Below are 41,107 nucleotides of genomic sequence, written 5' to 3'. Positions count from 1 at the left end.
ACTATTGCACCCCGTTGGAAGTATTCATGAGGTATATGGAGAATGATATGGTGTCTAACTTAATTTGACGATTTAAAATATCAAATTTGTAGCCTTTATAATCATCATCGAACTGAGTATTCTCATAATTTTCAATGTCTGTATTAGCTACTATAAATGTACAAACCTCAATGCTCTTATCTATTTGAGAAGCTTTTAATTTGACCTTTTGCTCACTTTCAACAGAAGGCAATAAAGTTCTCGTTTGAGTTTTAGGACACTCAACATGAACGCAATACGCAGCTTTATTATTGTCTATTAAACGTTTTAATTCATTATCATTTAAACCATGCTTAACTGTTAACACAAATTCTTCACTAGTTACATCGTAAGAAATGTCCGTTTCATAAGAACTCCCTTGGTAATCATCAGAAAAATCGGCCAATACTGGGTATGGAAAGTGTCTTTCTTTAACTTTCATTTATAAGCACCTCTAAAGAAGCTCTAATTTTTTCATTCAATTCAATCCTAATTGTTTTCTTATCCATATCTTTAAAAGAAACAGGACCTATTTCGCTTTCATTGATCGTAAGAAGTGTCCCTGTTTCTATTTCTTCCGCTTTGTTAATATACGCTTTATAGGCTTTTGCATCTTCCCCAACGAAGTTAATTTTTATGTTACCTTTCCCGCCCGTTTCCGCAGAAATTTTAATATCGTAGATGCCATCATTTTCTCCTACTACAATAGAACGTACATTTGTTATATTCAAGGTATCACTTTTTCTATTGGCCTTTCCTGCTGAAGATTTTTTCTTCCCACCATTATTTTTGTGTTTTTTATCACCATTATTCTTTCTAGCGGCCAACTTAGCAGTTGGTTTTCTCTTATTTCTTCTTTCTGAAATTACCATATCTTTCGGAACAAATTTATTCTCGTTCTCCTCCGCTCTGTTATCTTCTAAAGGGTCTTCTTCATTTAAATGATCAGGCAAAAATTGGTTAAATCCTTTAAAGTCTATTTTATTTGTCTCTTCTGCCTTATTCATTTCTTTTACTGTCTGTCTAATAAAGTTATGCAGCTCTTGTATTACTTTCTTTGCATAGTCTTCATCTTCATGTCTGGATGGCTCCCATTTATCGTGTGTGGGAGGCTCAGTTTTTCTAAGGAGTTCGTTTAATTTGTCTCCTTCGATAATTGATACTCCTGAAAACTTAAAACCTCCTCTAAAACGATCGATATGGGTTATTTTCATGCCTGTATCCCTAACCATAGCCACCTTTTTTGCGTATTCATCATCCTTTTTTATGTATAGACGTACATCGCCTAACTCTTTAATATTTTTAACGTATTCCTTACCAAATTCTATTGCAGACAGGTATTGGTCGGCATATAAATTATTATTAGGTTTAATATATTCATTAATTAAACTCTTTAACGTAGAACTATTAATGGTTGTCTCTCCTGCTTCTACTATAAGTTTTTCTTTAAAAATAGATATAAAGAAATTCTCAATAACTGCTTTTATTATTTTTTCTTTCCAATCATTATCTGGCAAAAAAGAAGCAACATATACATCAGTACCTGTTTCTAACCTTTTAAAATTTCTAGGAATTTCATCAGGATTGGTTATAGGTTGAGTATACTCTTGAACCCCATAAAACCCGGTGCCCCTTGTTTCACGATTCCCGTAGCTATGAGAAGCTAGCCTTGAAACTCCTTGAAAACCTTCTTCCCCCTCTAAATTTAAAGTACTGTAAAACACAGTTCTTAAATTTGAACAAGCAAACGGTGCACTTTTACCAATCCCGAAAGAGCCGCCATCACTCCCTCCTTTATTACTAATCCCAACGGATTTCACAAGATTTTCCCAATCACTGCCTTCTTCATTCACGCCTCGTAATCCAGTAGTATTAAAGTCACTTACTTTAAGAAAAGTAAATTCACTTTGTTCAAGAATATCTAGTCCTTTACTAAAGAATTCTTGAGCTTGCTTAGGGGTTCTTTTATAATATAAAGAAGATTTGAACGCATCTTTTAATCCCTGTTTGTCAGGGAATTCATCTCTCTTAACAGAAAGTTTATTAAAGGATACCTTTACAGGTCTATTCTCGTCCTTAATGGCATCAGTTGAATTTTGTATGATCTCTCTTGCTAGTGATTCAATTTGGTTGCCACGAAAACTTTCAACACCTGAATCATTGAGTCCCTCCGGCTGACCTCCTTCTGCGTTTATAGGAAAATACCATTGATAATTTGACATATTTTTCCTCCAAACAAGCTATTTACAAATTAATAGTCATATTGTCTTGTCCAAATAATATCAGATTATCTATATATTTTAAATTCCAAAAATTTTGGGCATTAAAAGGCATTATTTCACTATACTTTGGCGATACAGAACAATTGTGAGGCCATATACTCGAGCATGGACCCTTTATCGATGGTTTTTTGATTGGTGTCGCAACACCTTATCTACGGATATTTTTGCCACTAAATAGAAATGATTGTTACTGTACTTGCATATAATAACAATCAGATTAAATTTTAACGTTTATATGTTTTCTACAATATTATAATAGCAGTCATTCAAAGAATTTACTTCTTCAAAATCTAACTCTTTCATATGACATATTTTATTTCTTACTTTCACTAGTTTATAAAGTTTTTTTCTTAATTCTTCAGGATAAAGATCTTTATTAAGCTTTGGGATGTACTCATGAAAATATAACTCCGCTTCATGTTCATTGATTTCAATATTTTCTTTCAAATGTCGTTCAATCAGAAATAACTTTTTATAATTCACCGCCATTATTTCTGCGTTAACTATGTGTATATTTTTCTCCACATTCAGCCCTCTTTTCTGTATTTTCAAAAGCATGATCACACTTATTCACTGATTTAACATGCTATAAACTAATTAAAAAAGCCCGCCCCTGCTTCCACAGGAACGGGCGGTCTCGGGAGCTTCCTTTTCGGAAGTCCTTTTTTATTCTTCGCTCTCGCTTTCGGTCTGCAGGGAGACGGTCCGCTGCGGAACGAAAGTGCTGATGGCGTGCTTGTAGACGAGCTGCTGCTTGCCGTCGCTGTCGAGGACGACGGTGAAGTTGTCAAAGGCTTTGATGAGGCCGCGCAGCTGAAAGCCGTTCGTCAGAAAGACGGTCACCTGAATTTTTTCCTTGCGTACCACGTTCAAAAACTGATCCTGAATGTTCACTGATTGTTTCATGCTTGAATCTCCTTCCACAGCCGGGGCTTAGTTGAATGATTTATGTATTAGCGATGCTCGCGCTCGAACTGCCGCAGAATCGAAGCAAATGCTTCGTCGGCAAACGGCCGGGAGCGATCGGTAATATCATACCAGTGGGCGTCCTCTTTGTTGCGGAACCAGGTGAGCTGGCGCTTGGCGTATCTCCTGGAATTGCGCTTCATGCGCTCGGCGACCCAGTCGGTGTCCGCGTCCCCGCGGAAATACGGGAACCATTCCTTGTAGCCGATCGCCTGGGCGGCCTGAACTTCCTCGCCGAAGCGTTCGTACAGCCAGCGCGCCTCGTGCTCGAGGCCGTCGGCCATCATGCGGTCGATCCGGCGCTCGATCCGCTCATACAAATACGGACGGTTCATTGTTAATCCTATCATGAATGAGGCGTAGGGCGAATGCTTTTTTTGCATTTTTTTGGATAAAGTTGGTCCTTCTTCCGACGTTTCAAGAATTTCGAGCGCCCGCACGACTTTGCGCACGTTGTTCGGGTGAATCGCGTCCGCCCGCTCCCGGTCGCGGCGCTCTAAATTCGCATGCAGCGCAGCGCTTCCGTACTGGCGCGCGTACAGCTCCCATTTCTCGCGCACGCCTTCCTGCTTCTTCGCATCATAAAACGAATAGTCGTGCAAAAGCGCCCGGATGTACATGCCGGTGCCGCCGACGATGATCGGAAGCTTGCCTTCCCCGTGCAGCCGCTCGATGATTGGCTCGGCCCGGGCTTTAAAGTCCGCCGCGGAATACGGCGTATCCGGCGACAGCATGTCCACGAGATGATGCGGGGCCTGGTTGCGTTCCTCCATTGTCGGCTTGGCGGTGCCGATGGTCAGGCCTTCATACACCTGCATCGAGTCCCCGCTGATGATTTCGCCGTTGTATTTATGGGCCAGTTCGATGCCAAGCCGCGTTTTGCCGACCGCCGTCGGGCCGACGACGGCGAGTACCGGTTGCTTCACGTGTATGCCTCCTTCCATCCGTACCGGACCGCGGCGCTCCGCCGTCCGGCCAGGGTTAACTGATACTGTTTAAATTGCGGGCTGTGCGCATAGTCCTTGACGACAATCCGGCGCCGTGCCACCCGCAGCGCTTCGTCGATCCAGGTATCCGTCAGCGGGTCCGTCGCCGCCACCGGGCGGAGCCGGTCGATCGCCGGGCTCGTATTCACCGCTTCAGCAAACATTGGATCCAGATAGACGACGTCCACCGAGCTTTTCGGCATGAGCCGTAGCAGCAGGAGGCTGTCGCCCTGGACCACCGTAATCCGCTGCATTGCCTCCGTAAACCATTCGGAATAGTCGCCCGGAAGCCGGATCCCTTTGCGGACGAGCGACGCCACGACCGGCTGCTTTTCGATGCCGAGCACCGTGCCGGTATTTCCCGTACCAAGGGCAAGCATGATGCTGTCGGCACCGAATCCGAGTGTCGCATCGAGTACCGTGTCGCCTTTGCGCACGTCTGCCGCCTCGAGCAGCGGGTCGCCCCCGCCGCGGTGGACGTGCAGGCCGCGCAGCCATGCCATCGACGGATGAAACGTAAGCGGCTCGGCGGCCTCTCCTAGCGGGTAATACGTGTCGCCGGCCGCAGCTACAATATAAATATCTTCGTTCGCCTCCTGCTGCCAGCGCTGGATCGAACGTTTTTCTCGCGCTTTGTAAGTCGCCCTCCATGCCCGCGCCTTTGCCCAGGCTTCCGCGCACACATCCGGGTCCGGCTTTTTGGCGGTGGTAATAATCACGGCGCTCTCTCCTTCTGTACAGCTACATGATGCGCTTGAACATTTTCTCCATGTCATAGTCAGAAAAGTGAATGATGATCGGGCGGCCGTGCGGGCATGTGTACGGGCTTTCGCACGTCCGCAGCCGGTCGACGAGCGCCTGGATCTCGTCCTTCGTCAGGTAGCGGTTCGCCTTGATCGCTGCCTTGCACGACATCAGAATGGCCGCTTCCTCTCGGAGTTCATGCACGCTGATGCGCTTGTTGTTTTTTACTTCTTCGATGCATTCGCGGATGACGCCTTCTTCGTCGCCGGCCGGGAACCAGGTAGGATGCGCATGCACCCGGAACGTCTGGCCGCCGAACGGCTCGAGGAAAATGCCGATGTTTTCAAAATCGCGCTGGCGTTCGCTGATGAGGATTTCTTCCTCTTTGGTCACTTCAAGCAGAATCGGCACGAGCAGCTGCTGCACGTCCTTGTCCACGTCGCCGATTTTCACCCGGAAGTATTCATAAAAAATACGCTCCTGCGCGGCGTGCTGGTCGATCATGTACAGCGCGTCTTCGTTTTCCGCGAGGATATACGTGCCGTGAAACTGGCCGATCGGGCGCAGCTCTGGCAGCTCCGGGCCGGCGCTTTCTTGCGCCGGGGCTTCGGGTTCCGGCTGAGGTGCCTCCTGTGCTTCGGGCCACCTGTCTACGTGTTCAAATACCGTTTCCGCTTCCGGCTCCTCGGCCGGGGCAGCATCACTGAACGACGCCTCGTGAGCAGAGGCATGGTTCCCTGGGGCGGGTGCCGGCTCGTCCGGGGCGGATGGTTCTTCCCGTCGCGGCGCTTGGGCTGGCGCAGGTTCAGAAAAGGCCAGGTTCATCTGTTCGGACGCCGGTGCTGATTTGGCCCGCTTCTGGTCGCCGGCCGGAATGAGACGCTCCTGTTGGAGGCGCTCGCGCACCGCCTGTTCGACCAGCTGCAGCAGCTCCTCCTCCTTGCTCACGCGCACGTCGAGCTTGGACGGGTGCACGTTCACATCAATCAGCCCGGGGTTCATCTCGATATGCAGCGCCGCGATCGGGTGCTTGCCGATCGGAAGCAGCGTATGGTAGCCCGACTCGATCGCTTTTGTAAGCGGGTAATGCCGGATGTAGCGGTGGTTCACAAACGTGGACATGTACTGGCGTGAAGCGCGGTACGTCTCGGGCTTCGCGATCCAGCCGCTCACCCGGTAGTCGTCCGTCTCCGCCTCGATGTACAGCATGTCGCGCGCCGTCTGGCGGCCGTAAATGGCCGCAAGCACCGGCTGCAGGCTGCCGCTGCCGTTCGTGAGAAGCAGCTGCTTGTCGTGGTGGTACAGCCGGAAGCTGACCTCCGGGTGCGCGAGCGCCTGCCGGTTCATCACGTCGGCGACATTTGCCACCTCGGTGTTCATCGTCCGCACGTATTTAAGCCGGGCCGGGGTATTAAAAAACAGGTCGCGCACCTCCACCTGCGTACCGCGACGGCTTTTGGACGAGGTGCAGGCAATGCGCCTGCCGCCCTGGTAGCGGATGAGCACTCCGGCTTCGCGCCCGTCCCCGGTTTCCATCGTCACGTTCGAGACCGCGGCAATGCTCGGGAGCGCTTCGCCCCGAAAGCCGAGCGTCTCAATCTGAAACAGATCCTTTTCCCGGGCGAGCTTGCTCGTCGCGTGGCGCTCGAAGGCAAGCTCCGCGTCCTCCTGGTCCATGCCGCGGCCGTTATCGGTCACCCGGAGAAGCGAAAGCCCGCCCTCCTCGACGTCCACCTGAATGGTTGTGGCCCCGGCGTCAATCGCGTTTTCCACTAGTTCTTTGACGACCGAGGCGGGGCGTTCGACGACTTCCCCCGCCGCGATTTTGTTGGCGAGGCCGTCCGGGAGTTTTTTTACATACGTCACCGCTTATTCCTCCTCCTCGTTCGCGTACTGCTGGAGCTGGTACAGCTTTTCGATCGCTTCGATCGGACTCATGCGGAGCACGTCGGTCCGCTTCAGCTCGCTCATGATTTCTTTCGCCCGGGCGCTGCCGTCATCAATGGAAAAGAGCGCCAGCTGCTCGGGCTCGTCCGGTTCCTTGATTGTTTCTGCAGAGGTCGGTGCGGCTTCGTCCGGCGCTGCGTACGCGGCGGCTTTCTGCTCCTCAAAGCTTTTTAGAATCGTCTCGGAGCGTTCGATCACCTGCGGCGGCAGGCCGGCGAGCTTGGCCACGTAAATGCCGTAGCTGCGGTCGGCCTTGCCCGGCTCCACCCGGTGCAGGAAAATGATTTCACCGTCCTCCTCCACTGCCCGCACGTGCACGTTCCGGAGCGCCGGCAGATGGTCCTCCATCACGGTCAGCTCGTGGTAGTGCGTGGAAAAAAGCGTCTTGGCCCCGACCTGCTCGTGAATGTATTCCATGATCGCCTGCGCGAGCGCCATCCCGTCGTACGTGGAGGTGCCGCGCCCGATTTCGTCGAGCAGAATCAGGCTGTCGGCCGAAGCGTTCAACAGCGCCTGCTGGGTTTCCTTCATTTCCACCATGAACGTGCTCTGGCCGCTCGTTAAGTCGTCGGCCGCCCCGATGCGGGTGAAAATCCGGTCAAACACGGGCAGCTCCGCCTCCTCGGCCGGTACGAAGCAGCCGATCTGGGCCATGATCGCAATCAGCGCCACCTGCCGCATGACTGTGCTTTTGCCGGCCATGTTCGGACCCGTGATCAACAGCATGCCATGCTCGTCCATGTGGGTGTCGTTTGCCACAAATTCGCCGGCGGTGAGCATCGTCTCCACGACCGGGTGGCGGCCCCCGCGGACGGCAAGCGTCTTGTCCGTGCTGAAGGCCGGCCGGACGTAGCCGAGCCGCTCGCTCACGTGGGCGAAGTTCTGCAGCACATCCATTTCACTCAAAAGATCCGCAAGCTCCTGGAGCGGACGCACGTAGCCCGCGACGCGTTCGCGCAGGTCGAGAAACAGCTCATACTCGAGCTGGACGGCGCGGTCCGCCGAGCCGAGGATCAGGTCTTCCTTTTCCTTCAGCTCCGGCGTGATGTAGCGCTCGGCGTTTGTGAGCGTCTGCTTGCGCTCGTAGCGCCCGTCCGGAATCAGATGGGTGTTGGCCCGGGTGATTTCAATATAGTAGCCGAACACCCGGTTGTAGCCGACCTTGAGCGACTTGATGCCCGTTTCGGCACGTTCCTTCTGCTCAAGCTCCGCGATCCACTGCTTGCCGTTCTGGCCCGCCTCGCGGTACTGATCGAGCTCCTCGTGAAAGCCGGAGCGGAACATGCCGCCCTCCTGGACGCCAAACGGCGGATCGTCGACGAGGCTCCGGTCGAGCAGCTCCTCAAGCTCCTGAAAGGCGGACACGTCCACGAGGCGTTCGTTGATGGCCGGATTGTTCATGCCGCCGAGCAGGTCGGCAATCGCCGGCACCGCCTGCAGCGTCCGCCGCAGCTGCACGAGCTCGCGGGCGTTAATGTTGCCGTAGACGGCTTTGCCGGCGAGCCGTTCAATGTCGTACACGTCGCGCAGGTGCTCGCGCAGGTCCTCCCGGGCAAAGAAATTGTCCGCAAACGAAGCCACCATCCCGTACCGCTCTTCGATCGCCGGGCGAGAGAGAAGCGGCTCCTCGATCCAGCGCCGCAGCTTACGGCAGCCCATCGCAGTGACGGTACGATCGAGCACGCCGAGAAGCGATCCGTCCTTCGTTTTGCCCATCATCGTCTCCGTCAGCTCCAGGTTCCGCCTCGAATGCATGTCCAGCTGCATCGTCCGGTTCGGCTGGTACACCGTAAACGGCTGCAGGTGGCCGAGTGACCGCTGCTGGGTGCGCTCCACGTAGCCGAGCAGAAGCGCCGCTCCGTTTTGGAGCGTGCCGCTGTCCAGCTCACCGGTGAGTGCTTCCCATTCCGGCTTCAGCACCGGCACCGCCCCGGTCGAAATCATGCCGCGGTACATGTCGGCCATGACCCCCTCCTGCTCCTCCGGCACGATGATTTCCTTCGGATGCGCGGTCGTCATTTCGCGCTGCCATTCGCCGACGTCATCGGAGAGAAGCGCCGCGGCCGTTTCCCCGGTCGTGAGATCTGCCTTCACAAACGCCGTTTCCGTTCCGTTCGGCACTATCGCGACGAGAAAGTTGTTTTCCGTTTCGTCAAGGGCGCGCCCTTCCATGATCGTCCCCGGGGTGATCATGCGCACCACCTCGCGCTTCACGACGCCTTTCGATTTGGCCGGGTCCTCCACCTGCTCGCAGATCGCAATTTTGTACCCTTTTTCGATCAGCGTGGCAATATACCCTTCGGCGGAGTGATACGGCACCCCGCACATCGGGATGTCATTTTCGTTCTTCTGGCCGCGTTTGGTGAGCGTGATTTCGAGCTCGCGGGCAGCAAGCTCCGCATCATCAAAGAACATTTCGTAAAAGTCGCCGAGCCGGTAAAACAAAAAGGCGTCCGGATAGGCCGCTTTTATGTCCTTATACTGTTTCATCATCGGTGTATCTGTCTCTGGCATCAAAAAGCCTCCGTTATGTTTGTTTCACTGCCTGTTTATTGTACATCGTTCCGTTCGCTTCTCCAACGGGAAGCGTTCTGCGATTTGTCCCTCATATTATATCACTGTTTAAGAAGAAACTAAATTATGGTATGTGAAATTTATAAAAGCCCGACAAGCAGAAAACCGCCTCCCGTGAAACGGAAAGCGGTTCTTTTTATGACCTGTTGTCGTCGTCTTCGTTCTCCCAGATCGAGGCAGTGATCTGGTCGCTGATCAGCTGCAGAATGTAGTTAACCTCGGTCTGGCTCTGGCGGAACTGCCCGACGATCGGAATGTTTTCAATCTCTTCGTGCAGATCGTTAATCTGCGCTTCCACCTGACGCTTCGCTTCCGTTTTTTCGTAGTGCTGGAAGTTGACCGCCTGCTTCTGCTTATCCTTGATCTCCTGGATCAGGTTCTGGATCCGCACGTTGTCGTTAATCTGCGTCTCGGCGCGGATGAAAAAGTCCACTTCCTCGGTTTCCTTCAGCCGTTCGGCGAGGCGCCCGGCTTCCTGCATCACTTCTTCTTTAGTGTAGGCCATCTGCTTACACCTCCGCGAATTCCACAACATGGCCGTCGAGCGACCACGTTTTGGCTTCGTCAATTTGGACGTAAATGACTTCGCCGATAACGTCCTTCGGCGCCCGGAAGTTCACGAGCTTGTTCGTGCGCGTCCGTCCGGAGAGCACGTCAGCGTTTTTACGGCTTTCGCCTTCGACGAGCACCTCAAGCACTCTGCCCTCGAGCTCTTTGTTGCGGCGGTTCGAAATGTCGCCCATAAGCGCGTTCAGACGGGCGAGCCGCTCTTTTTTCACGTCCATCGGCACGTTGTCCTCCATCTTCGCTGCCGGCGTATGCTCGCGCGGGGAGTAGATGTAGGTGAACGCGCTGTCGTAGTCCATCTCGCGCATGAGAGACATCGTGTCTTCAAACTGCTCCTCCGTTTCGTTCGGGAAGCCGACGATGATGTCGGTCGTAAACGACGCGTGCGGAATCGCCGTTTTGATTTTGCGGGCGAGCTCGACGTATTCCTCGCGCGTGTATTTGCGCCCCATCAGCTTGAGCATGTCGCTGTTGCCGGACTGCACCGGCAGGTGGATATGCTCGACGAGGTTGCCGCCCTGGGCGAGCACCTCAATCAGGTAGTCGTCAAAGTCGCGCGGGTGGCTCGTCGTAAACCGGATGCGCGGAATGTCGATTTTATGCAGCTCGTTCATCAGCTCGCCGAGTCCGTAGTCGAGTCCGAGGTCCTTGCCGTAGGCGTTCACGTTCTGCCCGAGCAGCGTAATTTCCTTGTAGCCCTGGCGCGCGATGTCGCGAACCTCAGCGATAATGTCCTCCGGCAGGCGGCTCCGCTCCTTGCCGCGCGTATACGGCACGATGCAGTACGTGCAGAACTTGTCGCAGCCGTACATGATGTTGACCCATGCCTGCGTGCCGCCGGCGCGTTTTTTCGGCATGTTTTCGATGACGTCGCCTTCCTTGGACCAGACTTCGATCACCATCTCCTTGCCCTGGATGGCGTCGCGGAGAAGCTCCGGCAGGCGGTGAATGTTGTGCGTGCCGAAAATCATGTCGATGTGCTGGTGCTTCTGCATGATGCGGTTCACGACGTTTTCCTCCTGCGACATACAGCCGCACACGCCGAGCATCAGCTCCGGCTTTTCACGCTTGAGCGCCTTTAAGTGGCCGATTTCGCCGAACACTTTGTTTTCCGCGTTTTCGCGGATCGCGCACGTGTTCAGAAAGATGAGGTCCGCCTCCTCGGTGTCCTTCGTTTCGGCAAAGCCCATCTCCTCGAGAATGCCGGCCATGTTTTCGGTATCATGGTAGTTCATCTGGCAGCCGTACGTGCGGATCAGGTACTTTTTGCCGTAGCCGATGCCCCGCATATCCTCAGGTATGTCAAAATCGTAGTGCACCGACGCGTCCTGCTTCGTCCGCTTGCGTCCTGCTTTATGGTCGGGCTGGTCGTTGATCACGATCGACCGGCCGCCAATTTTCATGTATTGTTTGCCGTCCTCGTTGCTTTCCACTTCGGCTTTGGAAAAATCAAAGTATTTTTCGTATGCCGGATCGACCGCCGGAGTCGTTTGTTCAGACGTATCCGTTTGCTTTTTATCAGTCACGGTGGTCTCTCCCTTCTCTATAGATACGGGCGGACGCGCCGCCCGTGATTTTTGTCGTCGCTTCATATTATAAGCCGAAAACCATTAAAACTCAAATCACCGTTCGACGCGGAGCGGACGGTAGCGGTTAATGGCCGACGCGATTTCAAACCGCCGCGGGCGCGCCATGTCCCCGGGATGCTGGTTTTTAAACGGCGAGAGCGCGTCGAGCGACTGCTTGTCGATCGTCTGCTCGATGTAGTCGAGCACCTCCGGAAGCGGCGCCGGCTGTTCGAACTGCCGGCTCGCGTGGCGGATGGCTTCGGCAATCGCATTCGTCTGGCTGCCGGTAATCAGCTGCTCGACCGCGCTCAGGTCGATCGTTTCCGCTCCGTACATGACCGTATCGCGGCCCTTGCCGCTCACCTTTTCCTTTTTACCCTTACGCGCGTCAAAGCGGTTCACTGCAATTCGGCGTCCGGTCAGAGCCCCGAATGCCTCACCGGCTTCCTTCGCCCGGTTCGTCGGGTGCTCGCCGGCAATCCGGCGTGCTTCTTCGGTCACATCATACGGCACGTACTCCTCAAGCATGATAACATAATCCGCCACGTCAAAATAATCTCCTGCTCCACCGACGACGAGAATCGTGGAAATGCCTTCATCGTCATAAAGCGCGCGCACTTTATCAATAAACGGTGTGATCGGCTCCTTGCGTTTGGCAACAAGCGCCTGCATGCGGGCGTCACGGATCATAAAGTTGGTCGCACTCGTATCTTCATCGATCAGAAGCGTCCCGGCTCCTGCCTCAAGGCCCTCCATAATATTCGCCGCCTGCGACGTGCTGCCGCTCGCATTTTCGGTCGTGAAAAACGAGGTGTCCTTGTCGGCCGGCAGGTTTGTGATAAACGGGCTGATGTTCACCCCGGTCACCGAGCGGCCGTCCTCGGCACGCACCTTCACGGCGCTCGGATCGGCGATCACAAACTCGCGGCCGTCGCCGGCGCGGTGGTTGTACACCCCGCGCTCAATCGATTCAAGCAGCGTGCTTTTGCCGTGATAGCCGCCGCCGACAATGATCGTCACACCCTTTGGCACTGCCATGCCGGTAACCGGACCGCCGTGCGGCAGCTCAATCGTCACTTCGCGCTCCTTCGGCGACTGAAACGAGATGACCTCCTTGCCGCTCATCGGGCGGTTGCTGACGCCGCTTGCGCGCGGGAGCACCGAGCCGTTGGCTACAAACGCGATACAGTCGTTGTCATCCAGATATCGGCGCACGGCCTGCTGCTGGTCAGCTAGCTCAAGCTGGGCGGTCAGCTTCTGCCTGGAGTACTGCTGCACGGCGCGCTGGACCGCCTCCGGCAGCTGTTTTGTGAGCCGCTCAATCGCTTCCTGCCCCTGGATCGTACGGCCTCTCGCCGGCAGATGGATCGACAGCCGGATTTCGAGGTGATCCTTCGACAGCTTCACGGCTGTGCGGTCGATCATTTCCTGGCCGGGGCCGTCGATGATAATGCCGGGCTTGCCCTTCTGCTTGCTCAGCTCCTGCTGCATGGCAAGGGCGAAAAAGTCGATGGCCGCCACCCGGCGCGCGTCACTTTCCTCGACCTCCGGGCCGAGCTCGAGCGCTTTGCGTGAAAGCGTCACCCGGGCACGGGAGGGACTTGCGAACGGGTCGGCCTGCACGTGGTCCATATGCAGCTTGAAATCCGAAAACTCGTGGGTCCCTTTAATATCGTTATAGGCTTTGTAGCCCTTGCGGTCGATGCGTTTTAGCGTCTGAATCAGTTGTTTCATTGGTATTCTCCTCTCATGGTCTGCCGGCATACAAAAAGACGCCGCAGGGACGTCTCCAAGTACCACCGGCCGGTGATATGTATAGAATTGCCGGCAGCGCCTGGGCGCCGCCGGATGCGGCGAAAAACGTCTATCTGGGCTCAATAATTAATTTTATCGCCGTTCGTTCTTCGCCGTCAATTTCAATATCGGTAAAAGCGGGAATGCAGACCAGATCGATGCCGCTCGGCGCCACAAACCCCCTGGCAATGGCTATCGCCTTGATGGACTGGTTGATCGCGCCGGCCCCGATCGCCTGGATTTCTGCGGCTCCTTTTTCACGAATAACTCCGGCTAAGGCACCTGCGACAGAATTTGGAGTGGATTTAGCGGATACTTTTAATACTTCCATTTCTAGTACCTCCCTGCGTAGGATCAATGGTAACGCCATTGTATTAGGCATAATTCATGAAAGAAGGGCCAGATTCCTGCTTTTTTCTAAATATTCTTTTTTATTCGAAAAATGGGTGGGATTCGTCAATGCGGATGCGTTCAATCGTCGTCGCTTTTCCGGTTTTCGGATCCGCTTTCACAGCGACTCCATTTAACTGTTCCCGCCCTTCGGCCACTTCAAACTTGGTAGGCAGATTCGTCTGAAACTTTCGTATGATCGCTTCGCGCTCCATGCCGAGAATGCCGTCGCTCGGCCCGGTCATGCCGGCGTCGCATAAAAAGGCGGTCCCGCCGTCGAGAATCCGGTCGTCGGCTGTCTGCACATGGGTATGGGTGCCGACAACAGCGCTCACCCGGCCGCTTAAAAACCAGCCCATCGCCTGCTTCTCGCTCGTCGTTTCCGCGTGAAAGTCCACGAAAATAAAGTTGGTGCGCGCGGACGCCTCCGTTACAAGCTCGTCGGCCTTCTGAAACGGGTCGTCGTTCGGATTGCCCATAAACGTCCGCCCAATCAGGTTAATGACTGCCACCTCCTGGTCGTTGATACGCAGGTATTTAATGCCTTCGCCAGGCACTCCCGCCGGGTAGTTGGCCGGACGGATCATCATTTTGGCATCGTCAATGAACTCGAAAATATCCCGGTTGTCCCACGTATGATTGCCCATCGTGATAACCTGTGCGCCTGCTTCGAGCAGCTGCTTGTAAATTTTTTCGGTAATGCCTTTGCCGTGCGCCGCGTTTTCGCCGTTCATGATTGTAACGGTCGGCTGGTACCTGCGCTTTAAGCGCGGCAGGTACTCCTCCACCATTTTCCGTCCCGGAGCGCCGACGATGTCGCCGATAAATAAAAATTTCATATAAATGTCTTCCTTTCTTCGTGCATCTAAGCATAAAAAAATAAAGCGGTGAGTGCCACCGCTTTATTTTGCATAATCTACTGCCCGGGTTTCCCGTATCACCGTTACGCGGATATGTCCCGGATAATCCAATTCACTCTCAATCCGTTTCGTGATGTCGCGTGCCAGCTGCGGTGCCAGCTGGTCGTCCACCACGTCCGGCTTCACCATGATCCGCACCTCGCGTCCGGCCTGGATGGCGAAGGTTTTCTCGACTCCTTTAAAGGATTCCGAAATCTCTTCGAGCCGTTCCAGACGGCGGATGTACGTTTCAAGCGTCTCCCTGCGTGCTCCCGGCCGGGCCGCGGACAGCGCGTCTGCAGCCGCGACGAGGGAAGCAATCACGGAGGTCGCTTCGGTATCCCCGTGGTGGGAAGCGATACTGTTGACGACGACCTCGTGCTCTTTATATTTCTTAGCGAGCTCGACGCCGATTTCCACGTGGCTTCCTTCGACTTCATGGTCGATGGCCTTCCCGAGGTCGTGAAGCAGTCCGGCGCGGCGGGCCAGCTGTTCGTCTTCCCCGAGTTCGGCAGCCATCAGCGCGGTCAAATGCGCCACTTCCATCGAGTGCTTCAGCACATTCTGGCCGTAGCTTGTCCGGAAGTGAAGGCGTCCAAGAATCTTCATAAGATCCGGATGCAGCCCGTGGATGCCCATTTCAAACGTTGCTTCTTCGCCGTATTCGCGGATGAACTCATCCACTTCCCGGCGTGCTTTTTCGACCATCTCTTCGATACGTGCCGGATGAATGCGGCCGTCCTGCACGAGGCGTTCAAGCGCAATGCGCGCCACCTCGCGGCGGATCGGATCAAAGCCGGAGAGAATGACAGCTTCCGGGGTATCATCGATAATAAGATCAATACCGGTTAACGTTTCAAGCGCCCGGATGTTGCGTCCTTCGCGGCCGATGATCCGCCCTTTCATTTCATCGTTTGGCAGGTTCACCACAGACACCGTCGTTTCGGCGACATGGTCGGCAGCGCAGCGCTGCAGGGCGAGGGATAAAATATTCTTCGCTTTTTTGTTGGCTTCTTGTTTGGCCTCTTCTGTCCGTTCTTTGATCAGAAGCGCCGTTTCGTGTTCCATCTCCTGTTCGGTCTCGCGTCGGATCAGCTCTCTGGCATCCTCCCGCGACATTCCGGAAACACGTTCAAGTTCCTCCTGTTGTTTGGCGAGAATCTCCTCCACTTTGCTGTTATTTTCCTCAACCTGTTGTTGTTTTTCGTAGAGAGATTCCTCTCTACGCTCCAAGGATTCTTCCTTTTTGTCCAACGTCTCACTTTTTCGGTCAAGGGTCTCTTCTTTCTGCATCAAGCGGTTTTCTTGTTTTTGAACTTCATTTCTTCGTTCATTCAGAGTGCTCTCTGCTTCTGCCCGAATTTGATGTGCTTCGTCTTTAGCTTCCAACCGCGATTCTTTTAAGATTGTCTCTGCCTGCCGCTCAGCTTCTTTCACAATCTGGCCGGCTTCGTGCTCGGCGCTTTTGAATTTCGCTTCGGCAATCGCTTTTCGGACAAAATATCCAATCAAACCAACTATCAATGCACCGATAACAAGCAAAATGGAGATGATTGCAGTGTTCATACATGTCACCTCCTCTTGCTATCTGATTGTTCACTTTCGGTTGTTGCGAAAGTTGCATTGATGATTCTTTTTCGTGTCCGCATTGTTCTGCTTGCGAATTAATACGCTCATCGAAGTGCGGAACAAAACAAACGTTCCACTTCTTTATTGTATCTTTACCGCATGGCGCTGTCAAGAAAGCTCACTGGCAGGAATCCCTGTTTTTATAGGGATTGACACCGTTTTCTTCCCGCCTGTCCTCCTGCTTTCTCTGCCCGCCCGGCAGGAGTTTCGTGCGCTGCTGCTTCCCCCGGACCTTTTTCCGCATGAAAAAAGGCGCCGGAATTCCGGCACCCTGACGTTGATTTAACGGTTCGTATCTGCTGTTTCTTCCTCTTCAGCAAGCAGTCCGGATTCCGCCGGAGCTTCCGGTTCTTCTTCCGGCTCTTCCGGTTCGGACTGGATGTCGTCGAGCTTGTAATGGTCGCGGATTTTCCGTTCAATCGCCGCGGCCGTTGCTTCATTTTCCTTCAGGAACTGCTTCGAGTTTTCCCGTCCCTGTCCGAGACGTTCGCCTTCGTAGGAGTACCATGCGCCGCTTTTAAGCACGATGTCGAGCTCAGCACCGATATCGAGAATGGAACCTTCGCGCGAAATGCCTTCGCCGTACATAATATCCACTTCCGCCTGACGGAACGGCGGTGCTACTTTGTTTTTCACCACTTTGATTCTCGTTTTGTTACCGACCATTTCGTTGCCCTGCTTGAGCGTTTCTGCCCGGCGCACTTCAAGACGCACCGAGGAGTAGAATTTCAGCGCACGGCCGCCGGGAGTTGTTTCCGGGCTGCCAAACATGACGCCGACCTTCTCACGGATCTGGTTGATAAACATGGCAATCGAGTTCGATTTGCTGATCGCCCCGGACAGCTTCCGCAGCGCCTGGGACATCAGACGTGCCTGCAGGCCGACGTGGCTGTCGCCCATTTCGCCTTCAATCTCTGCTTTCGGCACGAGCGCAGCTACAGAATCAATGACGAGAATGTCGATTGCGCCGCTTCGTACAAGCGCTTCGGCAATTTCAAGTGCCTGTTCGCCCGTGTCCGGCTGGGAAAGAATCAGATCATCAATGTTAACGCCAAGAGCCCGTGCGTAGCTTGGATCCAGGGCGTGCTCCGCGTCGATAAAGGCTGCTGTGCCCCCGTCGCGCTGGGCCGCAGCAATGGCGTGCAGAGCCACTGTCGTTTTACCGGAGGATTCCGGACCGTAAATTTCCACGACACGTCCGCGCGGATAGCCGCCGACCCCGAGGGCAATATCTACGGCCAGGGCGCCGGTGGAAATGGTGGAAATGCGGCGGTCGGTCTGATCGCCGAGCTTCATGATCGATCCTTTGCCAAACTGTTTTTCGATGCGGCTCAGTGCTTGATCCAATGCGGCTTTTCTTTCGTTCATCTTATCTCTCCTTCAAGGATATATACTATTAAACAGATACTCTCTTCCCCACGAAGAACGTATCCATACATGCCTGCTGTTGTTCAGGAAGCGTTCCCGCTGTTTTCCTGCTTTCTACATTATATCTTTTTTTGTCCGGTTTGCCAACAGATATGCGAACATTTATTCGTGTTTTTTCTTTTGCCCGAAACGCCCTGCCGCTGCCAGGCTGACGGTAAAAAAACTCTTCAGCGGCGGCTGCCGCTGAAGAGCGAACGGATTACTGGGACTGGCGCTGCGTGTTCCGGTTCGGACGGGCCGGACGCGGTTTCGCCGGCTCGAGGTTCACGCGCGTACCGTTAATGCGCGCGTGCCGGAGAGCTTCATACACAAACGGCGCGCTGTCCTGTGGTACTTCCACAAAGGTAAATTTATCAAAAATATCAATCTTGCCGATCGACTTGCCGGGAATACCGACAGCGTTCGAAATTTCTTCAATTAGTATTTTCGGCGTCATGTTCACGTTGCGGCCGACATTGATAAAGAATCTTGTCATGCCGCGGGCGCCGCCGGTTTCACCAAAGCCGCTGCTTTCTTCGGATTCGCTGACGGTGGAGGCAAAGTTCAGCTTCATCAGCGAGCGGACCACGTCCTTCGGATCATACTCATTAAGAAGCTCGTCCGTAATCTCATTAAAGAGGCTGAGCTCCGACTCCTCCTCCATCTGCGAGGCGATCTGGCGCTTCCATGCTTCCTGCTGCTTTTCCACCACTTCTTCGATGGTCGGCACCCGGTGCGATGGAATATACATTTTGATTTCTGACTCGATCGAACGCAGATGCTTCATTTCGCGAGGGGTCACAAGCGTCAGTGCTTCTCCCTTGCGTCCGGCTCTGCCTGTGCGGCCGATGCGGTGCACGTAGCTTTCCGGGTCCTGCGGAATGTCGTAGTTGATCACGTGCGTTACATTCTGAACGTCAATGCCGCGGGCGGCGACATCCGTGGCGACGAGAAATTCGATCGCCCCATTGCGGAATTTGTTCATAACAGCGTCGCGGTGCTGCTGGGTCAGATCCCCGTGCAGCCCGTCTGCGAGGTAGCCCCGGGCCTGCAGAATTTCTGTCAAGTCAGCCACACCTTTTTTCGTCCGGCAGAAAATAATGCCAAGATCCGGGTCGCGCGCATCGAGAATCCGGCAGAGCGAATCCTGCTTGTTGCGCTCGAGCACCTTAAAGTACGACTGCTCGATGTTTGGTGCCGTCACTTCACTTTTGTTGATGGAAACCGTCACCGGATCCACCATGTATTTTTTCGACAGCTTGCGGATCGCCGGCGGCATTGTCGCCGAGAACAGCAGCGTCTGCCGGTCGACGTTCACCTGTTTTAAAATCGCTTCAATGTCTTCCACAAAGCCCATGTCGAGCATTTCGTCCGCTTCGTCGAGCACGACAGTATTAACTTTGTCGAGCTGCAGCGTTTTGCGGCGAAGATGATCCTGCACCCGGCCCGGCGTACCGATGACAATCTGCACGCCCTGCTTGAGCGCTTTAATCTGATGGCCGATCGACTGGCCGCCGTAAATTGGCAGCGAACGGATGTTTAAATGCTTGGAGAGCTTCTGGATTTCCGACGATACCTGAATGGCCAGCTCGCGGGTCGGGGTAATGATAATTGACTGCACGTGCGGCTCCTCGGTCACTTTATTTAAAATCGGAATGCCAAACGCCGCCGTTTTACCGGTACCGGTCTGCGCCTGTCCGATCAGATCCTTCTGCTCGAGGGCATCGGGAATCGCTTTTTCCTGTACCGGGGACGGTTCCTCAAAGCCCATCTCCCGTACAGCCTGCTTAATTTCGTCCTTCATTTGAAAATCATTGAATGTTGTCATTTTCTACCACCTTTTCTTTCCATAACAATCGGCACCCTTCATATAAAGCCATAAAGCGGACACGATCCCTGGTGCCGGCGATGTGAATTTGTTTTGAGATCGTTCCCTGCGGTCCGGAAATTCCTATCCAGACTAGTCCGGGCTCCTTCCCTTCATCAAGGTCCGGCCCGGCGACACCGGTAAATGAAATACCGACGTCGGTGTTGAATTTTTTCTTCACTTTTTCGGCCATTGCTTCTGCGCAGGCTGCGCTCACGGCGCCCTCTTCGTCGAGCAGCGGCCGGTCAATGCCGAGAATGTGCTGCTTGGCTGCTTTGGAATACGTCGTGACCGAGCCCTGAAATACGCTCGAGGCGCCTGGGATGTCCACGATGGATTTCGCAAACCAGCCGCCGGTCAGGCTTTCTGCCGAAGCGATCGTCTGGGATCGCCCTTTCAGCACCTCGACCGTATGGTTAAAGACCGAATCGTCATCATAGCCGTAAAAATGCTCCCCGACACGTCCAAGCACCTGCTTCTCAATGCCGTCAATCATCTGCACGGCTTCGTTTTCCGTCGCGGCAGCCGCGGTCAGCCGGAGCGTAACTTCGCCGTCGCCAGCCAGAGGGGCGATCGTCGGATTCGTCTGGGCTTCGATCAAATCCTGCAGCTCCTCCTCGAGCGAGGATTCCCCGATGCCGTAAAAACGGAGCACCCGGGACGAAACGAGCCTGCCGCTCCCGGCAAGCGCCGCCACGTAAGGCTCAACGTCATACTTGTACATGGATTTCATTTCCCGGGGCGGCCCGGGGATTAAAACGTAATGCGTGCCGTTTTCTTCGACCGCCATCCCGCAGGCCATTCCGTTCTGGTTAAAAAACACCGTGCTGTTCTCCGCGTAGTGTGCCTGGCGCATATTGGACGCAGGCATCTCCCGGCCCGTCCGGTCGTAATAGTCCCTGATCTTTTGCGCTGATGCTTCGTGCACGAGCAGCTTCCGGCCGGTAAAGCCGGCCACCACGTCTTTCGTAATGTCGTCCTGCGTCGGTCCGAGACCACCCGTCAGGATGACGATATCCGCCCGTTCGGAGGCTTCCCCGATGGCTTCATGCATCCGGGCTTCATTGTCCCCGACCACCGTATGGCGGAAAACATTCACCCCGAGGGAAGCTAATTCCTTCGATAAATACTGGCCGTTCGTGTTGGCAATTTGGCCCAACAGAAGCTCTGTTCCTACTGCAATAATTTCAGCGTTCATTACACGTTCCTCCGATACAGCTTACATCGTCTTCATAATCACGGCGCGGTTTTTCCAGAAATAATCAACGCCGGATATGATGGTTAGAATAACAGCAATCCACATGAGGACGTCACCCGCCGGGAAGCCGACATAGGAAAATGGAAAGTGATGAAGCAAGAGCACCACGATAGCAACCATTTGGAATGTGGTTTTCCATTTTCCGAGTCCGCTTGCTGCGATAACATTTCCTTCCCCGGCAGCCACCAGCCGAACGCCGGTAACCGCAAATTCGCGGCTTAAAATAATAATGGCCATCCAGGACGCAAGCATGGAAATGTCAATCAGCACAAGCAGTGCCGCCGTAACGAGCAGCTTGTCCGCGAGAGGGTCCAGAAATTTGCCAAACGAGGTCACCAGGCTGTACTTTCTTGCAATATAGCCGTCGAGCCAGTCGGAGCCGGCCGCGATCGCAAAGATGACCGCCCCGATGAAGTGATGCACCGGCAGATCGGCATTTCCTACCGGCCAGGTGCCAAACGGAAAAGGCACCAGTACGGCGATCACAAATAACGGAATCATCAACACACGGGCAATTGTAATTTTATTAGGTAAGTTCATGGGCGTCCTCCTACTTGCAAATCGTGCTGTTCCGTCCACATTCCAGTCTTTCATATTGTATCACATATCTTTTTTTCTCATGGAACAAAACGCACAATTTGTTTATGGCAAAGCAAAGCCTTCGTTCTGAACATTTCAGAAGCGAAGGCCGGATTTATTCTTCTGGCACTGTCGTAAACGTAATAACCTGGTGGGTGCCATCTGAAGGATAGGAAAAGTCCCGGCCGTTGACAGTCAGCTCCATGTTGTTCGTGTTGCCGACGTTGACGGTGATTTCTTCTGCCTCGTACGTTTCTTCAAGCTCATCTCCCTCGGCCTGCTCTGCAAACATATCGAGCATCTCGCCGTCTGCATCCGTTATATCCACATAGGAGTTGCCGCTGAAGCTCATCGTAAGCTCAAACGCTTCCGCCCCGATCACGTCATACGACGAATTGTCTCCGTCCGAGGAGGTCTCCTCCAGCTGCACATCGGTGTCCTGGCTTTCCTCTTCTTCAGCATTTTCGTCTTCTCCCCCGCCGGAGCCCCCGTTGTTTTCCGGAGTCCTTTCTGCACTCTCCTCTGCAGCTCCGCTGTCTTCTTCCGGAGACCCGGACTCAAACTGGACGCCGGTCCCTTCGTTGCTCTGCTGCTGGGTCTCTGTATCGCTGCTTACATTCTGGAATAACACCCAGATCCCTGCCCCGATGATAAGAAGAAAAATAAGCGCAAAAATAGAGAGCAGGAAGGATGTTTTTTTCTGTTTCTGCTGCGGCCGCTTCTGCTGGCTTCTGCTTCGCGTCTGCTGTCTTGACGCCCGCGACGGCATCTCTGTCGGCTGCTGCTTTGGCGCCGGGAGTTCATGGCCATACTGTTGGAAAACCTCCTCGGCGTTCAGGCCGAGCGCTTCGGCGTAGCTGCGGATGAACGCCCGGGCATAAAAAGCCCCCGGCAGCGCCCCGTAATCACCGGTTTCAATCGCCTGCAAATACCTTCGCTGGATTTTCGTGCGCTGCTGCATCAGCTCGAGGCTTGCTCCCTGGCGCTCGCGTTCACCGCGAAGGTACGGTCCTAACTCTGCCATAACGGCTCACCTGCCTCTTTCACGTTAACTAATATCAAACGACGAAAAGCCGGAATCCACTGTATCGTACGAGATCACCTGGCTTTCATCATTTCTGAGCTCAATCATGCAGTCAAAATCATCCGCCGTATACGACGTTTCACGGATGAAGATATCCGGATGCTCCACGACTTTGACTGCGGGCAGCCGCATGATCTCCTCTACCAGGTCGCGATGTTTCCGCGCCGCACGCATCGTGGTGACAATCCCGTCGATAATAAACACGTGGCTGTTTGTTCGTTCGTCGTCGCCGAGCTGGGTGCGCATCGTCTGGCGCAGAAGCGTCGATGACACAAACGTCCAGCGTTTATTGGCACATACGCTCGCGGCTACCAACGATTCAGTCTTTCCGACCCGTGGCATCCCCCGGATACCGACAAGATAATGACGATCCTTTTTGAACAGCTCGGCCATAAAATCGACGAGGAGTCCGAGATCCGGACGAACGAAACGGAACGTTTTCCGGTCATCGGCATCGCGCTCAATGTAGCGCCCGTGCCTGACAGCGAGCCGTTCGCGGAGCCCCGGCTGTTTGACCTTACGCACGGAAATGATTTGAATCGTATCAAGGATGGCGCGAAGCCGCTGGATGCGGTCAAAGCTGTCGCAGCGCAGAAGCAGCCCCCGGCGGTTGCCCTCCACCCCGTTGATGGTCACGATATTGATTGCAAGCATACCGAGCAGCGAAGAAATATCCCCGAGCAGGCCGGGGCGGTTTTGATGAATTTCGTATTCCACGTACCATTCGTTGCCAGCCATCAGACGTCCCCCTTCTTTGTCTCTACTGCTTTTATTGTACGTCATTTTTTCCCATTTGAACAGCAGACGACGGGGGTTTCAGGACGGAAATAAACCGTCCACGCGGAGCACTTCCCCGTGCACATAAGCGGCATCCTTCGAGCATAAAAACGCGACCGCGCCTGCCACTTCCTCCGGCGTACCGATCCGCCCAAGCGATACACGCCCGGCGACTTCCTGCTGTTCTTCCTCCGTTAAATGGCCGAGCATCGGAGAGGCGACCGCCCCCGGTGCCACGGCATTTACGCGCACCCCGGACGGGCCGGTTTCTTTGGCGAGCGACCGGGTGAAGGATTCAAGCATGCCCTTCGCCGCTGCATAGGTGGATTCCATTGCTGCCCCTTCCCGGGCCCAGACGGAGCTTACGAAAACGATTGTCCCGCGCCTGGCGGTGAGCATTTCCGGAAGAAGAGCACGGCTGACAGCCATCGCGCTCATCGCATTTGTCTGAATAATGGCATTTCGGTGCGCATAGGTGGTTTCCTGAAACAGTATGTATTCCTCCATGCCTGCAGCATGAATATAAGTATCAATATTTTTCGGCAGTCGGGCCATAAATGCCTCCTGGCCTGCCTCAGTGGCAAGATCCCCGTAGACTGCTTCTGCCTGCTGCCCGTTCTGGCGGCAGCGCTCCGCTGTCTGTTCTGCGCGTTCACTTCCCCTGCAATAATGAAGCAGAAGCGGACGGCCGGAGGCAGCGAGCCGTTCGGCTGCTGCTCCTCCAATCGCTCCGCTTGCTCCGGTAACGAGCGTCCAGTCAGGCATCTGCTTCAGCCTTCTGGTCGATAATGGATGTCGTTCGGTTGTCGATGCGGAATTCGCTCTCCAGCAGGTTGGAAATATCGTCAAACGTCACCTGCTGCATGATCTCCACCGCGTCCATAACCGAAGCGCCGTGAAACGCGTAGCGTGTGCCTTCGGTGGCGAGAAACTCGGTGGAATTCAGCTGCTTGACGAGCTGGCCGAGCAGCTTTTTACGCATCCGTTCAAAGCGGCGTTCGTCCATTCCGTCGGTCTGCGCGTGTTCGATAATGTCCAGAATCCGGGCTTCGGTTTCTTCCGGCTTCGGCGTGTTGCCGCCAAACGCCGCGAGTGAAAACGAACGCTCAATCATCGCCTCGCTTGAAAAGCTGTCATCGATCAGCCCTTCAGAGTACAGCGTTTCATACGCCTCTGAGCCTTCCCCAAACAGCGTTTCAAGCAGCAGCTCGAGCCGGGCTTCCTGATAAAGCAGGTTGTCCGTTTCGCTGTGAAGCGACAGCTTGTAGCCGAGAAGCACCTTCGGCAGGCGGATGCTCATCTTTTCGACCGCCTTGGAATGAAGCGCCGTCGCCGGCTCATCCACTTCAATACGCTCCACGTGATCCATCGGTGTAAATTCCTTCTGCGCCTGGTTGCTTCGCACGAGTTCAAAAATCTCCTGCGGCTCCACTGCGCCAGCCACGTATAAAATCATGTTCGCCGGATGGTAAAACGTATGATAGCACGTGTACAGGTCATCCTTTGTGATCCGGCTGATGGACTCAGCCGTGCCGGCAATATCAATCCGGGCCGGATGGCGGTGATACAGATTGCCGAGCAGCTGGAAAAACAGGCGCCAGTCGGCATCATCGTCATACATGCTGATTTCCTGGCCAATAATGCCCTTTTCTTTTTCTACGCTCTCCTCGGTGAAATACGGATGCTGCACAAAGTCGAGCAGCGTATGCAGATTCACCGCGGTATCATTGGTGCTTGAAAACAAATACGCCGTACGCGTGAAGGACGTGAACGCATTGGCCGAAGCGCCCTGTTTGCCGAACGTGTCGAATACGTCGCCTTCTTCGTCTTCAAACATTTTGTGCTCCAGAAAATGAGCGATGCCGTCCGGCACCTGCACGCTCTGCTTCTGTCCGATCGGCACGAAGGCGTTGTCGATGGAGCCGTAGTCGGTCGTAAAGGTGGCAAACGTTTTACTGAATCCCTGCTTCGGAAGCACGTACACCCGGAGGCCGTTTGGCATGACCTCCGAGTAGACGGTTTCCTGCAGCTGATCATACTGTTGTTTCTGCATCTTCATCTTCCTTTCCGTGTAGGAAAAATACGGTATCAAGTACGATTGAATTCGCGCATGCAAGCACGTCCTCTGCGCTCACCTGCTCAATTTCTTCAATCCATGTTTCAATCGGACGGACGCGGCCCGCCATTTTACCCTGAAAATGAAGGGCAGCCAGCCCGCCCGGAGCGTCGGTAGTTTCGCGGATCTGGTTGATAAGCATACCCTTCGTCTGGGCCAGGAGTTCGTTTGAGACGGGCTCCTGCTGCAGCGCCTGCAGCTGTTCACCGATCACTTCTTTCACCTGCTCGTACTGCTCTTTTTCAATGCCGGTCATCACCATGACCAGCCCCTTCTGACTTTCGTAGCGGGAAGCAACGTAATAGGCGAGGCTCCGTTTTTCACGCACCTCCTGAAAAAGCTTCGAGTGCGGAAAGCCGCCGAACAGGCCGTTCGTTACCTGCATCGCGGCAAACTGCGGATCGTTCTGGGTAATCGTCGTCCGGTAGCCGAGCTGCAGCTTGCCCTGGTGAATGTCATCCGACTCTTCCACGTAGCGCACACGCGGCGGACGTTCTGCGCCGTCTTCGACCGGCGGCAGGCTGCTTCGTTCCGGAAACGGGCCTGTGACTGCCTCAACGTCGTACGACTCCACGTCGCCGACCACGTAGACATCAATCGCGTCTTCCGCGAGAAACTGCTCGTATACGTCGTAGAGCTTCTGTTCATCGAGTGCCTCCATCCGGTGGGCATCGCCGATCGGATGCACCGAATACGCTTCTGCGCTGCACATTTCCTGTACAAGACGCATGTTGGCGTAGCGGTCCTTTTCATCATAAATCGTATTGATTTTCTGCAGCAGCGTTCGTTTTTCCTCCTCGACAATTTTCGGGTTGAACGCGCGGTTCTCTGCGAGCGGTGCATGCACCATCTCCGCTAAAAATGCGGTCGCTTCAGCAAACAGGTCCTCCTGCGCCGGAAGATACTGTTCGTTGACAAATTCCATGCGAAAGCTCATCACATGGTAATTGCCGCGTTTGCCGACGTCCACGCTGAACGTGGCGCCGTACAGGTCATCGAGCTTTTCTTTTATATGGGACTGCGACGGGTAGCGCAGACTCCCTTTTTTCAGCACTCTGGCCAGCAGCGCCCGGCCCGCTGCAGTATGTTCGGACAGCGGGGCGCGGCACTGCATAATGACAGCCGTTGTTTTAAACTGCTTCGTTTGAAATAAATGCACCGGAATATTGGTGTTCGTCGTCACTGGCTGCATCAAAATCCTCCTCAACTATGGTGCGTATCTTCCTTTTCTTCGGCCGGTTCGCCGCTTCCGCCGCGGGTATCGCCGAGCACTTCACGCGGCTTGCTGCCGCCGTACGGCCCGACAATGCCGCGGTCTTCCATTTCATCAATCAGGCGGGCTGCCCGCGTGTAGCCGATGCGGAACCGGCGCTGCAGCATCGATACCGATGCACTCTGCATCTGCAGAATCATATCCACCGCTTCGTCAAACAGCTCGTCGCTCGGCCGTTCGGCCTGCGCCGGCTGCTCGTCGGGAATCATTTCCTCCTGGTACTTGGCTTTCTGCTGGGCAACGACAGCCTCTACCACCTGTTCCACTTCATGGTCGGACACAAACGCCCCCTGCACCCGGGTCGACTTGTTGGAGCCGATCGGGGAAAAAAGCATATCGCCTTTGCCGACCAGCTTTTCCGCTCCACCGCTGTCAAGAATCGTCCGGGAGTCCGTCTGGCTCGATACCCCGAACGCTATCCGCGACGGAATGTTCGCTTTGATAACCCCGGTAATGACGTCCACGGACGGACGCTGGGTCGCGATAATCATATGAATGCCGGCCGCACGTGCCATCTGGGCAAGACGCGTAATCGCATCCTCCACCTCACTTGAGGCCACCATCATCAGGTCGGCAAGCTCGTCGACAATAACGACAATGTACGGAAGCTCGGGCTGCTTGGCCCCGCCTTTATCGTTCTGCTTTCGAATCCATTCGTTGTAGCCTTCAAGGTTTCTCGTACCGGTGTGCGAAAACAGATCGTAGCGGCGTTCCATTTCGGCCACCACTTTTTTCAGCGCCTGGGCTGCCTTCTTCGGTTCAGTAACGACCGGAGCCATCAGATGGGGGATACCATTATACACGTTCAGCTCCACCATTTTTGGGTCAATCATCAACAGCTTCACTTCATGCGGACGCGCGCGCATCAGGATACTCGTAATGATGCCGTTGATGCAGACACTTTTTCCGCTTCCCGTCGCCCCGGCGACAAGCAGGTGCGGCATTTTATGCAGGGAGGCAAGAATCGGTTCGCCGGAAATGTCCCGGCCGAGCGCGACATCAAGCACATGGTCGTCCTTTTTCTCAAGCGACTCGAGCACCTCCCGGAGCGTCACCATCGCCACCTCCTGGTTCGGTACTTCAATGCCGACGGCGGATTTGCCCGGAATCGGCGCTTCAATCCGGATGTCCCGTGCCGCGAGCGCGAGCGCGATATCATCGGAGAGGTTCACAATCTTGCTGACCTTCACCCCAACGGCCGGCTGGATTTCGTATTTGGTTACCGCAGGCCCTAAATGCACCTCCGAGACGTTCGCCTTCACTCCAAAGCTCTGCAGGGTTTCCTCGAGCTTTTTAGCGTTAGCTGAAATCTGCGAACGCTCCTGCTGCTGGTTCTGATTTTTCGGTGCTGAGAGCATCGTAAGAGCCGGCAGCTGATAATTTTTGTTCTCCGTTTCCCCCTCGGTGACGCTCAGCATATCCGAGCGGTCCACGTCGGGTCCGGCTTCGGCCGGAGCCTCGACTGCCTCCGGCGCCGGCGCTTCTTTTTTTCGCGCGGGCTCCTCGGGCTTCGGTGCCTCTTTGGCCGCCGGCGGCTCCTGGTAAGCCTGTTCGGTAAACGAGAAGATTTTCGGCTTTTCTGCGCCTTCCTTCGGCTTTTCCACAGGTGCTTCAGGCGTCTCCTTCTGCTTCGGCGCAGCCTGGGCCGGTGTTTCTTTTTCCCGGGCTTCTTTTTGCTTTTTTCGTTCCGCCCGGCGCTGTTTTCCTTTTTCGACCGCCTGAGCCGCTCCCTGTCTGGAGGTACGGGCCACCCATGCTCCGCCTGTCTGCATTGTATGTTGAAAAGACCACTGCATAAGTAAAAAAAGTCCTGCGATCATGAGAAGCACGGACACAATATAAGCTCCGGCTGTCCCGATCAGAAAATGAACAGCATCGTAGATAAGAGCCCCGATCGTGCCGCCTCCGATAGAGGCTGCTCCGGAGCGGTCGAGCCAGCCGTCACGGCCGAACGTTTCCATAAAAACAGAAATCGCCGGCTCATTGAGACCCGAAGCCCAGCGAACCTCCGTAAAGAGAAGCACCCCCAGGAAAAGAAGGGCGCCGCCTGTCCACCGCACCGGAAATTGCTTCACTATGTTCCGGTTGATCATCCAGACCGTGGAAAAAGCTAGTATAAACAGGTTCAATATCCACCAGAGGTCTCCAGTGAGCCACTGAGAACCGGACCGCAGCAGCTGTCCGGCCCACCCCCAGCCGCCGAGCGATATGAGGGCGAGCAGTGCTGCCGCAAGCGCCGGCCATGAAAACGCCGGCTGCCTGCTTCTGTTCGACGAGGTTCGTTTTTTCTTCCGCTTCGCCGTTTTTGCCATGGTTTGGCTCCTTTCTCCCCGAAAAAAACTCTATTCAATAAAACACCCCCTGCCCGCCAAACTGGCTAATGCAGGGGTGTGTCATGGCAAGCTTTTCGCGTGCTTTTAAATTTCCATAATAATCGGCAGAATCATCGGGCGCCGTTTGGTTTTTTCAAACAGAAAACGGCTCATGGAATCCCGGATGCTGCTTTTGAGCGTCGACCATTCGCTTACATTTTCGCTGATCGATTTTTCCAGCGTTTCGGATACTTTTTTATGCGCTTTTTCCATCAGTTCTTCGGATTCGCGCACGTAAACGAAGCCGCGTGAAATAATATCAGGACCGCTTACGATGGTGCCGGATTTTTTGCTGAGTGTCACGACGACGACGAGAATGCCGTCTTCGGACAGCAGGCGGCGGTCGCGGAGGACAATGTTGCCCACATCGCCGATGCCGAGGCCGTCAATTAAGACGTTGCCGGCCGGTACTTTGCCGGTTTTTACGGCTTTGCCTTTGCTGAATTCCACGACCTCCCCTTTATCAAGCAGAAAGACGTTGTTTGGATCCATGCCGGTTTCTTCCGCAAGTTCCCCGTGCACAAATTGCATCCGGTACTCGCCGTGCACTGGAATAAAGTACTGCGGCTTCACCAGGTTCAGCATCATTTTGAGCTCTTCCTGACGGGCGTGGCCGGAGGAGTGCACATTTTCGCCCATAACGACCTCTGCGCCGATCTGGTAAAGAAAATCGATCGTCTGCGACACCGTTTTTTCGTTCCCGGCTACCGGGTTGGCGGCGATAATAACCATGTCGCCTTCTTCAATGGTTAAATTATCATCCTCGCCCTTCGCCATATTCATCAGTGCAGAGACCGGTTCGCCCTGACTGCCCGTGCATAAAATAGCTACTTTTTTCGGGTCCATGTCCTCGACCTGGTCGGTCGTGATGAAAATGTCGTCTTCGGCATCGAGATAGCCGAGCCGGCGCGAAATTTCAATCGTTTTTTCCATTGCCTGGCCGTTAACGGCAATCCTGCGGCCGCTTTCCTCCGCTGCCTGGATCACCTGCTGAATGCGGTGGATGTTCGTCGCAAAGGTTGTAATGACGATCCGTCCTTCGGTTTCTAAAAAGATATCCATGATCCCGTTTCCGGCAATCGCTTCAGACGGACTCACACCCGGCACTTCCGCGTTAATGCTGTCGGAAAGCAGACAGAGAACGCCCTTTTTGCCGATCTCGGTCAATTTATCAAGGCTCGTGTACTGCCCGTCCACCGGCGTCTGGTCAAATTTGAAATCACCGGTATGGACAATAACGCCTTCCGGCGTCTGCACGACCATGCCGACCGAATCCGGGATGCTGTGGTTCGTCCGGAAAAAGCTTGTCTTCAGCTGTCCGGTCTGGATCACACTGTTGTCGTGCACCACACGGAAATCCGGTTTCTTCCGGAGACCTTTTTCTTTCACGTATGACTCCACGATGCCGAGCGTAAGCTTGGTGCCGTAGATTGGCACGTGCACCTGGCGGAGAATGTAGGTCAGAGCTCCGATATGGTCTTCGTGTCCGTGGGTTAAAAAGATGCCGCGGAGTTTTTCCTTGTTCTGTGTTAAGTATGAAATATCCGGAATGACGATATCAATTCCGAGCATGTCATCTTCTGGAAACATTAGTCCTGCGTCTATGACAATCATGTCCTGTTCTGATTCTATAACGTACATATTTTTTCCGATTTCCCCGATACCGCCAAGGGAAAAAACACGAACGTTACCATTCGCTTGTGTGGCCAAAGTATATTTCCTCCTAAATTAAAAATGAATTATTGCTGACGTCGATTTACGGCCCCAAAAAGAAACATTTTTCCCTTTGAGTGAATGGTTTCCGCACAAATCACTTATACTCAGTATAACCCAGGCGGTTTTTGAAATACAAGAGAAACTATTGCGCTCAGTCATTTTGAGCAGCCTGGCACCGGCGATTTCTTCAGCATTTTTTTATGTATATAAAACAGGACACCGGCAGCGGGGCTGGCGGTGTCCTGATAGAAATAACCGTTAGGAAGCGGCAGTGAACCACTGTTCAAGCTGGCGGATTTCGGCATCCGTCAGCGGCACGAGCGGCAGACGGGTGTAGCGGCCGGTAATGCCCATCTGTTCAAGCATAGCCTTTACCGGAGACGGGTTCGGGGCCATAAAGCAGGCCCGCATCTTCGGAAGGAGCGTCCGGTGCGCTTCCGCTGCCCGCTGCACGTTCCCGGAAAAGAAATCCGTCATCATCTGCTGCAGATCCTCCCCGGCAATGTGCGCCGCTACAGATACCACTCCGTCGCCGCCGACCGAAAGCGTCGGGAGCGTCAGCGAATCATCGCCGCTGAACAGCTGGAAGTCCTTAGGCGCGGAAGACAGAAAGTGCGAAATCTGATCAAGGTTCCCGCACGCCTCTTTCACTGACGTAATATTGGAAATCTCCGCAAGCCGGAGCAGCGTTTCCGGCAGCAGATTAACGATGCAGCGCCCCGGAATGTTATATATCATCAAGGGCAGCGTCGTGGCTGCGGCAATCCGCTGAAAGTGCTGATACATGCCTTCCTGGTTCGGCTTGTTGTAATACGGGGTCACTGCCATCAGGCCGTCAATGCCGATCTTGGTCGCCTCGTTTGCCAGGTCGGCGGAGTACGCCGTATTGTTCGTACCGACGCCGCCGATCACATCCATCCGGCTGCCGGCAATGTCTTTCACCCGTCGGAACAGCTGCAGCTTCTCTTCACTGCTGAGCGTCGGGGATTCTCCGGTGGTGCCGGCTACAACAACACCGTCGCTTTTTGTCGCAATCAAATGTTCCGTCAGCTGTTCGACTTGCTCCCAGTGAATGTCGCCATTTTCATGAAAAGGTGTAACCATTGCTGTAAGTAACTGTCCAAAAGCCATAGGTCGGCTCCTTTCTCTCATCTGCAGGGAGTTGGTGCGGATCGTGATGAGCCTCTGCAGCTTACTAGGAAACAGATGGGGGACGTACACCGGCACGTCCAAGATCAAATACGCGGTGAAGGGCGGACACAGCTTTATCTGTATCCTGCTCCCGCACCAGCGCCCAGATGGTCGTATGCGAATCCGCCGACTGTAAAATCGGCACGCCGGCTTCTGACAGCGCGGTGACAATTTTGGAAGCAACACCCGGCACTCCAGTCATACCGGCTCCGACAACGCTGACTTTAGCGCAGCGAGGCACCGCTGAAATGCTCCAGCCGTCCTCTTCAAGAGCATCAACCGCTATTTTTGCATGCGGGTCCGGCACGGTGAACACGGCGCTTTCGAGCCCGATATTAATAAAATCCACGCTCAAACCGAGACTCTCCATCCGCTGAAATACGCGGGCATGCATATCTTCTGCCTGTGCCGGATCCGCCGCAACACTGATCTGGGTGAGCGACGGAATGTGGGCGATGCCGGTGATCAGGCGCTCAGCCACCTCCCGGCCCGGAGCGCTGCCGAGCATGGACGTAATCAGCGTACCCGGCTCCTTGGTCGACGTCGACCGGATACGGATCGGGACTTTCCCCTGCATCGCAATTTCAACTGCGCGGGGGTGAATGACTTTTGCCCCCTGGTATGCCATGTTACAGATTTCCTGATAGGTGACGGTGGAAAGCAGTCTAGCGTCCTCGACCACACGGGGGTCCGCTGTCATCATGCCTTCGACGTCGGTGAAGATGTCCACCCATTCGGCCTTTAAGGCTGTGCCGAGCGCAGTCGCTGACGTATCGCTGCCGCCGCGTCCAAGCGTCGTAACCATTCCGTCCTCGCTGACACCCTGAAAGCCGGTAACAACAACAGCGTCGTGGGTGACAAGCAGCTGCTCCACTTTTTCTGTGCGCATATCAATGATTTTGGCGTTGCCGTGATTGCTGTCGGTAATAAACCCGGCCTGCGCCCCATTTAGGGCAGCGGCCTTCAGCTGCTTTGAGCGCAGAAGCTCCGTAAACACAACGGCGGATATGGTTTCACCGCACGATACCAGCAGGTCGCGTTCGGCTCCGCCTTCTCCCGGCGCGCTTTCATCAATCAGGCTGAGAAGGGTGTCGGTGGCGTAAGGATCCCCGCTCCGGCCCATGGCAGAAACGACCACCACCACCTTATAGCCCTCACGCACCGCGTCTTCGATATGGCCGGCGGCCTGCTCGCGCAGCTCCTTCGTTTTTACAGACGTACCGCCAAATTTTTGAACGATTATATTCATCGGTCCGGCTCCCTCACAGGTTATTTGATTAAATTAAGGCGAATCAGGCTTTCGGCAATCTGTACCGAGTTATAAGCGGCGCCTTTCAAGAGATTATCCGATACGACCCAGAAATGGTACGCGTTTTCACGGTCAAGGTCACGGCGGATACGGCCGACAAATACATCCGGCAGGCCAACGCTGTTAACAGCCATTGGATACACCTGATTGGCTGGATCATCCTGAAGGGTAATGCCTTCGCCTTCGGACAGTGTCTGCTGCAGCTCTTTGACATCCGGGTTGCCGGTTTCTGTTTCAATATATACCGACTCCGAGTGGCCTGTAGCGACTGGAAGGCGTACACATGTTGCTGCTACCGGGAGATCGTCCATATGAAGAATCTTTTTCGTTTCATTGATCATTTTCATCTCTTCAAACGTATAGCCGTTGTCCTCGAATTTGTCGATCTGCGGGATCGCATTGAAAGCGATCTGGTAGTGCTTTTTGTCCCCGCTGACAGGCATAAGGTTTGCTTCTGCTTCTTCACCGTTCAGTACTGCTGTCGACTGGGTGTTCATTTCATCGACCGCGTCAAGCCCTGCACCGGATACAGCCTGATACGTGGAGACAATCACTTTTTTCAGTCCGTATTTCTGACGGATCGGCTCAAGCGCCACCGCCATCTGGATTGTCGAGCAGTTTGGATTTGCGATAATACCATTATGGCTGTGCAGGTCTTCTTCATTCACTTCCGGCACAACAAGCGGCGTATCCGGGTCCATCCGGTAGGCACTCGTGTTGTCGACGACAATCGCACCCCGTTTAACTGCCTCCGGAGCCAGCGCCTTGGATATGGATCCGCCAGCGGAAAACAGGGCGATCTGTACGCCTTCAAACGATTCCGGGGTTGCTTCCTCAATCGTATATTCCTTACCCTTGAACGTCATTTTTTTACCGGCGGAGCGACTCGAGGATAAAAGCTTCAGGTCTCCGACAGGGAAATTTTTATTTTCTAAAGTTTTCAGCATCTGCTGGCCAACGGCGCCGGTTGCGCCTACGACCGCTACAGTATATGTTTCGTTAGACATATTCATTCTCCCTTTCTGGTTCATCCATTTCACATTTATTAAAACAAACTTTGCTTTATTTTACCACACTTGTCAGCACTGAAAAGGGCAATTATGGCTTATTCTTCGATGCTCACACTGAAATTGGAGCTGTTTTTCTTCAATAGCTCCGGCACATGGCCATTTGGCTGGATAAGTGAAGCGCTCGGCGGCGTCCGCATCATCGCAATCCCCCGCTTTTCGACGTGTTCGAGCTGCACACTGCTGAGCCTGTCCAGGGTCTCATCGATTCCGGGGTGCCGGCCAAACAGCATTTCGTTTCTTGCGTTCCGGGCCATGCGGGCCGCTGACGACTCCAGCCCCAGCACAAAAGCCGATTTCAGCTGTGACCGGTGGTTTTCAATTTCCGCTTCTTTAATATTTCCAGCGGATAAACGTTCAAACAGCCCATCAACTGTTTCGAGCAGCTCCTCCACCCGTTCCGGCGCCGCTGCACTGTAAATCGTATGAAAGCCAGTACGTTCAAAGGCTTCAAACGAAGAAAAGATGGAATATGCCAGACCCCGCTCCTCCCGGACTTCCTGGAACAGGCGGCTGCTCATCGAGCCACCGAGCAGGTTATTCCAGAGCACCTCTGCAAAATAATGCTCATGAAAGCGGGAAACGCCGGGAAAGCCCAGACACAGGTGGGCCTGTTCGGTCTCCCTGTTTCTCACTTCTCTTCCCGGAACAAACACGGCTGTTTCCTCCCGGTTTTCCGCCCGGCGGCCGTGTCCCCAGCCGTCAAATAAACGCTCAAGGCAGGCAAGGAGCTCCCCGCTCACATTACCGGCAGCCGAAATAACAAGGCGCTCCGGCGTATAATGGTCATGGAAAAAATCAAGCAGGCGCTCCCGGGTTATCTCACGGAGCACCGGCCGTGTGCCGAGGATCGGGCGGGCCAGCGGATGGCTGCCGTAGGAAGCCTGCCAGAGCATATCGTGAATAATATCATCCGGCGTGTCCTCCACCATGCTGATTTCCTCCAAAATCACATTACGTTCTTTTTCCACGTCCTCCGGATTAAAACGGGAATGAAAAAACATATCGGCAAACACTTCGGCCGTCTGTTCCGCGTGTTCATCGAGTACAGTGGCCTGCAGGCAGGTGGTGTCCTTTGCCGTAAAAGCTTCCATTTCCCCGCCGATGCGGTCAAAGTAGCCGGCAATGTCTGCTGCACTCCGTTCAGTTGTCCCTTTAAACAGCATATGTTCAATAAAATGGGCCATCCCGTTTTCCTCCGCCCGTTCCTGCCTCGATCCTGCATCTATCCACAGCCCGAGCGAGGACGAACGTACATGCGGAATGTGCTCTGAGACCAGCCGAACTCCGTTCGGAAGATATTTCGTTTCCACCATCTGCTTGGTCCTCCTTCTTTTATTCTATCGGTATTTATAAAAAAAAGGACCTGGAAATCCAAGTCCCTTCTGATCTATTAGCGGATTACTGAGAAGGTGTGTCGGAGCTTTCTTTTGCAAGCAACGCTTTTCTCGACAGGTTAATCCGTCCCTGATTGTCTATTTCTGTTACTTTGACCATGACTTCGTCCCCGATGGAAACGACGTCTTCCACTTTGTTTACGCGCTCATGGTTCAGCTGGGAAATGTGCACAAGGCCTTCTTTTCCTTTAAACAGCTCCACGAAGGCGCCAAACTTCTCGACGCGTTTGACCTTTCCTAAATACGTCTCGCCGGGCTCTACTTCACGAATTAAATCTTCAATGACTTTTTTCGCTTCCTCGTTTTTATCCTGCTCGGTCGAGGAAATAAAGACCGTGCCGTCCTGCTCGATATCAATTTTTACGCCGGTATCTTCAATAATCTGATTGATCGTTTTCCCGCTCGGGCCGATCACGTCACGGATTTTATCCGGTTTGATGTGCATGGACATAATTTTTGGCGCATACGGGGAAAGCTCTCCGCGCGTTTCGCTGATCGTAGCAAGCATGTTTTCGAGCACTTTCATGCGTGCGATTTTTGCCCGTTTGAGAGCAAATTCAAGCACTTCGCGGTCAATGCCCGCGAGTTTAATATCCATTTGCAGCGCCGTTACACCGTCTGCCGTCCCTGCTACTTTAAAGTCCATGTCGCCGAGGGCGTCTTCCATGCCCTGGATGTCGGTTAACACGGCCAGGTCGTCGCCCTCTTTCACAAGACCCATCGCAATGCCGGCAACCGGCGATTTGATCGGCACACCGGCGTCCATCATAGCAAGCGTACTTGCGCAGATGCTCGCCTGGGAGGTGGAGCCGTTGGATTCAAGCACTTCGGACACCAGGCGGATCGTGTAAGGGAATTCCTCCTCGGAAGGCACAACCTTTTCGAGGGCGCGTTCGCCGAGAGCGCCGTGGCCGATTTCCCGCCGGCCCGGCCCGCGGATCGGACCGGTTTCCCCGACACTGAAGTTCGGGAAGTTATAGTGGTGCAAAAACCGCTTCGATGTTTCGGTGCCGAGGCCGTCGATGATCTGCACCTCTCCGAGAGCGCCAAGCGTACAGATGCTGAGCGCCTGCGTCTGGCCGCGGGTGAACAGCCCGGAGCCGTGCGTTCGCGGCAGAATGTCCACCTCGGACGTGAGCTGGCGGATGTCATCCGGGCCGCGTCCGTCCGGACGGATATGCTCTTCGGTGATCAGACGGCGGAATTCCGCTTTAACGAGTTTTTCAAAGATATCTTTTACTTCGCTGTGCTGCTCCTCATCTTCATACGGCTCGGAGATCTGTGTTTTCAGCTCCTGGATGGCCACATCGCGTTCTTTTTTGTCGTTAATCATGACCGCTTCTTTCACGGAGTCCTGGAACTGGCTGCGGATCGTTTCTTCAAGATCTTTGTCCGTCTGTTTCAGCTGTACTTCCATTTTCTCCTGGCCGAGCTCGCTGATGATGCCTTCCTGGAACTCCACCAGGCGCTTGATTTCTTCGTGGCCGAACATAATGCCTTCAAGCATTGTTTCCTCCGGCACTTCGTCTGCTCCGGCTTCCACCATGTTGATGGCATCTTTCGTACCGGCAACCGTCAGTTCAATGTCGCTTCTCGCCGCTTCGGATTCCGAAGGATTGACGACAAATTCGCCGTCGACCCGTCCGATAACAGCACCTGAAACCGGACCGTAAAACGGAATGTCCGACAGGGAGAGGGCAAGTGACGAACCGACCATAGCCGCAATCTCCGGGGAAGCGGACTGGTCCACGCTCATCACCATATTGATGACCTGCACGTCGTTACGGAAGCCGTCCGGGAAAAGCGGGCGGATCGGCCGGTCAATCAGACGGCTCGTTAAAACCGCTGTTTCGCTTGGCCGTCCTTCGCGTTTAATAAAGCCGCCGGGAATTTTCCCTGCCGCGTACAGCCGCTCTTCGTAATTTACCGTAAGCGGGAAGAACGGAAGATCCTTCGGTTCCTTTGAAGCCGTAACGGTGGAAAGCACCACGGTGTCTCCGTAGCGGATCATGACCGCTCCGTTTGCCTGTTTCGCTATGTGCCCTGTTTCGACGGTCAGCGTCTGCCCCGCCCATTCAATCGAGTAGGTTTTCTTTTCTTGTTCCAAATTTCAGGACCTCCTATACGTTTTTTCACGTATACGTCTGACTGTCCGGGTATAAATGTTCCATCCCGCCGGTACTGCCTGCTGGGAGGAAGCCCTTTCGTGCGCACAAGCTTAGCGCGGAAGCCACGCCTGCTTACGCGCTAAGCTTGTGAGATGTGCGTAAGGGATCATTTTATACCGCACAGCCGCATACGTTATGCACATGGTTGTTTTTAGGTAAGAGAAAAAGCGGGAGATACCTCCCGCTTCCCAGTCATTCTTAACGGCGCAAGCCGAGTTTATTAATGATGTCGCGGTAGCGTGTAATGTCCTGGTTACGAACGTACGTTAACAGGTTACGGCGCTTCCCAACCATTTTTAAAAGCCCGCGGCGGGAATGGTGGTCCTTTTTATGCTCACGCAGGTGTTCGTTCAACGAAACGATCTGCTCCGTCAAAATAGCGATCTGCACTTCCGGGGAACCGGTGTCGCCTTCATGTGTTTTGTACTCTTCGATCAACTCTGATTTACGCTCTGGTGTTAAAGCCATTCAGTCGACCTCCTTTTGTTATTTTGTTTCAACCATTTCCTCGCAAGCCGCAGGAGGCGCGTGCAAGCCAAGAAGTGGTTTCCATACATCAACCATCTTACCTTTTGAACAGGAAAAACGCAAGGGAAAACAGGTTTTAGTCCCTGATTTCCTGCTCGAGCACCTGCTCGGCGGACTGTTTGTCTTCATGAAGCTGGGACACAAGCGCATCGAGGGAAGGAAATTTCACTTCCCCGCGCAGCCGGTCCCGCCACTCAATGCGGACCGTTTTACCGTAAATGTCTCCGCTGAATTCAAACAGATGAACTTCAATTTCCGGGGGGCCGTCCCGTTCGTCGTGAAACGTTGGCTTATAGCCGATATTGCACATCCCCCTGTACCAGCGGCCATCGATCAGCGCACGCACAGCGTACACACCGTCGTTTGGAAGCAGGTACGGCTCTTCGGACTGGATGTTGGCCGTTGGAAAGCCAATCGTCCGTCCGCGTTTCTCTCCTTCGACGACAGTGCCTTCAAATGTATACCAGCGTCCGAGCAGGCGGGCGGCTTTGACCATTTCCCCCTCTTCGACCATCCGGCGGATCCAGGTGGAGCTCACCTTTTCTCCGTCTTCGGTATGCGGCGATACGGTGGAAAACGTAAAGGCGTCCCTTGAATGATACGGGAGTGTCTCCATCGTGCCGCGGCCAAATTTTCCGTACGAAAAATCAAACCCGGCCACCGCATGCTTTACGCCGAGATCAATGATGTAGGCATCGACAAAGGCCTGGGGATCGAGAGATGCAAAATCCTGGTCAAACCGCACGATGTACAGCTCTTCCACCCCCAGTGATTCGAGTACGCGCTGTTTTTCCTCAAGCGGGGTCAAATAGAACATATCTTCTTCCGTCTGCTTCGATAGTACCACCTTCGGATGCGGATGGAAGGTCATAACAGCAAGCGGCAGTCCCCTGTCCTCTGCTGTCTGCCGGGCCTTTTCAATCACTTCTGCGTGGCCGCGGTGCACCCCGTCGAAGTAGCCCAGGGCCATCACTTTCGGTTTTGAAAGCGACGCCGTTAACGTATGTGGATGTACAAGATGATGAACTTCCATTATTTTCACCTGCCGATATTCTTTCATTCACGCTATCAAAGAAGCATTGTTTTTGGTTTGAAAATGCCGGGCTTGTCCGGATGCGCCGTATATACGGCCAGGGTCTTTCCGCTCTCTGCCTTTACTGCCATCGTCTGCTCCTGAAACCATTCTGCCGGCAGCACGCGCCCGTGACTGATCTGCTCTGCCGTTTTTTCCGACACCGTAATGGCGGGAAGGTGGGCCACAGCCCAGTCTACCGGGTACACGGCGTCTGCGAGACGGTCTTCGGCAAGCAGGGCTTCGAGCTCCTCCCACGTGGAGCTGTGCTCCGGGCCAAATCCGCCGGACGCGGTCCGGACGAGCTGCTGCAGGTGCGCCGGATACCCGAGCTTCTCCCCGGCGTCGACGGCCAGGGTGCGTACGTAGGTTCCTTTGCTGCAGATCACTTGCACTTTAAAGGAAAACTTTCCGTCCTGCGGAGCCTCGTCCATATCAAGCAGCCGGAAATCATAGATGCGGGCCTCCCGCACGGGACGCTCGACCTCTATGCCTTCCCGGGCGTACTCATACAGCTTGCGCCCCCGGACTTTGACGGCTGAATACATGGGCGGCACCTGAGTCACTGCACCGGTCAGCGCTTCAAGCGCTGCTTCGATGCTCTGCTTTGCCGGGGCTTTCTCCACCGGAAGGGCCGTCACCGTTTCCCCGTCGGCGTCTTCGGTCGTCGTCGTTTTCCCGAGAGTGATGATTCCTTCATACGCTTTTGGGGCTTCGTGCAGGTAGTCCACCGCCTTGGTGGCTTTTCCGACACAAAGCGGGAGCACCCCGGTCACCGATGGATCAAGCGTGCCGGAATGGCCGACTTTTTTTGTTTTCAGCAGCCGGCGTGCGCGCACGACACAATCATGGGACGTAACCCCTGCTTCTTTCCACAAAGGAATGATTCCATCAATCATAGGGCTGTTTCGCTCACTTCCGTTACAGAATTCATACACATAGGAAAAGCTGTTTCAAAGTCAGCAACAGCTTTTCCAACTTTAAAACAGCTTCTTTCTTCTACTTCTCCCGCTCATTTAAATCGCGCAGAAGTGATTCAATACGGTTGCCGTATTCGATCGATTCATCGAAGGAAAAGAAGATTTCCGGCGTTTTGCGAAGCTGGATTCGTTTTCCGATTTCACTGCGGATGAATCCCCGGGCTTTTTCGAGGCCCTGAAACGCTTCCTCTTTGTCTTTTTCTTCTCCGAGAACCGTTACAAAGATCGTTGCCTGCTGCAGATCTCCGGTCACCTCTACGTCAGTCACCGTCACAAACTGCACCCGCGGATCCTTGATGCCACGCGCAAAAATATCCGATACTTCTTTTTTAATCTGCTCTCCTACACGCTGAGCACGTATATTAACCATCACTGTTCCTCCTATAACCATTCATAGTGTACGGAGGTTATTTCCCATTCCGTATAACTTTCAATCATATGAATGGCACGCTGCAGCTCTTTTTCCGCCCCGGCCTTTTCGTTATGCACGGTGACGATCGAAAGAGCTGCCCGCTGCCAAAGCTCCTGGTAATCCGTTTCCGCCACGGAGAGGTTGCGCTGCTTCAGCTTTGTTTTTACGCT

At 54.0% G+C, this 41,107-nt stretch carries 35 protein-coding genes (1 of these 35 running past the window's edge); all 35 read right to left on the bottom strand.

Annotation, left to right across the window (positions count from 1 at the left end; translation table 11 throughout):
• Position 1 precedes the first annotated feature (1 nt).
• Positions 2 to 460 (bottom strand): hypothetical protein, encoded by a 459-nt coding sequence (locus tag ACTRXG_RS05915; protein ID WP_474284297.1) that lies wholly within the window; start codon positions 458 to 460, stop codon positions 2 to 4.
• On the bottom strand, positions 450 to 2,240 hold the full coding sequence (locus ACTRXG_RS05910; RefSeq protein ID WP_474284296.1) for a hypothetical protein: 1,791 nt from the start codon (positions 2,238 to 2,240) through the stop codon (positions 450 to 452). Before ACTRXG_RS05910 ends, ACTRXG_RS05915 begins: the two co-directional genes overlap by 11 nt.
• A 291-nt stretch (positions 2,241 to 2,531) precedes the next feature.
• Positions 2,532 to 2,825, bottom strand: coding sequence for a hypothetical protein (locus ACTRXG_RS05905; RefSeq protein WP_474284295.1), 294 nt, complete (start codon positions 2,823 to 2,825; stop codon positions 2,532 to 2,534).
• Positions 2,826 to 2,966: 141 nt separating this feature from the next.
• Entirely contained in the window at positions 2,967 to 3,206 is a 240-nt protein-coding gene (hfq, locus tag ACTRXG_RS05900) for an RNA chaperone Hfq (protein WP_022792841.1), read from the bottom strand.
• Positions 3,207 to 3,253: 47 nt separating this feature from the next.
• Positions 3,254 to 4,192 (bottom strand): tRNA (adenosine(37)-N6)-dimethylallyltransferase MiaA, encoded by a 939-nt coding sequence (miaA, locus tag ACTRXG_RS05895; RefSeq protein ID WP_474284294.1) that lies wholly within the window; start codon positions 4,190 to 4,192, stop codon positions 3,254 to 3,256.
• Positions 4,189 to 4,971, bottom strand: coding sequence for a class I SAM-dependent methyltransferase (locus ACTRXG_RS05890; RefSeq protein ID WP_474284293.1), 783 nt, complete (start codon positions 4,969 to 4,971; stop codon positions 4,189 to 4,191). The genes miaA and ACTRXG_RS05890 overlap by 4 nt, the downstream gene beginning before the upstream one ends.
• A gap of 22 nt (positions 4,972 to 4,993) precedes the next feature.
• The gene (gene mutL / locus ACTRXG_RS05885) at positions 4,994 to 6,862 is read right to left on the bottom strand and encodes a DNA mismatch repair endonuclease MutL (protein ID WP_474284292.1); all 1,869 of its coding nucleotides are present in this window, start codon (positions 6,860 to 6,862) and stop codon (positions 4,994 to 4,996) included.
• Positions 6,863 to 6,865: 3 nt separating this feature from the next.
• Entirely contained in the window at positions 6,866 to 9,457 is a 2,592-nt protein-coding gene (gene mutS, locus ACTRXG_RS05880; RefSeq protein ID WP_474284291.1) for a DNA mismatch repair protein MutS, read from the bottom strand.
• A gap of 196 nt (positions 9,458 to 9,653) precedes the next feature.
• Positions 9,654 to 10,022 carry a YlbF/YmcA family competence regulator gene (locus tag ACTRXG_RS05875; protein WP_474280456.1) on the bottom strand — a complete coding sequence of 123 codons (369 nt, stop codon included), beginning with the start codon at positions 10,020 to 10,022 and terminating at the stop codon, positions 9,654 to 9,656.
• 4 nt (positions 10,023 to 10,026) lie between these two features.
• The gene (miaB, locus tag ACTRXG_RS05870; RefSeq protein WP_474277436.1) at positions 10,027 to 11,610 is read right to left on the bottom strand and encodes a tRNA (N6-isopentenyl adenosine(37)-C2)-methylthiotransferase MiaB; all 1,584 of its coding nucleotides are present in this window, start codon (positions 11,608 to 11,610) and stop codon (positions 10,027 to 10,029) included.
• 96 nt (positions 11,611 to 11,706) lie between these two features.
• The gene (locus ACTRXG_RS05865; protein WP_474284290.1) at positions 11,707 to 13,386 is read right to left on the bottom strand and encodes an ABC-ATPase domain-containing protein; all 1,680 of its coding nucleotides are present in this window, start codon (positions 13,384 to 13,386) and stop codon (positions 11,707 to 11,709) included.
• Between the two features lie 130 nt (positions 13,387 to 13,516).
• Positions 13,517 to 13,777: a stage V sporulation protein S gene (locus tag ACTRXG_RS05860; RefSeq protein WP_022792833.1), complete on the bottom strand. Its 261-nt coding sequence runs from the start codon at positions 13,775 to 13,777 to the stop codon at positions 13,517 to 13,519.
• A gap of 100 nt (positions 13,778 to 13,877) precedes the next feature.
• Positions 13,878 to 14,675 (bottom strand): TIGR00282 family metallophosphoesterase, encoded by a 798-nt coding sequence (locus ACTRXG_RS05855; protein WP_474284289.1) that lies wholly within the window; start codon positions 14,673 to 14,675, stop codon positions 13,878 to 13,880.
• A 63-nt stretch (positions 14,676 to 14,738) separates the two neighbouring features.
• Positions 14,739 to 16,301 (bottom strand): ribonuclease Y, encoded by a 1,563-nt coding sequence (rny, locus tag ACTRXG_RS05850; protein ID WP_474260584.1) that lies wholly within the window; start codon positions 16,299 to 16,301, stop codon positions 14,739 to 14,741.
• Between the two features lie 345 nt (positions 16,302 to 16,646).
• Entirely contained in the window at positions 16,647 to 17,732 is a 1,086-nt protein-coding gene (gene recA / locus ACTRXG_RS05845; RefSeq protein ID WP_298784446.1) for a recombinase RecA, read from the bottom strand.
• A gap of 259 nt (positions 17,733 to 17,991) precedes the next feature.
• Positions 17,992 to 19,599 carry a DEAD/DEAH box helicase gene (locus tag ACTRXG_RS05840; RefSeq protein WP_474284288.1) on the bottom strand — a complete coding sequence of 536 codons (1,608 nt, stop codon included), beginning with the start codon at positions 19,597 to 19,599 and terminating at the stop codon, positions 17,992 to 17,994.
• A complete protein-coding gene (locus ACTRXG_RS05835; protein ID WP_474284287.1) occupies positions 19,583 to 20,836 on the bottom strand; it encodes a competence/damage-inducible protein A in 1,254 nt (417 codons plus the stop codon). The genes ACTRXG_RS05840 and ACTRXG_RS05835 overlap by 17 nt, the downstream gene beginning before the upstream one ends.
• A 21-nt stretch (positions 20,837 to 20,857) precedes the next feature.
• Positions 20,858 to 21,436 (bottom strand): CDP-diacylglycerol--glycerol-3-phosphate 3-phosphatidyltransferase, encoded by a 579-nt coding sequence (gene pgsA, locus ACTRXG_RS05830; RefSeq protein WP_474260578.1) that lies wholly within the window; start codon positions 21,434 to 21,436, stop codon positions 20,858 to 20,860.
• Positions 21,437 to 21,590: 154 nt separating this feature from the next.
• Positions 21,591 to 22,499 carry a RodZ domain-containing protein gene (locus ACTRXG_RS05825; RefSeq protein WP_474284286.1) on the bottom strand — a complete coding sequence of 303 codons (909 nt, stop codon included), beginning with the start codon at positions 22,497 to 22,499 and terminating at the stop codon, positions 21,591 to 21,593.
• A gap of 24 nt (positions 22,500 to 22,523) precedes the next feature.
• The gene (locus ACTRXG_RS05820; protein WP_322524716.1) at positions 22,524 to 23,297 is read right to left on the bottom strand and encodes a DUF3388 domain-containing protein; all 774 of its coding nucleotides are present in this window, start codon (positions 23,295 to 23,297) and stop codon (positions 22,524 to 22,526) included.
• Positions 23,298 to 23,375: 78 nt separating this feature from the next.
• Positions 23,376 to 24,101 (bottom strand): elongation factor P 5-aminopentanone reductase, encoded by a 726-nt coding sequence (gene ymfI, locus ACTRXG_RS05815; protein ID WP_474284285.1) that lies wholly within the window; start codon positions 24,099 to 24,101, stop codon positions 23,376 to 23,378.
• Complete coding sequence (gene yfmH / locus ACTRXG_RS05810) at positions 24,094 to 25,389, bottom strand: EF-P 5-aminopentanol modification-associated protein YfmH (protein ID WP_474284284.1); 1,296 nt, start codon at positions 25,387 to 25,389, stop codon at positions 24,094 to 24,096. Before yfmH ends, ymfI begins: the two co-directional genes overlap by 8 nt.
• Positions 25,370 to 26,644, bottom strand: coding sequence for an EF-P 5-aminopentanol modification-associated protein YfmF (yfmF, locus tag ACTRXG_RS05805; RefSeq protein ID WP_474284283.1), 1,275 nt, complete (start codon positions 26,642 to 26,644; stop codon positions 25,370 to 25,372). Before yfmF ends, yfmH begins: the two co-directional genes overlap by 20 nt.
• A gap of 11 nt (positions 26,645 to 26,655) precedes the next feature.
• Entirely contained in the window at positions 26,656 to 29,037 is a 2,382-nt protein-coding gene (locus ACTRXG_RS05800; protein ID WP_474280439.1) for a DNA translocase FtsK, read from the bottom strand.
• Between the two features lie 105 nt (positions 29,038 to 29,142).
• Positions 29,143 to 30,807 (bottom strand): ribonuclease J, encoded by a 1,665-nt coding sequence (locus tag ACTRXG_RS05795; protein ID WP_474260567.1) that lies wholly within the window; start codon positions 30,805 to 30,807, stop codon positions 29,143 to 29,145.
• A gap of 264 nt (positions 30,808 to 31,071) precedes the next feature.
• Positions 31,072 to 31,944 (bottom strand): 4-hydroxy-tetrahydrodipicolinate synthase, encoded by an 873-nt coding sequence (dapA, locus tag ACTRXG_RS05790; RefSeq protein ID WP_474284282.1) that lies wholly within the window; start codon positions 31,942 to 31,944, stop codon positions 31,072 to 31,074.
• A gap of 64 nt (positions 31,945 to 32,008) precedes the next feature.
• The gene (gene dapG / locus ACTRXG_RS05785) at positions 32,009 to 33,253 is read right to left on the bottom strand and encodes an aspartate kinase (RefSeq protein WP_474284281.1); all 1,245 of its coding nucleotides are present in this window, start codon (positions 33,251 to 33,253) and stop codon (positions 32,009 to 32,011) included.
• A 20-nt stretch (positions 33,254 to 33,273) separates the two neighbouring features.
• Entirely contained in the window at positions 33,274 to 34,320 is a 1,047-nt protein-coding gene (asd, locus tag ACTRXG_RS05780) for an aspartate-semialdehyde dehydrogenase (RefSeq protein WP_474260561.1), read from the bottom strand.
• A gap of 98 nt (positions 34,321 to 34,418) precedes the next feature.
• The gene (locus tag ACTRXG_RS05775; RefSeq protein ID WP_474284280.1) at positions 34,419 to 35,696 is read right to left on the bottom strand and encodes a M16 family metallopeptidase; all 1,278 of its coding nucleotides are present in this window, start codon (positions 35,694 to 35,696) and stop codon (positions 34,419 to 34,421) included.
• An 85-nt stretch (positions 35,697 to 35,781) separates the two neighbouring features.
• A complete protein-coding gene (locus ACTRXG_RS05770; RefSeq protein ID WP_474260557.1) occupies positions 35,782 to 37,884 on the bottom strand; it encodes a polyribonucleotide nucleotidyltransferase in 2,103 nt (700 codons plus the stop codon).
• A 259-nt stretch (positions 37,885 to 38,143) separates the two neighbouring features.
• A complete protein-coding gene (gene rpsO / locus ACTRXG_RS05765; RefSeq protein ID WP_022792814.1) occupies positions 38,144 to 38,413 on the bottom strand; it encodes a 30S ribosomal protein S15 in 270 nt (89 codons plus the stop codon).
• Positions 38,414 to 38,549: 136 nt separating this feature from the next.
• Complete coding sequence (locus tag ACTRXG_RS05760) at positions 38,550 to 39,506, bottom strand: bifunctional riboflavin kinase/FAD synthetase (protein ID WP_474284279.1); 957 nt, start codon at positions 39,504 to 39,506, stop codon at positions 38,550 to 38,552.
• 35 nt (positions 39,507 to 39,541) lie between these two features.
• Positions 39,542 to 40,441 (bottom strand): tRNA pseudouridine(55) synthase TruB, encoded by a 900-nt coding sequence (gene truB, locus ACTRXG_RS05755; RefSeq protein ID WP_474284304.1) that lies wholly within the window; start codon positions 40,439 to 40,441, stop codon positions 39,542 to 39,544.
• A gap of 103 nt (positions 40,442 to 40,544) precedes the next feature.
• Positions 40,545 to 40,895 carry a 30S ribosome-binding factor RbfA gene (gene rbfA / locus ACTRXG_RS05750; protein WP_322524704.1) on the bottom strand — a complete coding sequence of 117 codons (351 nt, stop codon included), beginning with the start codon at positions 40,893 to 40,895 and terminating at the stop codon, positions 40,545 to 40,547.
• Positions 40,896 to 40,906: 11 nt separating this feature from the next.
• Positions 40,907 to 41,107: the 3' portion of a DUF503 domain-containing protein gene (locus tag ACTRXG_RS05745; protein ID WP_022792810.1), read on the bottom strand. 75 nt of this gene lie beyond the right edge of the window; the window shows 201 of its 276 coding nt (coding positions 76-276); its start codon lies off the right edge, out of view — the gene reads right to left on this strand; the stop codon is at positions 40,907 to 40,909.

The organism is Marinococcus sp. LNSP9103-4 (genome assembly GCF_056034345.1).
Note: the sequence above shows the minus strand (reverse complement) of the source record. Positions and strands in the feature narration are given on the sequence as shown.

Excerpts from the sequence above, each read along its gene's own strand:
- asd (WP_474260561.1), bottom strand. The coding sequence starts at position 34,320 with ATGTCTAACGAAACATATACTGTAGCGGTCGTAGGCGCAACCGGCGCC.
- pgsA (WP_474260578.1), bottom strand. The coding sequence starts at position 21,436 with ATGAACTTACCTAATAAAATTACAATTGCCCGTGTGTTGATGATTCCG.
- ACTRXG_RS05835 (WP_474284287.1), bottom strand. The coding sequence starts at position 20,836 with ATGAACGCTGAAATTATTGCAGTAGGAACAGAGCTTCTGTTGGGCCAA.
- ACTRXG_RS05825 (WP_474284286.1), bottom strand. The coding sequence starts at position 22,499 with ATGGCAGAGTTAGGACCGTACCTTCGCGGTGAACGCGAGCGCCAGGGA.
- ACTRXG_RS05800 (WP_474280439.1), bottom strand. The coding sequence starts at position 29,037 with ATGGCAAAAACGGCGAAGCGGAAGAAAAAACGAACCTCGTCGAACAGA.
- rbfA (WP_322524704.1), bottom strand. The coding sequence starts at position 40,895 with ATGGTTAATATACGTGCTCAGCGTGTAGGAGAGCAGATTAAAAAAGAA.
- ACTRXG_RS05760 (WP_474284279.1), bottom strand. The coding sequence starts at position 39,506 with ATGGAAGTTCATCATCTTGTACATCCACATACGTTAACGGCGTCGCTT.
- ACTRXG_RS05775 (WP_474284280.1), bottom strand. The coding sequence starts at position 35,696 with ATGGTGGAAACGAAATATCTTCCGAACGGAGTTCGGCTGGTCTCAGAG.
- yfmH (WP_474284284.1), bottom strand. The coding sequence starts at position 25,389 with ATGCAGAAACAACAGTATGATCAGCTGCAGGAAACCGTCTACTCGGAG.
- rpsO (WP_022792814.1), bottom strand. The coding sequence starts at position 38,413 with ATGGCTTTAACACCAGAGCGTAAATCAGAGTTGATCGAAGAGTACAAA.
- ACTRXG_RS05865 (WP_474284290.1), bottom strand. The coding sequence starts at position 13,386 with ATGAAACAACTGATTCAGACGCTAAAACGCATCGACCGCAAGGGCTAC.
- rny (WP_474260584.1), bottom strand. The coding sequence starts at position 16,301 with ATGAACACTGCAATCATCTCCATTTTGCTTGTTATCGGTGCATTGATA.
- ymfI (WP_474284285.1), bottom strand. The coding sequence starts at position 24,101 with ATGCCTGACTGGACGCTCGTTACCGGAGCAAGCGGAGCGATTGGAGGA.
- ACTRXG_RS05915 (WP_474284297.1), bottom strand. The coding sequence starts at position 460 with ATGAAAGTTAAAGAAAGACACTTTCCATACCCAGTATTGGCCGATTTT.
- ACTRXG_RS05820 (WP_322524716.1), bottom strand. The coding sequence starts at position 23,297 with ATGGCTGGCAACGAATGGTACGTGGAATACGAAATTCATCAAAACCGC.
- ACTRXG_RS05875 (WP_474280456.1), bottom strand. The coding sequence starts at position 10,022 with ATGGCCTACACTAAAGAAGAAGTGATGCAGGAAGCCGGGCGCCTCGCC.
- recA (WP_298784446.1), bottom strand. The coding sequence starts at position 17,732 with ATGAACGAAAGAAAAGCCGCATTGGATCAAGCACTGAGCCGCATCGAA.
- ACTRXG_RS05860 (WP_022792833.1), bottom strand. The coding sequence starts at position 13,777 with ATGGAAGTATTAAAAGTATCCGCTAAATCCACTCCAAATTCTGTCGCA.
- dapG (WP_474284281.1), bottom strand. The coding sequence starts at position 33,253 with ATGAATATAATCGTTCAAAAATTTGGCGGTACGTCTGTAAAAACGAAG.
- ACTRXG_RS05840 (WP_474284288.1), bottom strand. The coding sequence starts at position 19,599 with ATGACAACATTCAATGATTTTCAAATGAAGGACGAAATTAAGCAGGCT.
- hfq (WP_022792841.1), bottom strand. The coding sequence starts at position 3,206 with ATGAAACAATCAGTGAACATTCAGGATCAGTTTTTGAACGTGGTACGC.
- ACTRXG_RS05855 (WP_474284289.1), bottom strand. The coding sequence starts at position 14,675 with ATGAAATTTTTATTTATCGGCGACATCGTCGGCGCTCCGGGACGGAAA.
- yfmF (WP_474284283.1), bottom strand. The coding sequence starts at position 26,644 with ATGCAGCCAGTGACGACGAACACCAATATTCCGGTGCATTTATTTCAA.
- mutS (WP_474284291.1), bottom strand. The coding sequence starts at position 9,457 with ATGCCAGAGACAGATACACCGATGATGAAACAGTATAAGGACATAAAA.
- ACTRXG_RS05910 (WP_474284296.1), bottom strand. The coding sequence starts at position 2,240 with ATGTCAAATTATCAATGGTATTTTCCTATAAACGCAGAAGGAGGTCAG.
- dapA (WP_474284282.1), bottom strand. The coding sequence starts at position 31,944 with ATGGCTTTTGGACAGTTACTTACAGCAATGGTTACACCTTTTCATGAA.